The sequence below is a fragment of the Marinobacterium sp. xm-a-152 genome (genome assembly GCF_013282965.1).
Taxonomy (GTDB): Bacteria; Pseudomonadota; Gammaproteobacteria; order Pseudomonadales; family Balneatricaceae; genus Marinobacterium_E.
Genome location: NZ_WBYI01000004.1, coordinates 170,720 through 228,390 on the forward strand (window position 1 = coordinate 170,720; position 57,671 = coordinate 228,390).

55 protein-coding genes and 2 tRNA genes (2 of these 57 running past the window's edge) are annotated in these 57,671 nt (G+C 49.1%); 22 read left to right on the top strand and 35 right to left on the bottom strand.

All coding sequences use genetic code 11. The annotated features are described in order from the left end of the window. A protein-coding gene (locus XMA152_RS05265) for a nucleotidyl transferase AbiEii/AbiGii toxin family protein (protein WP_173482952.1) crosses the window boundary here: on the bottom strand, positions 1 to 29 show its 5' portion. Its footprint begins 703 nt before the window's first position; the window shows 29 of its 732 coding nt (coding positions 1–29); its start codon is at positions 27 to 29; its stop codon lies beyond the left edge, outside the window. Further along, positions 26 to 454, bottom strand: a complete 429-nt coding sequence (locus XMA152_RS05270) for a helix-turn-helix domain-containing protein (protein ID WP_173482953.1) — start codon at positions 452 to 454, stop codon at positions 26 to 28. The genes XMA152_RS05265 and XMA152_RS05270 overlap by 4 nt, the downstream gene beginning before the upstream one ends. A 144-nt stretch (positions 455 to 598) precedes the next feature. Between XMA152_RS05270 and XMA152_RS05275 the strand changes: the two genes are divergently transcribed. Continuing rightward, positions 599 to 1,546 carry a tyrosine-type recombinase/integrase gene (locus tag XMA152_RS05275; protein ID WP_173482954.1) on the top strand — a complete coding sequence of 316 codons (948 nt, stop codon included), beginning with the start codon at positions 599 to 601 and terminating at the stop codon, positions 1,544 to 1,546. On the opposite strand, the gene rfaH is transcribed toward XMA152_RS05275, so the two are convergent. Genes rfaH through XMA152_RS05290 form a run of 3 tightly spaced genes read right to left on the bottom strand, consistent with a single transcriptional unit; the run spans position 1,539 to position 2,608 of the window. Next, positions 1,539 to 2,024: a transcription/translation regulatory transformer protein RfaH gene (rfaH, locus tag XMA152_RS05280; RefSeq protein ID WP_173482955.1), complete on the bottom strand. Its 486-nt coding sequence runs from the start codon at positions 2,022 to 2,024 to the stop codon at positions 1,539 to 1,541. The two genes, XMA152_RS05275 and rfaH, sit on opposite strands and share 8 nt — an antisense overlap. A 3-nt stretch (positions 2,025 to 2,027) precedes the next feature. Next, entirely contained in the window at positions 2,028 to 2,417 is a 390-nt protein-coding gene (locus tag XMA152_RS05285; RefSeq protein WP_173482956.1) for a PIN domain nuclease, read from the bottom strand. A gap of 5 nt (positions 2,418 to 2,422) precedes the next feature. Beyond that, positions 2,423 to 2,608, bottom strand: a complete 186-nt coding sequence (locus tag XMA152_RS05290) for a type II toxin-antitoxin system VapB family antitoxin (protein ID WP_173482957.1) — start codon at positions 2,606 to 2,608, stop codon at positions 2,423 to 2,425. Between the two features lie 1,150 nt (positions 2,609 to 3,758). On the opposite strand from XMA152_RS05290, the gene XMA152_RS05295 reads away from it, so the two are divergent. The 6 genes from XMA152_RS05295 to XMA152_RS05320 all read left to right on the top strand — a co-directional run bounded on the left by XMA152_RS05295 (position 3,759) and on the right by XMA152_RS05320 (position 11,943). Then, positions 3,759 to 5,912 (top strand): type I secretion system permease/ATPase, encoded by a 2,154-nt coding sequence (locus tag XMA152_RS05295; RefSeq protein ID WP_371813281.1) that lies wholly within the window; start codon positions 3,759 to 3,761, stop codon positions 5,910 to 5,912. Continuing rightward, positions 5,909 to 7,216, top strand: coding sequence for an HlyD family type I secretion periplasmic adaptor subunit (locus XMA152_RS05300; RefSeq protein WP_173482958.1), 1,308 nt, complete (start codon positions 5,909 to 5,911; stop codon positions 7,214 to 7,216). Before XMA152_RS05295 ends, XMA152_RS05300 begins: the two co-directional genes overlap by 4 nt. Further along, positions 7,217 to 7,507, top strand: coding sequence for a hypothetical protein (locus XMA152_RS05305; RefSeq protein WP_173480266.1), 291 nt, complete (start codon positions 7,217 to 7,219; stop codon positions 7,505 to 7,507). A 12-nt stretch (positions 7,508 to 7,519) separates the two neighbouring features. Next, complete coding sequence (locus XMA152_RS05310) at positions 7,520 to 11,266, top strand: calcium-binding protein (RefSeq protein ID WP_173482959.1); 3,747 nt, start codon at positions 7,520 to 7,522, stop codon at positions 11,264 to 11,266. 117 nt (positions 11,267 to 11,383) lie between these two features. After that, positions 11,384 to 11,641: a type II toxin-antitoxin system Phd/YefM family antitoxin gene (locus tag XMA152_RS05315; protein ID WP_173480264.1), complete on the top strand. Its 258-nt coding sequence runs from the start codon at positions 11,384 to 11,386 to the stop codon at positions 11,639 to 11,641. After that, entirely contained in the window at positions 11,629 to 11,943 is a 315-nt protein-coding gene (locus XMA152_RS05320) for a type II toxin-antitoxin system RelE/ParE family toxin (protein WP_173480263.1), read from the top strand. Before XMA152_RS05315 ends, XMA152_RS05320 begins: the two co-directional genes overlap by 13 nt. 42 nt (positions 11,944 to 11,985) lie before the next feature. Here the strand turns inward: XMA152_RS05320 and XMA152_RS05325 are convergent, their stop codons facing one another. After that, positions 11,986 to 12,570, bottom strand: a complete 585-nt coding sequence (locus XMA152_RS05325; protein ID WP_173482960.1) for a type IV pilus biogenesis/stability protein PilW — start codon at positions 12,568 to 12,570, stop codon at positions 11,986 to 11,988. 62 nt (positions 12,571 to 12,632) lie between these two features. Further along, entirely contained in the window at positions 12,633 to 14,969 is a 2,337-nt protein-coding gene (gene mrcB, locus XMA152_RS05330) for a penicillin-binding protein 1B (protein WP_173482961.1), read from the bottom strand. Positions 14,970 to 15,049: 80 nt separating this feature from the next. On the opposite strand from mrcB, the gene XMA152_RS05335 reads away from it, so the two are divergent. After that, positions 15,050 to 16,594 (top strand): bifunctional aminoglycoside phosphotransferase/ATP-binding protein, encoded by a 1,545-nt coding sequence (locus XMA152_RS05335; protein WP_173482962.1) that lies wholly within the window; start codon positions 15,050 to 15,052, stop codon positions 16,592 to 16,594. Here the strand turns inward: XMA152_RS05335 and XMA152_RS05340 are convergent. Then, positions 16,558 to 17,184: a hypothetical protein gene (locus XMA152_RS05340; RefSeq protein WP_173482963.1), complete on the bottom strand. Its 627-nt coding sequence runs from the start codon at positions 17,182 to 17,184 to the stop codon at positions 16,558 to 16,560. The genes XMA152_RS05335 and XMA152_RS05340 overlap by 37 nt on opposite strands. Before the next feature lie 52 nt (positions 17,185 to 17,236). Between XMA152_RS05340 and XMA152_RS05345 the strand changes: the two genes are divergently transcribed. After that, positions 17,237 to 17,551: a Rieske 2Fe-2S domain-containing protein gene (locus XMA152_RS05345; RefSeq protein WP_173480258.1), complete on the top strand. Its 315-nt coding sequence runs from the start codon at positions 17,237 to 17,239 to the stop codon at positions 17,549 to 17,551. On the opposite strand, the gene XMA152_RS05350 is transcribed toward XMA152_RS05345, so the two are convergent. Further along, the gene (locus XMA152_RS05350; RefSeq protein ID WP_173482964.1) at positions 17,548 to 18,720 is read right to left on the bottom strand and encodes an aminotransferase class I/II-fold pyridoxal phosphate-dependent enzyme; all 1,173 of its coding nucleotides are present in this window, start codon (positions 18,718 to 18,720) and stop codon (positions 17,548 to 17,550) included. The genes XMA152_RS05345 and XMA152_RS05350 overlap by 4 nt on opposite strands. Positions 18,721 to 18,891: 171 nt before the next feature. Between XMA152_RS05350 and dksA the strand changes: the two genes are divergently transcribed. From dksA to panC, 6 genes are all read left to right on the top strand, one after another. Then, entirely contained in the window at positions 18,892 to 19,323 is a 432-nt protein-coding gene (gene dksA / locus XMA152_RS05355) for an RNA polymerase-binding protein DksA (protein WP_173480256.1), read from the top strand. 49 nt (positions 19,324 to 19,372) lie between these two features. Then, on the top strand, positions 19,373 to 20,242 hold the full coding sequence (gluQRS, locus tag XMA152_RS05360) for a tRNA glutamyl-Q(34) synthetase GluQRS (RefSeq protein ID WP_173480255.1): 870 nt from the start codon (positions 19,373 to 19,375) through the stop codon (positions 20,240 to 20,242). Between the two features lie 386 nt (positions 20,243 to 20,628). After that, on the top strand, positions 20,629 to 22,062 hold the full coding sequence (gene pcnB, locus XMA152_RS05365) for a polynucleotide adenylyltransferase PcnB (protein ID WP_173482965.1): 1,434 nt from the start codon (positions 20,629 to 20,631) through the stop codon (positions 22,060 to 22,062). Position 22,063: 1 nt separating this feature from the next. Then, positions 22,064 to 22,546 (top strand): 2-amino-4-hydroxy-6-hydroxymethyldihydropteridine diphosphokinase, encoded by a 483-nt coding sequence (gene folK / locus XMA152_RS05370; RefSeq protein ID WP_173482966.1) that lies wholly within the window; start codon positions 22,064 to 22,066, stop codon positions 22,544 to 22,546. A 35-nt stretch (positions 22,547 to 22,581) separates the two neighbouring features. Beyond that, complete coding sequence (panB, locus tag XMA152_RS05375; RefSeq protein WP_173482967.1) at positions 22,582 to 23,376, top strand: 3-methyl-2-oxobutanoate hydroxymethyltransferase; 795 nt, start codon at positions 22,582 to 22,584, stop codon at positions 23,374 to 23,376. Positions 23,377 to 23,379: 3 nt separating this feature from the next. Then, positions 23,380 to 24,228, top strand: coding sequence for a pantoate--beta-alanine ligase (gene panC / locus XMA152_RS05380; RefSeq protein ID WP_173482968.1), 849 nt, complete (start codon positions 23,380 to 23,382; stop codon positions 24,226 to 24,228). On the opposite strand, the gene XMA152_RS05385 is transcribed toward panC, so the two are convergent. Further along, on the bottom strand, positions 24,225 to 25,058 hold the full coding sequence (locus XMA152_RS05385) for a 6-carboxytetrahydropterin synthase (RefSeq protein ID WP_173482969.1): 834 nt from the start codon (positions 25,056 to 25,058) through the stop codon (positions 24,225 to 24,227). The genes panC and XMA152_RS05385 overlap by 4 nt on opposite strands. A gap of 122 nt (positions 25,059 to 25,180) precedes the next feature. Between XMA152_RS05385 and rsuA the strand changes: the two genes are divergently transcribed. From rsuA to XMA152_RS05400, 3 genes are read left to right on the top strand one after another with little or no spacing between them, the layout of a single operon-like run. Beyond that, positions 25,181 to 25,879 carry a 16S rRNA pseudouridine(516) synthase RsuA gene (gene rsuA / locus XMA152_RS05390; RefSeq protein ID WP_173482970.1) on the top strand — a complete coding sequence of 233 codons (699 nt, stop codon included), beginning with the start codon at positions 25,181 to 25,183 and terminating at the stop codon, positions 25,877 to 25,879. Then, positions 25,872 to 26,906 (top strand): methyltransferase, encoded by a 1,035-nt coding sequence (locus XMA152_RS05395; RefSeq protein ID WP_173482971.1) that lies wholly within the window; start codon positions 25,872 to 25,874, stop codon positions 26,904 to 26,906. Before rsuA ends, XMA152_RS05395 begins: the two co-directional genes overlap by 8 nt. A gap of 6 nt (positions 26,907 to 26,912) precedes the next feature. Then, positions 26,913 to 27,596, top strand: coding sequence for a YciC family protein (locus XMA152_RS05400; RefSeq protein WP_173480247.1), 684 nt, complete (start codon positions 26,913 to 26,915; stop codon positions 27,594 to 27,596). A 301-nt stretch (positions 27,597 to 27,897) separates the two neighbouring features. Here XMA152_RS05400 and pnp read toward each other — a convergent pair whose 3' ends face one another. The 14 genes from pnp to rlmE all read right to left on the bottom strand — a co-directional run bounded on the left by pnp (position 27,898) and on the right by rlmE (position 42,247). Then, positions 27,898 to 30,009, bottom strand: a complete 2,112-nt coding sequence (gene pnp, locus XMA152_RS05405) for a polyribonucleotide nucleotidyltransferase (RefSeq protein WP_173482972.1) — start codon at positions 30,007 to 30,009, stop codon at positions 27,898 to 27,900. Between the two features lie 179 nt (positions 30,010 to 30,188). Beyond that, positions 30,189 to 30,458: a 30S ribosomal protein S15 gene (gene rpsO, locus XMA152_RS05410; protein WP_173480245.1), complete on the bottom strand. Its 270-nt coding sequence runs from the start codon at positions 30,456 to 30,458 to the stop codon at positions 30,189 to 30,191. Between the two features lie 102 nt (positions 30,459 to 30,560). Continuing rightward, on the bottom strand, positions 30,561 to 31,505 hold the full coding sequence (gene truB, locus XMA152_RS05415) for a tRNA pseudouridine(55) synthase TruB (protein WP_173480244.1): 945 nt from the start codon (positions 31,503 to 31,505) through the stop codon (positions 30,561 to 30,563). Position 31,506: 1 nt separating this feature from the next. After that, positions 31,507 to 31,887, bottom strand: coding sequence for a 30S ribosome-binding factor RbfA (gene rbfA / locus XMA152_RS05420; protein WP_173480243.1), 381 nt, complete (start codon positions 31,885 to 31,887; stop codon positions 31,507 to 31,509). An 8-nt stretch (positions 31,888 to 31,895) separates the two neighbouring features. After that, on the bottom strand, positions 31,896 to 34,403 hold the full coding sequence (gene infB / locus XMA152_RS05425) for a translation initiation factor IF-2 (RefSeq protein ID WP_173480242.1): 2,508 nt from the start codon (positions 34,401 to 34,403) through the stop codon (positions 31,896 to 31,898). Positions 34,404 to 34,431: 28 nt separating this feature from the next. Further along, positions 34,432 to 35,925, bottom strand: a complete 1,494-nt coding sequence (nusA, locus tag XMA152_RS05430) for a transcription termination factor NusA (RefSeq protein WP_173480241.1) — start codon at positions 35,923 to 35,925, stop codon at positions 34,432 to 34,434. Positions 35,926 to 35,957: 32 nt separating this feature from the next. Beyond that, the gene (rimP, locus tag XMA152_RS05435; RefSeq protein WP_173480240.1) at positions 35,958 to 36,413 is read right to left on the bottom strand and encodes a ribosome maturation factor RimP; all 456 of its coding nucleotides are present in this window, start codon (positions 36,411 to 36,413) and stop codon (positions 35,958 to 35,960) included. A 235-nt stretch (positions 36,414 to 36,648) separates the two neighbouring features. Further along, positions 36,649 to 36,725 (bottom strand) — tRNA-Met (locus XMA152_RS05440). Positions 36,726 to 36,770: 45 nt separating this feature from the next. Next, a tRNA-Leu gene (locus tag XMA152_RS05445) sits at positions 36,771 to 36,855 on the bottom strand. A 7-nt stretch (positions 36,856 to 36,862) separates the two neighbouring features. After that, positions 36,863 to 37,225 (bottom strand): preprotein translocase subunit SecG, encoded by a 363-nt coding sequence (secG, locus tag XMA152_RS05450; RefSeq protein WP_173480239.1) that lies wholly within the window; start codon positions 37,223 to 37,225, stop codon positions 36,863 to 36,865. 77 nt (positions 37,226 to 37,302) lie between these two features. Further along, the gene (glmM, locus tag XMA152_RS05455; protein ID WP_173482973.1) at positions 37,303 to 38,652 is read right to left on the bottom strand and encodes a phosphoglucosamine mutase; all 1,350 of its coding nucleotides are present in this window, start codon (positions 38,650 to 38,652) and stop codon (positions 37,303 to 37,305) included. 1 nt (position 38,653) lies between these two features. Then, complete coding sequence (gene folP / locus XMA152_RS05460; RefSeq protein ID WP_173480237.1) at positions 38,654 to 39,523, bottom strand: dihydropteroate synthase; 870 nt, start codon at positions 39,521 to 39,523, stop codon at positions 38,654 to 38,656. 56 nt (positions 39,524 to 39,579) lie between these two features. Beyond that, entirely contained in the window at positions 39,580 to 41,571 is a 1,992-nt protein-coding gene (gene ftsH / locus XMA152_RS05465; RefSeq protein ID WP_173482974.1) for an ATP-dependent zinc metalloprotease FtsH, read from the bottom strand. Between the two features lie 52 nt (positions 41,572 to 41,623). Continuing rightward, a complete protein-coding gene (gene rlmE, locus XMA152_RS05470) occupies positions 41,624 to 42,247 on the bottom strand; it encodes a 23S rRNA (uridine(2552)-2'-O)-methyltransferase RlmE (protein WP_173480235.1) in 624 nt (207 codons plus the stop codon). Positions 42,248 to 42,345: 98 nt separating this feature from the next. Between rlmE and yhbY the strand changes: the two genes are divergently transcribed. From yhbY to XMA152_RS05490, 4 genes are all read left to right on the top strand, one after another. Then, complete coding sequence (gene yhbY / locus XMA152_RS05475) at positions 42,346 to 42,648, top strand: ribosome assembly RNA-binding protein YhbY (protein WP_173480234.1); 303 nt, start codon at positions 42,346 to 42,348, stop codon at positions 42,646 to 42,648. Between the two features lie 244 nt (positions 42,649 to 42,892). Beyond that, the gene (locus XMA152_RS05480) at positions 42,893 to 43,936 is read left to right on the top strand and encodes a TRAP transporter substrate-binding protein (RefSeq protein WP_217361972.1); all 1,044 of its coding nucleotides are present in this window, start codon (positions 42,893 to 42,895) and stop codon (positions 43,934 to 43,936) included. Positions 43,937 to 43,951: 15 nt separating this feature from the next. Then, a complete protein-coding gene (locus tag XMA152_RS05485) occupies positions 43,952 to 44,464 on the top strand; it encodes a TRAP transporter small permease (protein WP_173482975.1) in 513 nt (170 codons plus the stop codon). Then, positions 44,461 to 45,774: a TRAP transporter large permease gene (locus tag XMA152_RS05490; protein ID WP_173482976.1), complete on the top strand. Its 1,314-nt coding sequence runs from the start codon at positions 44,461 to 44,463 to the stop codon at positions 45,772 to 45,774. Before XMA152_RS05485 ends, XMA152_RS05490 begins: the two co-directional genes overlap by 4 nt. A 262-nt stretch (positions 45,775 to 46,036) precedes the next feature. Here the strand turns inward: XMA152_RS05490 and XMA152_RS05495 are convergent, their stop codons facing one another. The 11 genes from XMA152_RS05495 to recJ form a co-directional block, all read right to left on the bottom strand. Beyond that, the gene (locus XMA152_RS05495) at positions 46,037 to 46,453 is read right to left on the bottom strand and encodes an acyl-CoA thioesterase (protein ID WP_173482977.1); all 417 of its coding nucleotides are present in this window, start codon (positions 46,451 to 46,453) and stop codon (positions 46,037 to 46,039) included. 51 nt (positions 46,454 to 46,504) lie between these two features. Then, entirely contained in the window at positions 46,505 to 46,987 is a 483-nt protein-coding gene (gene greA / locus XMA152_RS05500) for a transcription elongation factor GreA (protein ID WP_173480230.1), read from the bottom strand. Continuing rightward, positions 46,984 to 50,205, bottom strand: a complete 3,222-nt coding sequence (carB, locus tag XMA152_RS05505) for a carbamoyl-phosphate synthase large subunit (RefSeq protein ID WP_173482978.1) — start codon at positions 50,203 to 50,205, stop codon at positions 46,984 to 46,986. The genes greA and carB overlap by 4 nt, the downstream gene beginning before the upstream one ends. 46 nt (positions 50,206 to 50,251) lie before the next feature. Next, the gene (gene carA / locus XMA152_RS05510) at positions 50,252 to 51,391 is read right to left on the bottom strand and encodes a glutamine-hydrolyzing carbamoyl-phosphate synthase small subunit (protein WP_173482979.1); all 1,140 of its coding nucleotides are present in this window, start codon (positions 51,389 to 51,391) and stop codon (positions 50,252 to 50,254) included. 206 nt (positions 51,392 to 51,597) lie between these two features. After that, complete coding sequence (parE, locus tag XMA152_RS05515) at positions 51,598 to 53,490, bottom strand: DNA topoisomerase IV subunit B (RefSeq protein ID WP_173480227.1); 1,893 nt, start codon at positions 53,488 to 53,490, stop codon at positions 51,598 to 51,600. Between the two features lie 12 nt (positions 53,491 to 53,502). Next, positions 53,503 to 54,090: a YqiA/YcfP family alpha/beta fold hydrolase gene (locus XMA152_RS05520; RefSeq protein WP_173482980.1), complete on the bottom strand. Its 588-nt coding sequence runs from the start codon at positions 54,088 to 54,090 to the stop codon at positions 53,503 to 53,505. Then, positions 54,090 to 54,542 carry a DUF1249 domain-containing protein gene (locus XMA152_RS05525; RefSeq protein WP_173482981.1) on the bottom strand — a complete coding sequence of 151 codons (453 nt, stop codon included), beginning with the start codon at positions 54,540 to 54,542 and terminating at the stop codon, positions 54,090 to 54,092. Before XMA152_RS05525 ends, XMA152_RS05520 begins: the two co-directional genes overlap by 1 nt. Continuing rightward, positions 54,535 to 55,170 (bottom strand): NUDIX domain-containing protein, encoded by a 636-nt coding sequence (locus XMA152_RS05530; protein WP_173482982.1) that lies wholly within the window; start codon positions 55,168 to 55,170, stop codon positions 54,535 to 54,537. The genes XMA152_RS05525 and XMA152_RS05530 overlap by 8 nt, the downstream gene beginning before the upstream one ends. Further along, positions 55,167 to 56,054: a deoxyribonuclease IV gene (gene nfo, locus XMA152_RS05535; RefSeq protein WP_371813282.1), complete on the bottom strand. Its 888-nt coding sequence runs from the start codon at positions 56,052 to 56,054 to the stop codon at positions 55,167 to 55,169. Before nfo ends, XMA152_RS05530 begins: the two co-directional genes overlap by 4 nt. Then, entirely contained in the window at positions 56,042 to 56,224 is a 183-nt protein-coding gene (locus XMA152_RS05540; RefSeq protein WP_173482983.1) for a hypothetical protein, read from the bottom strand. Before XMA152_RS05540 ends, nfo begins: the two co-directional genes overlap by 13 nt. A gap of 21 nt (positions 56,225 to 56,245) precedes the next feature. Further along, positions 56,246 to 57,671, bottom strand: partial view of a single-stranded-DNA-specific exonuclease RecJ gene (recJ, locus tag XMA152_RS05545; protein ID WP_371813283.1) — the 3' portion only. 305 nt of this gene lie beyond the right edge of the window; the window shows 1,426 of its 1,731 coding nt (coding positions 306–1,731); its start codon lies beyond the right edge, outside the window; it ends in the stop codon at positions 56,246 to 56,248.

The window sequence follows — 57,671 nt, forward strand, 5'->3', positions numbered from 1 at the left end:
CTTTTAAAATGACAACCTTCATGGTTCATGCAAATGCCCTATTTAAATTTGCCATCAATAACCTTTCAGCTCGTGTCATATCATTTTCATCAAGATGACGGGCGTTTCGCTCGTACATAGCATGTGCTTCGAAAGGTTTAAGGTAGTCTCTGCCTGTAATATGCCAAGAGAGCTTTTTAAGTTCTGGATAGTCATCCAGCCGAATGATGACAGGGATAAAGTCATCTGGATTGAGCTGGCGAGACCCCTCTTTTACTTTCTCGGCTAACGTTAGCTCAAGATTCAAAGCAGCTACTACGGCGAGGTAGCTGTTCAAACTTGACGCTCCCTCACCTTTCTCAATTCGATGCAATGTAACTCTTGAAATACCTGAAGCACCTGACAATGCTTCAGCGGTTACGTTCAAGCGTTTTCGTTCTTGCTTTATTGCTATCCCAATATTTTCAGCGTCCACTTAAAACACCATATTTGTTTCATATATTTTACAATATAGTAAATTTGATAAATTTTTGAAACATTTTATCTCTGTAAATTTATTAAAACAGAATCCACATTTTGTGGTCTACACTTAAACCATCACGATACAGGGAGGTAGGTGATGGACGTAAAACAGTTCTTAGATGATTTGATGGCACAACTCGATGGTGCCTTTGCGGAAAATACCCTCAAAGCGTATCGCAGTGACTTTAAGCACTTTGCTAACTGGGCAATATCCAAGGGGTTAGATCCTCTACCACCTAAAGCTTCAGATCTAGCAGCCTACATCGCCGATATGTCCGAACGTCAGAAGAGTGCAACGATTCGACGCCGTATAGACACGTTGGGATCCATCTGCTTTTTCTCTGGTTTTGGTAGTCCTACCAAAACACCAGAAGTTAAAATTGCTCTGAAAAAGATGCATCGAAAAATCGGTAGGCAGCAGAAACAGGCGCACCCGCTGACACTCGATCTTTTAGAGCAACTTTTAAAAAAATGTGACTCCTCTCTAGCCGGTCGGCGCAATGAACTACTGCTTAGAATCGGTTATGAGACCATGCGCCGCTCCTCAGAGATCTGTTCATTCTGTTTCGAGGACTTAAAGACACTTCCAAACGGTCACTTTGCGTTAAACCTTAAACGCTCTAAAACCGATCAGTTGGGCAATGGCAAACTCATCCCTATAAGCGATCTACTAGCAACCAAGATAAATAAATGGAAGCGTAGAATCGGTGCTACTGAGGGGCGTATTCTGCGATCCATCCGCAAAGACAACAAAACCTTGGGTGATAAACTCAACCCAGCATCCATCAATATTATTCTGGTCGATCTGCAATATAGGGCTAGGCGTAGAGATCTGCCACACTTAAGCGGCCACTCGTTTCGGGTAGGAGCTGCTCTGGATATGTTGAATGCAGGCGTGCCGTTGGAGAAGATTATGCTGCGTGGCGGATGGCGAAAAGAGACAACCACATTAAGGTATCTGCAAAGTTGGGTCGATAACGTAAACCCAGCCGAACTTCAAATTGAGGAGTGTACGCCGATTTGGGAGGTTACGGCCTCTAACTAAGAGCCGACAGCTCTACGGACATCTTCTGCCAACGCCCCAACAACTCAAGCAAAACAAACGCTCGTTGTTCACCGTCATATTCTAAAAACACTGCTTGCAGGTCTTTAAATGGCCCCTCATTGATAGAAACCTTATCGTCTTTGCTGAACTGCGTTTCAGAATCGATGTGCCTTAACTGAGCTCGAATGGCATTGACGGCAGCTGTTGGCACGATAGCCGGTTCATTTCCAAAGCTAATCAGCTTAGCCACTCCGCGTGTTGATCGAATGGGGCGCCAATTACTCTCTTCTTTGGAGAGGTAAATGAATAGATAACCTGGGAAAAGCGGTGTCTCTATTTCAGTTCGCTTTCCTTGTTTGATTTGCTCAGTTTTAAGCAGCGGCAGGTAGGTTTCAAAACCTTGCTGTTCAAGCTCAAATTGAGCTTTAAACAGTTGGCCAGGCTTTGATTGAATAACGAACCAGTTGTAAATAGCCACTTACTAAGCCTCAATTAAACCGAGATGGTCGACAAAGGGTCTGAAGTCTCTATCTGCAAAGAGTAGAGGTAGACGTTGCTCTATACAGAATGAAGCAATAATGACATCGGTTGTTTTACGAATGGTAATTCCACGAGCTCGCAAATAACGAAAATTCTCAGCACATTTTACCGCTCGTGACTCACCCAACATGTCGAAAACAGTAACATCTTTAAACAGCTGCTTTGCTATCCTAAAGTCTTTATCAGACTTAAAACCCTGCAACACTTCAGCAAGAATCAAGTCACCAACAGCAACCGGTTTGACACCAAGCAGCTCATCCAAACAATTTACTTGAGGATTTTCATTGCCACAAAAATAGTCAATCCAAACGCTAGAATCTACGACTATCATTCTATCTACCTAGCATCCATAAGATCTGCGTCCCATTTCAGCTTACCTTTGTACTGTTTGATGCCCTCCTGCTTTTTGAGTCTGACCAAGGTTTTCAAACCTAACTCAACGGCCTCTTTCTTAGTTTTCAAACCTGTAGAGCTAAGGACTTCGCGCATTAAATTGTCGTCGATTTCTATGTTTGTTCTCATATTCCACCTCAACCTTATGTGTATATAATACAACATTCATACACAAAACAATCTCAATAATTCACTAATTTAATCGATGTATGACTGAAGGTTTCAATTAAAGCGTAAACAAAAAAGAACGCGCCTTGAGAAATTCCATCTTCTCGCGGCGCGTAAGATTTTTGGCATTTGCCTGAGATCCCTCTCATCACTTCAATCCTTTGAAGTGTTTGTAAAGCTCACAACACTCCATTGCAGTTCACTTTACTGGGATCACTCCCAAGTGAGCCACTCCTTTGGCTCCTTTAGCTACCTAGGTAACTAAATCAAAAATAGGGTGCGCTTTGAAAAATTCCCTCTTCTCGCCACGCATCGGATATTAGTCGAAACTTGAGATCCCTCTCCAAACCTCACTCCGTTGAGGTTTGCGTGTAATGCATCATTGCCATCCTTAGCCGATCACATCACTGGACATTAAACGACAGACTCAATCGAAGGGACTCATTCCTGTAAAACTGTAGTGCCTGCTAGGGAACACTACAGAGTCAGAGTCTATCGTTCAGGGATCCCTCCCTGCTGTGCCCATCCTGCGGCACCCTTAACCGCCCTCATAACACGGTTAAATTATGGTTGATGCGCTTTGAAAAACTCCCTCTTCTCGCGGCGCATCAGATTTTGGCAGATGCCGGAGATCCCTCTCCAAACCCAAATCCCTTTGGGTATTTGCATGCATCGGATCATCCTTGATCGATCAACATGTCGATTTCAATCAGCTCTCCGGAGCGAAGGGGGAGCTCACTAACTAATCCACTATGCTGGATGGATTGGTTAGGTGAAAAACCGATTCGAGATCTCTCTCGTTATCCCCATTCCGTCGGGGATGTATATAGGTATAGAACAAGATTTAAATTTTTGCGTAATAAAAAATGAAAAAAAGTTTAAAAAAATTCGATTTTTTAACAAAAACCCAGAGCAACATCTCTCTCAAACCCCTATGGATATTGGCTTTCAGGTAGATTTTAAAAAACTAAAAAAATTTGTCGTTTTTTTCTAAAAATGATGGCCATCGCAAATCTAAGACTAACTAGTGGAATAAAAAACGAAAAAAATTACGCACATTTTCAAATCCTCTGCTAAACCTTAATGAGGTGTCCACGGAGGGATAGTTATTGTGAATTCATTTGAATCAGCCATATACAGCATTACGACATTAGCCAAGCTTAGACATAAAGCTTGTGATACAGAGCAGTTGCGCCATCAATGGCAAACATCCAAATCCACACTGACAGAAACGGATTTCATAAGAGCGCTAAACTCACTTAACCTAAAAGCAGGGATAAGAAACTGTAAAATCAGTGACTTACACAATGAATTTATGCCCGTTGCAGCACCTATGTCCGATGGGCAATACCTCACCCTTCTTCGCGTTAATCAAAATGGACAGGATTGGTTCTGCTTAGTCATCAAGCCCGGCGAGACCACACCCAGAAAACTCAATTTGGCAGAGTTTGATCAGCTCTGGGATAACAGAATTATTTTCATTAAAGAGCGAGAAACCCTAGGTTCTGATCGCCGATTTGATCTGAAATGGTTTATCCCTTACCTGATTAAACACAAAGGGATTTTTACCGAAGTCATCATAATTTCTGTATTCCTTCAGCTATTTGCCCTAGCCACGCCCTTTTTCTTTCAAATCGTTATGGACAAAGTGCTGGTGCATAGAGGCTTCACTACGCTGGATATTCTGGCCATCGGATTTGCTGCACTGCTGATGTTTGAATTGGTGATGGGCATCGTTCGCAACTACCTGATGGTTCATACCACCAGCAGAATTGACGTGGAGCTTGGCGCTAAGCTTTTTAACCATGTCATGCGCTTACCTGCAGCCTATTTCGATTCACGCCAAGTAGGGCATACCGTGGCGAGAATCAAAGAGCTAGACACACTAAGGGAGTTCATCACTGGGGGTGCATTGACCCTGATGATTGATCTTAGCTTTCTTCTGCTCTTCATCGCTGTGCTTTGGATGTTTAGCCCTACGCTCACGTGGATCGTTCTTGGGTCACTTCCGTGCTACTTGCTGTTATCTATACTCATCACACCCACTTTGCGCCATCGCTTAAATGAGAGTTTCAAACGCAGTGCCGAAAACCAAGCGTTTCTGGTTGAATCGATCACGGGCATCGATACCGTTAAATCAATGGCGCTTGAGCCAAAGATGCAGCAACGCTGGGAAAAGCAGATTGCCCAAGCGACCAGCATCGGCTTCAAAGCTAAAAACCTCGGTAATATCGCGACTCAAATTGCTCAGTTTATTAGCAAGTTCACCACGGTGTTAATTATCTGGTTTGGTGCCCTTCTGGTCATGGACAATCAGTTAACCATCGGTGAATTGATCGCATTTAATATGATCGCGGGTCGAGTCAGTGCACCCATTTTGAAACTGGTTCAACTCTGGCAAGACGTCCAACAAGCGGGTATATCCTTGAAACGTCTCGGCGATATACTCAATACGCCCTCTGAGTCTGACGCTCAGACAAGCCAAGCGTCTCTCCCTAGCTTGCAAGGCTCCATTGCCTTTCAACACGTCAGTTTTCGCTACAGTCTGAATAGCCCCACGGTTCTGAATAGGATCAACCTTGAGATCAACGCCGGAGAATCGATCGGTATTGTCGGCGCTTCAGGCTCTGGCAAAAGCACACTGACCAAGCTGATTCAACGGACTTACCTACCCAACTTAGGAAAGGTGCTCATTGATGGTGTTGATTTAGCACAGGTCAACACTGATTGGCTTAGATCCAATATCAGCGTCGTTCCACAAGAGAGCTTTTTATTCAATAAAAGTGTGCGCGACAACATTGCGATACGCACACCCGGTGAATCGCTAGAAACCATTGTCAAAGCCGCCAAACTGGCCGGTGCGCACGAGTTTATCACTGAGCTTCCAGCTGCTTATGACACCTTGGCGGGTGAGCGTGGCAGCAACCTCTCAGGGGGGCAGCGCCAGCGAATCGCGATAGCGAGAGCCCTGATCAGCAATCCAAAAATTCTGATTTTTGACGAAGCAACGAGCGCGCTCGATTACATTTCAGAAGAGAAAATCCGTCAGCAGATGCACTTGATCTGCAAAGGGCGCACCGTCATCACCGTCGCTCACCGCCTCAACACAGTAAGACACTGCGATCGAATTCTTGTACTTGATCAAGGCGAGTTAGCTGAGTCTGGCACCCATCAAGAGCTGATGACATTAAACGGCCGCTACGCCGAAATGATTCGTCTTCAATCGGCCGATCAACCATCAGAATTTAAGGAGGCCATCGCATGAGGCTGACATCAAAAGAGCTGCACGATTTTTTACCTGGTGCGCTACTGATTCAAGAGCGACCACCCAAGAAATGGCCGAGGGTAACTGCCTACTTAATCGCCCTGCTGATGATGTCAGGGCTCACCTGGGCGTCTATTGGTGAGGTCGACATTGTGGCAAGGGCATCTGGAAAAGTCATTCCAACTGGACAAACAAAACGAGTTCAATCGTCTATCACAGGGAAAATCGATGCCATCCACATCACCAATGGTGATGAGGTTCAAGCCGGTGAAACCCTCATTGAACTGGATGCCACGGAACCCTTTAATCAACTCCAACAGAGGCTGGAGCAATATGAGTTTAAGCAACACGAGATAGAACGCACCCGGCACTTTGCTGAGTATTTAGAGAAAGGCAACGTCAAGTATCTGTCATCCTCTAACCCTCAACAGGCGCTTTTCTCAGAACAGATAGAGAGTTATACCCGAAAAATTGAACAGTTAAACGCGCAACTGCGCAGCTCAGAATTGAGTCATTCACAGGCTAAAACGCAACTCGATTCAATGTCACAGCTCTACTCAATTGTAGAGGCAGAGACAGAAGCGATTGAGTCATTGGTTAAAAACGGCGCTGCATCAAACAGCGCCCTTCTTACCCAACGCCAACGGCTTATTGAAGTGGAAGCTAGCGTAAGGGCGTTACAACTGGACGTAGCTTCAACCTTGAGCCAGGCCGTTTCAATTCAAAAGCAGATCCAAGCATTTAAAGCAGAGAGCAAAGCGCAGACGTTGAACGAGCTGCTTCGACTGCAAGAGGCAGCCAGAGTTCTTAACGGCGATATCACCCAATTAGAGTGGTTTATTGAGCAGCATAACATTCGCGCACCGATTGACGGGATAGTCAGTGATCTCAACGCATTTACAGTTGGCGCTATCGCTACCAGCGCTGAGACCCTAATGAATCTTGTGCCACTGAATCAATCATTAAGAGTCGAAGCCTGGTTGCAAAACAGCGATGTAGGTTTTGTACAAACAGGCCAACGCGCCGAAATTAAAGTGGATGCATTCTCGTTCACAAAATACGGCGTAATCGATGCTGAGATCGTTCACCTTGGCGCCGATGCACAACAAAATGAACAAGGCGTTTTACTCTTTCCTGCAGAACTTAAACTCTTCTCAGAAACCTTAGAAATCGACGGCAATTCCCACCCCCTGCAACCCGGGATGAGCGTCAGCGCGGAATTAAAAACAGGCAAAAGGAGGATCATCGAGTATCTACTTTCACCGTTACTAAGAATGAAAACTGACTCAATTGAGGAGCGTTAAATGGAAAATGAAGAAGAACATGATGTGTTTAAGGAAGAACCGGTCACTCTTAAACAAATACTATTTGGAAAACTAATCTTCTTTGGGACTCTAACTATTTTCATGTTGTTTATCCCAAAAAATGAATATTTCCAATACTTCGGTTACACAGTAATCATAGCAATCATTACAGCTCTAGTTTCACGAATGAAACTGGTTTCTATGAGTACTACACATTATCTATTACTGGGTCTAACAGGATACGGAATTGCCCTATGGATCCTCGCAATCACTCAAGCATTTAATAAATAAAAGGATATAAAGATGACGACTATCGCCAAGGAAGGTTTTGTTGACGCACTTTCACTAACCGTAAGCACCCATACCTATGAACGAAACGTGGGTATATTCAGTTCTAAAGAATCTACAACACTAGAAAAATTATCAGCTTTTGCTGCTATTACTGCAGCTGCAATTGACGCTACTACAGACAGCAAATCTCCATTGGGCATGACTTTAGGGCGTATGTTTGGAACCGTTGCTTTTACCACAGCCCTTGCTGAGGTCCTTGAGGATTTTGATCAAGGTGAATTCGAACTTGGAAATGCAATCGCACTAGTTGGCACAGCCGCCTCACTGGTACCCGGTCCTCATACTGCCGCTCTAGTGCCATTGATGGCGCTCTATCCGCTTGCCGATGACTTTGGCGAGTATCTCGCTGAAAAGGGAACATTAGATCCGATCTTCGACCTGCTTTTGCATCAGCCTGATGTGGAACTCACCTGGAACGATTGGGAGTTTGCAGCGAACGATCAATATGTTGAGGCACCCAGTTTCGCCAATGCAGAGTCGATCACCTCACCACTCGTTTTAGATCTGGACGGAGACGGAGTCGAAACTATTGGTATTGATCAAGGTGTCTATTTCGACCACGCTGGCGATGGTTTTGCTGAAAAAACTGGATGGGTATCACCTGATGATGGCGTGTTGGCCATCGACCTGAATAATAATGGCAAAATCGATGACGGAACGGAGCTGTTTGGTAATAACACCCAGCTATCTAACGGAGACAAGGCCGCCAATGGGTTTGAGGCTCTAAAAGAGTACGACTCTAATTCCGATGGGGTGATCGATGAGTTTGATCGAGATTTCCAAGCGCTTAAAGTCTGGCAAGACCTCAATTTAGATGGACAAACTCAAGAGTTTGAACTGAAAACTCTAGAAGAGCTCGGAATCACATCGATCAACCTGGACTACTCTGAAGATTCACAGCAACAACAAGGCAACCACTTCATTCAAACGAGCTCGTTTGCAAATACAAATAGCCCTTCCAATGAGCTGGTCGATGTCTGGTTTCAAACTGATGAAACGCAATCCATCTATCAGGATTCCACTCAAACAGCTGATGACCTAATCAACTACCCTGATATTAAGGGCTGGGGTTATGTGGCCAACCTACAACAGGTAATGGCACACAATACAGAGCTCAAATCGATGGTTGACCAGTTCATTCAAGAGTCCGACCCTGCTGCACGATCTGCGTTGGTTAATGAGATCATCTACCAGTGGACGGGGGTAGCCGACGTCGACCCCTACAGTCGCGACCCAAGCCGCATTTATGGGCACGTCATGGATGCTCGACAGCTTGAGGCGTTAGAAGAGTTAACGGCTAAAGACTATGTTGGCACCTGGTGCTGGGGTGAACATGACCCAAACCCACATGGCCGCGCGGCACCGGTTCTGATCGCACAATTCAAAGCATTTAGCGACTATGTCGAAGGGCAGCTCAACGCCCAAACCCACTATGCTGAGGCTTTTGATTTGATTGGGGTTAAATTTGATTCAAGCACTGGTCAATTTGCTCCAGATACGGAGAATTTCGAAGCCCATCTGCAAAGCCTTATCGATCAAAACGATCTGTCACAAGCCAACTTACTCTTCAAAACAGTGCAGCAGCTATCGAGCCTGTCACCGGCTTATGACGTTGTAATAGATGATCTGAAAGAGCACCCCACTCTTGCCCCATGGCTTATTGATTCACAGATTACAGGTACAGATGCTTCTGAGACCCTGACGGGCTCAAATGCTGATGATCTCATTACGGGTGGTTTAGGCGATGACCGACTTTTTGGCGGCGTGGGTAATGATATTTACCACTACAGCATTGGAGACGGCTCTGATCAAATCTATGACAGCCAAGGGGACGATGTGCTTCTGTTTGGCGAGGGTATTTCGGCCGATAACCTTCTATTTGAGCGAGGCATCAGTCACATCGATATTCATCTGCTGAATGAAGATGGCGCAAAAAGTGGTGCGGCCATTCGGTTAGAAAACGTATTCGACTTTGATGGCAGTCTTCAGGAGGGCGCCATTGAAACCCTACGTTTTTATGATGGCAAAGCTCTTAATCTATCAGAAGTGATCACTCACTTTTCGACGAAAGGCGGCAACAGCGACGATTATTTATTCGGTTCCGATCTGGCGGATACACTTCAAGGCAATCAAGGTAATGACACAGTTTACGGTGGTTCCGGGGATGATCTTTACCTATTTACTCAAGGGGATGGGCAAGACACCTACATTGAACATTCCGGCAGAGACACAATTCGCATCGTTGGAATAGAGCAATCTGATCAGCTAACTCTTCGACGCATTGGAACTTCTGGAGAGGATCTACTGATCCAATTCTCAGACCAAAACGGTCAATTGACGGGAGATCAGATCACCATCAAACAGGTCTATGACAAAGGTATTATCACACCCAATCTGATTGAAACAATTGAACTAGTGAATGCGGAGGGGGTTTCAACACAACTATCTACTTTTGAGCTTAACAGCCTCTACCAATCACTCGACTCCAATAGGCTCTATGGACTTGAGGGGGATGATAGGTTGCAGGGAGCCGATGCCAATGAATACCTAGAGGGCGCCGGTGGTGACGACCATTTAATAGGTAACCGTGGAGATGATCACTTATCTGGAGGTGAAGGAGGTGACCTGTTAGTAGGTGGTGAAGGGGCTGACGTTTTGCAAGGAGGTAAAGGCAAAGACACCTACCTCTTTAGCCGAGGTCACGGTCAAGATGTGATCAACAACCGCGACCGTGACTCCATCGATAGGGTGTTGTTTGATTCCACTATTAGCAAAAAGCAAGTTGATATCAGCCGGATCAACGATGATCTCTTAATCGAAACAGGGCAGCCGGGGGATCTAATTACCGTCAAATCCTTCTTTAATGGCGATCTTATATCACTCGACACCATCAAATTGATTGAGTTCAGTAACGGTGAACAGATGAATCTATCGGACATTGCCCAGCAGACGCTTGCGACCAGCAACGGCGATGATCATATCCAAGGCTTAGCCTCTGCTGATGTCATCAGTGGTCATGGTGGTGACGATACTATATCCGGAGGTGGCGGTGATGATCTTATCCACGGAGATCAGAACAACGATCTCATCTATGGCGATTCCGGCGATGACGAACTCTTTGGTGATCAGGGAGAAGATCGTCTGCATGGCGGTAGCGGTTCGGACCACCTGTTTGGCGGCAACGAGTCGGATCAACTTTATGGTGGATCCGGAAACGATAAGCTATCAGGCGACAACGGCAGGGATCATCTCTTTGGGGGCAGTGGCCAAGACAGGCTTATGGGCGGCAATGGCGATGACCAGTTAACCGGCGGTAAAGGGGATGACCTGCTGGAGGGCGGAAAAGGCGATGATACTTACATTATTCGAGCGAATGATGGATCTGACCAAATAGTGGATAGCAGTGGGAGTGATACGATTGTATTGGAAGGCATCAATTGGGAGCGTCTTCAGTTGGAGATGCTTAATGATTCGCTACTGATAAAAGACCGTGATTCCAGCACCGAGGTGACTATTCAATCGGCTAATAAAGATGGCATTGAGAGGATAGAAACTGAAGATGGCTGGGCTGACATGGCTGATATCTACGCCATCATTCATGCAATTGCCCAGTTTGATGCACTCGATGAAGAGGAGGTGACTCTGGAGGATAGAAACACTCTCAACAACGTCTTAGCAACTGCCTGGCATAGTGAGTGATATTGATACTCGATAAGGGGGTCAGACCGAAAGGTCAGCCCCCTTAAGTTACCCCTGAGATGAATTCCATTTAGATAAAGTGATACAATTGTATCACTTAAAACTCAGGGGTTATCTATGAAAACAGAGTTAGTAACCAACCTTAAAAGGCACGCGACTAAAATTCTTAGTGAGTTGCACGTCAACAAGGAGCCTATCTTGATTACAGAACATGGACAGCCTTCGGCCTACCTAGTAGACGTAGAAGATTACGAGTACATGCAAAACCGATTGGCTTTGCTTGAAGCGATTGCGCTTGGTGAAAAAGACGTTGCTGAAGGCAAAGTTCATACTCAAGCTGAAGTAGAAGCCAAGTTGGACAAATGGCTAAGCTAATCTGGACAGAAAAAGCGATCGATGACCTTTCAGAATTAGCAGAGTATGTTGCTATTAGTGACAGAGCCGCAGCAAAGCAGTTAGTGCAGAGAATACTGTCTAGCGTCAGGCGACTGGAACAACATCCTGAATCAGGTCGCCGCTTACCTGAGCTTCCATTACAAAACTACAGGGAAGTGATCACTCCACCCTCACGCATCGTCTACAGAATCGAGAAAGAAAATGTCTTCGTAATTAGGGTGATACGACAAGAACGCGATTTAAGGCGGTTAATGCTAGGGCTTAACACTCATAACCGATAAGTCATTCAAATAAAATCGCGGCCTTAATAAGACCGCTCCAACTTATCGAGTAGCTTCTGCGCGTGCAGCAGCGGCGCCAGCTGCATCCCCTGCCTGTTCGCGAATCAATGCCAGTTCACGCCAGAGTTTGCGCTGATAATCGGGAAGTCCCGTTGCAACGGCAACACCTCTTAGCGCAACCTGCTCTGCCTGAATCAGATTCAACTGGCGGCGTTTAATAGACGCTAAATGCAAATAGACCTGAGGATCGCGCGGTGAGATACGCAGTGCGCGCTCAACTTGGGATTCAGCAGCTGCCAGATCCCCTCTGTCTGCGGCTTGTTTTGCTTCAGCGAGCAACGATACTGTTGCTGAGTTGGAGCTTTCATCAATCGCGAGCGGCTCAGAGGGAGCAATTTGAGCGGGTTGTTGTGAAGGTTGAGTTGGTGCGAAGTTCGGCACATCGTAGATAGGTGCAACATTCACATCACCACGTGGTTCCACCGGAACAACCGCACCCGGGGCAACCTTTGCATTGCGAGGCGACACATCGCGCTCCTCTACCGGAGTGAGGTAAGGGCTTGGACCCGCACAACCGACCAGCAAGGTCAGCACAGCTGTAATGGATAAAGATTGGTACAGATTCATGAACCGGCTCGATGTTCTCAAGTTTAAGACGCACTAAGAATAATCAGTTGATTGCAGAAAATCTAATTAAACCAACCTTTGAACCAGTCTAATGGCGATTTAATCGCCTCCCCAGGTTTGCGTTTGCCACCACAGCTGACTCGCTGTACAGGCTCTGTGCCCTGAATGTAGGGAACTGAACGAGCCCCATCACACTGCTGATCGGTTTGAACATTTTGCGCCGCATCGACCCAAACATACTCAACCTCTCTAGGTTTCAAAGCTAAATAGGGTTCGGGCTGCTCTCTCTTCATCAGATCCGTCCACACCTTTAATGCGCCACCTGACCCAGTAAAGGGTAAGGTCGCATTGTCATCCCTACCCACCCAAACAACGGCTAAACGGCTGCCGGTAAATCCAGCAAACCAACTATCTCTCTGCTGATCGGATGTCCCTGTTTTACCCGCCACATTTAAGTTGCTGGGCAGCGTTCTGTAGAGGGATCTAGCCGTACCCTCACGAGCCACCGATTGCATAGCATAGTGAATCAGGTGAACCTGTTTAGGATCCACGACTTGATTGAGCTTAAAGGGGTAGCGAGAGAGCTCTTGCCCATAAGCGTCGGTGACTCGACGAATGGCGCGAAGCGGCATTCTAAACCCATTCGCGGCCAGCGTTTGATAGACCTGTGCCACTTCAATAGGGGCCAAGTTAAGCGCTCCCAATAGCAGTGATGGGTAGGGTTTGATCTCTGAATCAACACCTAGACGCTTCAGCATATCGATGACCGAATCGACTCCTATATCCAAGCCTAGGCGTGCAGAAGAGAGATTGTAAGAGCGTGAAATCGCTTCGTATAGAGGCACCATACCCTTCTCTTTGCCGTCAAAGTTCTCAGGTGACCAGACAGACCCATCCGGCTGCTGCATCTGAAAGGCGCTGTCTTCGATAAGAGTCGTGAGTGTGTACCCCTTCTCTAACGCGGCCAAGAAGGTCGCCGGTTTAACTAGGGAGCCAATCGGACGGCGAGCATCTAAGGCCCGGTTAAACCCAGCAAATCGGGCATTACGTCCACCAATGACCGCCAACAGCTCACCGGTTTGCGGATCGGTGACTACCGTTGCGCCCTGCAGAGGCTGTGCTTTTTTGCCATACTGTTTTTCTAACAACGCGATACGTTCACTTAACGCAGAAGCCGCATTCTGCTGCACTAAAGGATCCAGTGCTGTAAAAATACGAATCCCCTCAGAATTCAAATCCTCTTCGCGATACTCCTGTCGAAGCTGACGTTTAACCACATCGAGGTAGGCTGGGTAAGCCCCTTTTAAACGGGTGCCTCGTTTAATGACATCAAGCGGTTGTTGTATCGCACGTTGATACTGATTGGAGCTGATCATCGCTTGATCCAACAGCAGTTTCAGTACCAGATCACGGCGTTTTAGAGCTCTCTCTGGGTGACGCCGAGGATCATAATAAGAAGGCCCTTTAACCAACCCAGCTAGCAATGCAATGTGATGCAGCTCGAGTTCAGCGGCGGGACGGCCGAAGTAGAAGAGGCTACCTTGACCAAAACCGTGGATCGCACGCGCGCCATCCTGTCCCAGATAAACCTCATTAAGATAGGCCTCAAGAATCTCATCTTTCTCGTAGTGAAGATCCAACAGAACCGCCATCGGCAGTTCAAGCAATTTACGCGAGAGGGTTCTCTCAGAGGTCAGGTAGAAGTTCTTGATCAACTGCTGAGTGAGGGTACTCCCCCCCTGAACAAATCGACCCGCACGAAGATTGACCCACATCGCACGGGCAATGCCTTTCAAAGAGATGCCGAAATGATCGTAAAAGGCCCGATCTTCAACGGCAACTAGGGCCTGGGGCAGTAGACTGGGCACATCTTGAATACGCACCAGTTCACGATCTTCATTATCACCGGGGTAGATCCCCCCTATCAGCACTGGCTCTAAACGCGCCAGCGTCATGGAGCGATTATTAGCATCCATCAGGCGGGCTATCTGGCCTTGCTGAAAGCTAAGGGTGACGCGTTTTGATCGTTCAGCGCCCTCAGGAAAATCAAAGCCACGAGTGTAGATGTCGGCTCGATTGGCACTGACTCGCGCTGTGCCAGGGCGATTGACCTGATTACCAATACTGTAACCCAGCGCTTTTAGTTCAAGCTGCAAAGCAGCAGAGTCCAAGCGTTGGCCTGGGTAGAGTTCTAATGGGCGTGCATAGACCTTAGCCGGCAACGACCAGCGTTTGCCTTCAAACTTTTCACGCACCTGCGCATCGAGGTAGACCAGACCCACCGCAGCAACAACCGTGGCGACTAAACCCAATTTAAAAAGAAACCAAAACAGCGATTTAGCCCAACTGCGGCTCGATTTTGCTTTGGTTTGCTTAGATTGATGTCTCTTTTTTGTCATCTTCTCAGTATAATCTTCGACCCGCTGGTGCGTATTTCGTTAGGCCAGCTTATGTTTAGTAAGGGCAGTTTAGTCGAACTATGGAATCCACGCTGGTAAACAATCTACTCAATCCAGCTTGCTACCCGCATGAGGTGAGCGAGTTTGAAGTGATTGAGACGCACATCGCGTGGCTTATCAGAACCGGCGAGTTCGTCTACAAAATCAAAAAGCCGGTCAACTTTGGATTTTTAGATTTTACTACACTTGAGAAGCGAAAGTACTTTTGTGAGGAGGAACTTCGCCTCAATCAACGTCTTTCTGAAAATACCTATATTGAAGTTGTGGCTATCGGCGGTACTGAGAGCGATCCAGTGATTGGAGCGACAGGTGGGCCGATCGAATACGCCGTCAAAATGCGTGAGTTTGCTTCAGGGCTTCTGCTGTCCGAGCTACTAAACGTCTACAAATTCGACCCCAACTGGATCGATAAACTGGCTGATAAAATTGCTGACTTCCATCAGCGCGCACCCATTGTTGCCCCCGGAAGTCCATGGGGCGAACCCGACAGTATTGCCGCCATTTCCGAAGATAACTACAGGGACATCGATCGTTCGCTTATTCCCGAAGAGGATGCCAAAGAGCTCGACCGTCTTTGGCAGCACATTAAAGATCGTTACCAACTGCTTGAACCCTTAATGCGTCGTCGCAAGCTCGATGGCTCGATTCGTGAGTGTCACGGTGATCTTCACCTGGGCAACATCACCTTAGATGGTGATTCACTCCTCGTGTTTGACTGCATTGAGTTCAACCTAGAGTTCCGTTGGATCGATAAGATGTCGGACCTTGGCTTCCTGTTGATGGACCTAGAGGCTAGCGGCCACCCTCGTTGGGCGAACCGTTGTCTTAACCGCTATATGGAGATCACCGGCGATTACGAAGGGTTAATTCTACTGCCCTACTACAAAGCGCACCGCGCGATGGTACGAGCGAAAGTCGCCATGTTAGGCGAGAAACCCAATCTTGCTGAGTTCCAACACTACCTTAAACTGACCGCCGAATACGCGGCTGCGCCACTACCGATGTTGGTGATGATGCAGGGGATTAGCGGCTCCGGTAAATCACATATCTCTAGCAAATTAGCCGAGCTGATCTCCGGTGTTCGTGTACGATCAAGTGCTGAGCGTAAAAAGATCTATCGCAAAGCGTCTCGCGAAGGTGAAAGCCTTGAGATGTACGGTGCAGACATGAATATGCGCACTTTCCTAGAGATGAAGCGCGTCTCTGGCATTCTGTTAGAAGCGGGCCAGACTCTGATTCTGGATGCCGCATACATTCGCCAACGTTCACGTCGACAGTTTCTGCAACTGGCCGAAGAGCTGGGCTGCCCAGCACGAATCATCGCTTGCGAACCCCCAGAGAAAGTCATCGAGGCGCGCCTGGCTAAACGATCTGAAGAGCGTGAAGACCCAACGGATGCCACCATTGAAGTGATGCAAGCGCAGAAACGCGTCGCTGAGCCATTAAGTGAAGAGGAAGAGAAGATCGCCCTTCACATCGATACCAGCGAAGAGAATGCGCACCTTAAGATCATTCAATACTTGATTGATCAGAAGCTACTGCCAAAGACGGTAAACTGCGGGTAACCCTCCTCAGTGGGATCTGCGATCTCGACATCCACCTCAAACAGCTGAGTTAAGTGAGCAGTTGTCAAAATGGAATGATCACCCTCCGCAACTGAACCTTGCGTGCCAAGTAGGTAAAAACAGTCCCCCATTCGTGAAGCTAAACTCGCCTCTTGCAGGGTCACTACAACCGCATAGCCCTCCTCTTTAAACGATCTAAGTAGCTCCCCTGCCCGACGTTTAAACTCGGCATCCATTGCAGTGCAAGGCTCTTCAATTAACATTAGGCTGGGCTCATTGGGGCGACTCACCAAATCACAGGCCAGCTGCACACGCTGTCTCTCGCCTCTCGAGAGCGTTTTAAAGGGGCGCTGCAATATTGATTCGAGTAACAACTGAGTTTTTACCCTTTCACTGCGCGATTCGAATAAGGCTTCACCAGCACCCGAAGAGTGACCGGCCTGCAGAAGCAGAGACGAAACATTCATATCAGGATCAAGATTAAACTTTGAGAGAGCCTGACTTAACTCAGGAAAATGGCTAAACAGATCCACGTCGTAGGCCTGCAAGATGACACTGACTCTGTGACGTTCAAAGGGATGATCAGGCATACCGTTTCTCTCTATAAAGCATTAAAATTTGAAAAAATTTTAGGTGAAACCCATGATTCTGTGCAGTGTATCGGATTTAGTCGACGGTGAAAGCCGTGGTTTTGAACGGGAGGGCCTATCCCTTTTTGTTGTAAAACAGGGCGACCAACTCTCAATTTTCAAAAACAGCTGCCCCCATCGCGGAATTCGCCTAGAGTGGCAACCAGACACTTTCTTGGATGTCGAAAAGCAGTTCATCCAATGCGCCACGCATGGCGCACTTTTCACGATAAACGAGGGTGAATGCATTGCGGGCCCCTGCCCAGGTGAACGGTTAGAGGCGATCCCCTTTGAAATCATCGACGGGAATATTAGGTTAACGATTTAACCTCTAGTGTCGCTGACAAACTGTTCAATTCGGTTAAGCGCCTCATCGATATTGGCCAAAGAGGTGGTGTAAGCGAAGCGAACAAATTTGTGCGCCTGATACTCACCAAAATCGGCACCAGGCGTCGCGACCACGCCCGCCCTCTCTAGTAACTCCCAGCACCAACTAAAGCTGTCATCACACAAGTCTGAAGCATCGGCATAGATATAAAAAGCACCCGCTGGCGTTCTAGGGACTTTAAAACCAATTCGCTTGAGCCCTTCTAACAGGCGATCACGTCGCTGCTGCAACTCCTCTCTTCGCAACTCGAACAGTTCAATCGCATCAGGTTCGAATGCTCTGAGCGCAGCATACTGAGACAAGGTCGTGGGAGAAATGTAGAGATTTTGTGCCATCTTCTCCATTTCAGCCACCGCTGATGCATCCGCTACCAACCAACCCAAGCGCCAGCCCGTCATGCCGAAATATTTTGAAAACGAGTTGATCACGATGCAGTTTGTATAGATGCTAAAGGCACTGGGAGTCTCTGCACCGTAGGTTAGGCCGTGGTAGATCTCATCAACAACCAAGGTGCCACCTAAACGAGAGACCGTTGCTGCAATATTGGCAAGCTCTTGTGGATCGATGACCGCTCCGGTTGGGTTAGCTGGCGAGGCAATAAGAACGCCTGCAGTCTGTTCATCCCAATGCTGCTCAACCAATTCAGCGGTTAATTGGTAGTTCTGTTCATGATCCACGGGAATAGAGACCGCTTGGGCCTCCACTATGCGCAAAAATTGACGATTACAGGGGTAGCCTGGATCGGCCATCAATATCTTTTGATCACGATTGGCTAACAGGGCAAAGGTCAATTGCAGTGCAGCTGAAGCACCTGCTGTGACTAACACATTGTCTGCGGCGATCTTCTGCCCGTAACGCTGTTGGTGAAAGGCTGCAATTTTTTCACGAAGACCCGAAATACCTGCTGCCGGTGTGTAGGTCATAGGGGTAGTGTCCAGCAGACGTTTTGCCTCCTCGATCACCTGGGGTGCCGCACCAAAATCGGGTTCGCCCGCCCCTAAATGGATGATAGAGCGCCCCTGATCGGCTAACGCATGAGCGTGTTTAAGCAGATCCATCACTTTAAAGGATTCAATTAACTGCGAACGCTGACTCCAACTCTTAGACATATCACCTCCCGATCGAATCGACACAGTATACTTGTTACACCAACAGAGACTAGCCATCTTTATACTGTTCTGGTAACTTCGCTGACTTACTAAAAAACGGACTCTCTCGATCCAACGTATTACCCAATAATCGAGAGCAATAATACAATCACAGGGTACGAGGCAGACACTATGCCAAGCAGTAATACTGAATCTTTTACTCACATTGCGCCATACGACATCAAAGACTCAGAAGAGTACATGAACGATGCGCAGAAGGATCACTTCCGACTTATTCTTAAAGAGTGGAAGCGCGAACTGATGGAAGAGGTCGATATGACCATCAACCACCTTAAGGAAGAGGCTAGCAACTTTGCTGACCCTGCCGATCGTGCCAGCCAGGAAGAGGAGTTCAGCCTTGAACTTCGCACACGAGATCGTGAGCGCAAGCTGATTCGCAAGATCGATAAAGCACTCGAGTCAATCGATGAAGACGATTTCGGCTATTGTGAAGCCTGCGGTGTAGAGATCGGTATTCGCCGACTCGAAGCTCGACCAACGGCAACTCTCTGTATCGACTGCAAGACGCTTGCAGAGATAAAAGAAAAGCAGACAGGCAAATAATAGAAGCGCGGTTTGTACCGCGCTTTTTTATGTCCTTTATATTCATACAATGAACTACATTGGTCGATTCGCCCCCTCTCCAACAGGCCCTCTTCACGAAGGCTCACTGCTAACCGCGCTGGCCAGTTACCTAGAAGCTAAAAAGCATCATGGACTTTGGCTAGTCCGAATAGAGGATCTTGATCAACCACGCTGTCAGCAGGCGCATGAAAAGGCGATTCTTGAAGCGCTAGAAGCCTACGGTCTCCATTGGGATAAAACGGTCATGCGTCAAACTGACCGAATCGATCGCTACACTGATCTCTTTCAGTCGCTCATCGCTCAAGGGCAGGCATATCGCTGTGGTTGTAGCCGAACGGACTTAAAGAGTCGGCACGCCTTACCGCATTACGATCGGTACTGTTTGCTGCACCCTGCCAATAAAGAGCCAACCGCAGTCCGATTTAAAGTGGAGCAATGTTCAGGGTTTGATGACCTCCTTCAAGGCTCTCAGCCGACTCCTTCAGAAGGGGTTGGTGATTTCATTCTCTACCGTCGTGATGGCATTGTTGCTTATCAGCTTGCAGTCGTACTGGATGACTATGAACAGGGAGTGACTGACATTGTTAGAGGGTCAGATCTGCTTGATGAAACGCATAAACAGCGAGCACTGCAGCTCACACAGGACTACCCTCTGCTGAAATATGCTCATTTGCCGTTGGTGTTAGCCGCTGATGGACAAAAACTATCGAAACAGACCTTTGCGTGCGCCTTGCCAACAGAACCATTGGAAATCATTAAACAACTTAAAAAGGCGATGGTTAGGCTTGGGCAGATTGATGAAAAGTGCGATATACCGAGCGATGTAGAGACTTTTATTCAGTTCGCACTAGACGTTTGGGATATACAAAAAGTTCCAAAAGTTATTAAAAACAGCTAGTTATTTAGACTTTGGTATGAAGTGTTAAATTTTTTTCACTTTAGGGTTGAATAGAGCTAATGGATTACCTATAGTCGCTCCACAACAACAAGAAAGGACGGCGCAATACTTAGCTCAAATAAAAATAACAAGAGCAAAAGGTGCCGACGAAATACCTGCTCCGAATAAAAATAAAAATGGAGCATTACTCGATCGTGAGGACTGTCACCGCAAGGGACAATAAAAATAACACCAAATTATTGGTGGCAGCCTCACGCTCGAACCCCCAAACGCAAATCCTACCCCTCTAAAATTCATTTTATATAAGACATTTTCAGACCGGTTATTAATTCTTACTAACTACTGGTAGACTAGCGCCTTTGTATTTTGACTCGAACTGTTTTTAAATGACTTCTCAAATTGTTCTGTTCCTTTTGGGCATTGCCGCGATTGCTGGCCTCTATTTTGCGCTTCGTACTAAAGCGGCACCGATCACTGAAGCCAATATTGAAAACACCCAAGCGGATGATCTAGTCACAGCCATTTTGCCGGAAGGTGAACGTCGCGTTGTTCCCGAGTCGATCCATAACATTCCTCGCCACGCTCTGGATGACAATGCCATGCGTGTCGTCTACCGTTTGCTTGATAACGGCTACGATGGCTATCTAGTCGGTGGCTGTGTACGCGATCTTCTGGTCGGCAAAAACCCTAAAGATTTTGACGTTGCTACCTCCGCAACCCCTGAGCAAGCAGAACCCCTATTTAACCGTGCTCGACTTATTGGTCGCCGCTTCAAGATCGTCCACGTCCGTTTTGGTCGAGAGATCATCGAAGTCACCACTTTCCGTGCCGGACACGACAGCGTTTCAACCTCTAAGGATCAATCACGACAGGCCGCCTCTGGCATGCTGCTGCGTGATAATGTCTACGGCACGATCGAAGAGGATGCAAAGCGCCGCGACTTCTCGATTAACGCGCTCTACTACAACGTTGAAGACAACTCCGTTTATGACTTTGCCAACGGCTACCCAGATCTTCTTGAAAAACGCATTCGCATCATCGGCGATGCAGAAGAGCGCTACCGAGAAGACCCTGTTCGTATGCTGCGCGCCGCTCGCTTTGCTGCAAAACTGAGCTTTGATATCGACCCCGACACCGCCCAACCGATTCATAAACTGGGTGGCTTGATCAGCAAAGTCGCTCCTGCTCGCATGTTTGATGAAGTACTTAAGCTATTACAAACCGGCTACGGCGAAGCCTGCCTTCGCCAACTGCTCCGTTTTGATCTATTTAAGTACCTTCTACCGGCCACTGATCGCATGTTAGGTAGCGATGAGTACCCAGTCGAGCAGCTCGTTAACAATGCGTTACGCAATACTGATCGCCGTCTTGCTCAGGATAAGAGCGTCAACCCCGCTTTTCTATTTGCAGCGATGCTTTGGTACCCGCTGGTGGATCGCATGCGTGATCTTGAAGGACATAAAGACCTACCGCCTCTACAGCGACTTCACGAGGCCGCTAATCAGATCCTAGGTGAACAGGTCCGAGCGACTGCCATTCCAAGACGTTTCTCCACGACGATTCGTGAAATCTGGGAGATGCAGCACCGTCTAATGCGCCGCGATCGTGCCGATCAACTAATGGAGCACCCTCGCTTCCGTGCTGGCTACGATCTATTAGTGTTGCGTGAAGAGAGTGGTGAAGATCTTAACGGAATCAGTGGTTGGTGGACCGAATACCAGAACAGCCAACCCAATGCTCGTCCTCAGATACCCGCTGAAGAGCGCCGCAAACGCTCTCGCCGTCGCCGTCCTAATCGTAAGCCAAAAGAGCAGTCATAAGATGATTCGCGCCTATATTGGATTGGGCAGCAATTTAGAGAATCCTCTACAGCAGGTGGCTGACGCTCTGCGAGAACTTCAGGCGATTCCCAACTCTAAGCTAGTAGAGCACTCCAGACTCTATCGCTCCGACCCAGTGGGTCCTCCTGGACAACCCGACTACATCAATGCGGCTGCTTGCCTCGAGACAAGCTTAGAAGCTGAACAACTGTTGGATGAACTGCAAGCGATAGAGCAGTCCCATGATCGTGTTCGAGTGCAACACTGGGGGCCGAGAACCTTAGATCTGGATATTTTACTCTTTGGTGATCAAGTCATTAACACTGAGCGACTTACTGTACCCCACGCTTTTATGCGTGAGAGAAGCTTTGTCCTCTACCCTCTCGCTGAGATTGAACCCAATTTAGTGCTACCAAATGGTGATCACCTAAGCGAAATTTTGCTGGAATGTCCTATGGGCACACTGGAACCAATCGCACTATAATAGTGCGCATCTTATCGAATAGAGAGACTGATTAAATGAGCACACCAAGCCTGCACCGTTTAATTGAGAAAAAACAGGCGGGAGAGAAGTTTGCGGTTCTAACTGCTTACGATGCAACCTTCGCCCATGTCGCCAGCAGTGCTGGCGTAGACCTGATACTGGTCGGTGATTCATTGGGCATGGTTCTGCAAGGTGAATCCAGCACACTGCCGGTAACGGTTGACGATATGGCCTACCACACTCGCGCGGTGGCTATGGGCAACCAAGGGTCGCTGATCGTGTCTGACCTGCCCTTTATGAGCTACTCAAACACTCAGCAAGCGGAAGAGAGTGCCGCAAAACTGATGCGTGCAGGTGCTCACATAGTCAAATTGGAAGGCGGTGCTTGGTTAACTGACACCATTTCAGCACTCAGCCGCCAAGGCGTACCTGTCTGCGCACACCTAGGTTTAACACCACAATCGGTCAATAAATTGGGTGGGTACAAGGTACAGGGACGCGACAATCATGCTGCGACGTTGATGCTTGAGGACGCTCAGCGCTTACAGGACGCAGGCGCAGATATGCTGGTGTTAGAGTGTGTGCCAACCCTACTGGCCTGTGAAATCACTAAAAACCTCGACATCCCAGTGATTGGCATCGGTGCAGGTAATCTTACCGATGCTCAAGTGCTTGTAATGCATGATCTGCTAGGTATTACACCTGGACGGCGTCCCAAATTCGTTAAAAACTTTATGGAAGGTGCTGGCTCGATCCAAGAGGCGATTGAACAGTACGTTGCCGACGTTAAAAGCGGCACATTCCCTGGCCCAGAGCACAGTTTCGAATAATCTATGAAAACCGTTACGACCATTGCCGAGCTTCGAGCTGCGGTCACTGCAGCACGTGCTGCAGGTAAAAAGATCGGCTTCGTGCCGACCATGGGCAACCTTCATCAAGGTCACTTAAATCTTTTGATTCGGGCTCGCGAGCTTTCAGACTTTGTTGTCTCATCGATCTTCGTTAACCCGTTACAGTTTAATAACGCTGACGACTTGGAACGATACCCTCGAACCCTTGAAGAGGATCAGGCGAGTCTGAAGGAGTTTGGTTGCGATCTGCTGTTTGCGCCAGCTGAGGCAGAGGTCTACCCCAAGGGTCGTGATTCACAGACCTTTGTTGAAGTGCCAGAAGTCTCTAATCTTTACTGCGGTGCTAGCCGCCCCGGACACTTCCGCGGTGTCACGACCATCGTCAATAAACTGTTTAACTTGGTCCAACCTGACCTAGCGGTATTTGGACGAAAAGACTTTCAACAGCTGCACGTGATCCGCCGTATGGTCGATGATCTATCGATGCCCATTGAGATTGTTGGGGAAGAGACAGCCCGTGCTGAATCAGGTTTAGCCCTGAGCTCTCGTAACGGTTATCTAACCGACAGCGAACTGGCTGCAGCGCCAGCGCTCTACCAGCAACTGAGCCAAATCCGTGATCAGGTTCAAGCGGGTAGCAATGAGTTTGCAGTGCTACAGGTCAAAGCGAGTGAAGCACTAGAAGAGGCAGGGTTCCGTCGTGATTACGTGCATATCGTTAATCGCAATACGCTTCAGCCGGCGACACCGGATGACACTCAATTGGTGATTTTAGCGGCCGCCTATTTGGGTCACGCTCGTCTAATTGATAATCTGGAGTTCGATCGCTAAGCCGTTGCGATCGAACCCTTACCAATCCCCTCAAACGCACGCACTTCAATCTGTTTTCCAGGTAGGGTTGCTGCAATGGTTTGCGCCAGATGATTGGCGATCAACTCCACGGTAGATTCCGTGTCGATCATGTAGACCACTGAGGTAGGAAGCGTCAGGCTGAATGCCCCCTGAGGTGCTTGGTAGGCAAAATTGACAGACTGTTCGGTACGACTGACGACATGATCTTCTGTCCCTATGTAGATATCTTCAAAGCGCTTTGCCCACTGCGCTTCAAGTGCTAGATCACGCTCACCATCAATTAGAATATGGATTCTTGAGCGGTGTCCATGAGCGATACGTTGGCAGTTACCCTCATGCTTCTGTAGACCGTGTGTGTAATGGTAGTAGGCACCGTCAATCACCTCAGGGTATAGAGTCACTTTGATACCACTGACCGTTGGAAAGATCGCAGCTAACTCCTGTTCACACCAACGAGCGACGGGTTCAGGCTCTATCGCATCCACGGGAAGGATCTCAAACGCTTGATGTGGCGCGCTGCAACGAAGGGGCTCACCCGATGGGTAGAGCCACTCCACAGTCGTGTTCTGTTCTGCTGTAGTCACCTTTAGGTTAGCTGTCTTATCGGCAATCACTAACGAGTGATCTAAGCCAGCATCAAACCACTGTTTCACGCGCTTTTTAACGATGCCAAAATCGACAATCATCCCCTCATCGTTTAATTGGCCGTCCAGCTCTAAACGGACAGCCCAGGATTCACCCACAAGACCGCGTTGCGCGTCCAGATAGGTAAAATCAACATGGGTAAGATCATCAACAAATAGCTTCACACACGACTCCTAACAGTTTGTGCAGCTATTTTAGCGAATCGGGATAAGAAATCACCTGATTGTTCGCAGCCATCGGTTGCTCCGGTATAATGCAAAAATCTTAATTCAGGTGAACCCTTCCTATGCGACTCGATAAGTACCTTGCTCAATCCACCGGTTTCTCTCGTAAAGAGGTGAAGCGTATGCTGCACGCCGAAGAGGTACGAGTGAATGGCGAACTTGAAAAGAACCCCGCACGCAAAGTGGCTGATGAGGATGAAGTCATTCTGGACGGCTACGAAATTGAAGCCCCGCGTGATCGCTACATCATGCTTAATAAACCCCTGGGTTACGTCTGCTCACACGACGAAGGGGATCATGCATCGGTGTTGGGTCTAATCGAGCTGCCCCGTGTTGATAACCTAACCATTGCCGGTCGGTTAGATGTTGATACAACAGGGTTAGTACTGCTCAGTGATAACGGGCAGTGGTGTCACCGTATCACCTCGCCACGTCATAAGCTGGGTAAGATCTATGAAGCGACCTTGGCAGACCCGATTGATGAGAGCTACATCGAGAAATTCGAGCGCGGTATTCAGCTTAATGGTGAGAAAGAGCTCACTAAACCGGCAAAATTAGAGATTCTCTCTGAGCAGGTAGCCAGAGTTGAGCTGTTCGAAGGACGCTACCACCAAGTGAAGCGCATGTTCGCAGCACTGGGTAACAAAGTTGAAGAGCTGCATCGCGAATCGATTGGACCGATCGCACTGGATGATGATCTCTATGAGGGTGAGTGGCGAGAGCTCACTGACGACGAGGTAGCCAGCATCTTTAATGGCTAACTTCGAATCACTCATCAATCAGGAGGTTCAGGCTAGTCCAAACGGACTTCTGATTGTTGATGAAAACCTCAACCCCAAATTACTTCAAGTCGCCTCCGGTTGGCAGGCACTGACTCACCGCTTTGATCAGCAGCAAGCACTTTGTGCTCAAGGCTGGCAATGCTCACTCTCTGACTTTGAGTGGCCTACAGGTTTAACCACTGATTTTATTCTGTTTCGCATCAGCAAAGAGAAGGCGGTTGTAAATCATCTCATCAATTTGGCAGCAGAGCAGTTAAAGCCCGGTGCTCGCCTTATCCTATTGGGTGATAAATCCGAGGGGATCAAAAGCTACGCCAAAAATAGCCAAAAATGCCTAAATGGTGATCGTTCTGAGGTTAAATTGGGCGGTGATAGCTGGAGGGTCGAACTCACAGTAGGCCCTAAAACAGGCACACTGCTAGATGATCAGGACTATCATCAAGTTCGAGAGATTACCAAGGTGAGTGAATACTCACTTTTTTCAAAGCCTGGTGTATATGGCTGGAAGAAAATCGATCAAGGCAGTCAGCAACTCATTGAGCGTTTACCCTCTATGCTCGGTCGTGAGCTACCGGTAGGTGCGAATCGGGTGTTAGACCTTGGCTGCGGATCAGGTTATCTTACCCTCGCCTCGTGTAGCCAAGCATCTTTCATCACAGCAACTGACAATAACGCAGCGGCCATCAAAGCGACTCAAGCAACCTTGGCAGCAGCGAACTTTCAGGCTGAAGTCTGCTTCACCAATGCCGGTGAAGAGTTGGCGTCTGAGTACGATCTGATACTATGTAACCCGCCCTTTCATAGTGGTTTTGGAATCGATTACGATTTAACGGACCGCTTCTCAAAAAATGCAGCTAAACTGTTAGCAGCAGAGGGTAAAGCCTGTTTCGTCGTGAACCAGCATGTACCACTGAAACGTATTGCATCAAGCTACTTCGAATCTGTCGAGCTTGATCAAGATACAGGACATTTTTGCACCTATTTACTGACCAAGCCAAAGCGCTAGAGTTTTATGACTAAAGATTATCTACAACAATCGTTCTTCTTCTTCCGTTCCAACTTCAGTGCTCTATTGAGCATTCAACTGCCGTTTCTGATCATTTTGATGATCATCCAGATGAGCACCATCTCTGGAGTGGATGAGTCGAGCAACATGCAGGCACAATTGATTCTGCTTACCGGTATGGACATGCTGTTTGTTCCTATCTACCTAGCGGCGACCATCTTCTATATGCAAGCCGTCATCGATGGCGGCTCGATCACAACCACGCAAAGCTGGTTTATGGCATTCCGCTGCTGGGGCAGACTATTTTTAACCTTCGTGCTTTCGGCATTGGTAACAGCACTGGGACTCATGTTGCTGATCGCCCCCGGTATCTATATAGCCGTTCGCTTAGCCCTGGCTAACGCCATCTGTGTCATTGAAGGTAAAGGGCCAATCGACTCGATGAAAGAGAGCTGGGAAGGCACTGACGGCCTGTTCTGGACCATGTTCAAAGGTCTGGCTCTGATCTTTGGTGGCCTGTTCATTCTAGAGGTGATCCTATCGCCGATGGTCGATCCAAGCAGCATGATCTCGATGCTGATCTCAGTCACCCTAGACTTCCTAAATGTCCTAGGCACCATCTACGCCTATCGCGTCTACCGCGCATGGCGTGATAAAGAGCCGGTTGAGGATGAACCTTCGGTTCTTTAATGGTGTTGGAGCATCTTTTCGCGGTTTGCCCTTCGGGGCAATTCGCTCCTACAGTAGGACTCCGTTGCGGGCTTATCGCGAAGTCCTATTGTAGGAGGGAATTCAGCTCTGCTGAAACCCCGATCGATTTCAACAGCAGGTGACAGGCTGAAGGCCAGTCACCATACTTCGTAGGAAGATCAGCGCTCCAGTGACTGGCTTTAGCCTGTCATCTGCTTTCTAAAACAATCGCGGCCTTTTTAAGACCGCTCCAACAAAAAACCGCCATAAAGGCGGTTTTTTAAGTGCGAATCAGCAGTGATTAGTTCTCTGCAGTTTCGTCCTCTTCAAGATCTTTCATTGAAAGCTTGATACGGCCGCGGTTATCGACGTCCAGTACTTTAACTTTAATGACGTCATCCATGTTGATGTAGTCAGTTACTGCGTTCACGCGCTCTTTAGCGATCTGTGAAATGTGTACTAGACCATCTTTACCAGGAAGGATGTTAACGAATGCGCCGAACTCTTCGATGCGAACAACCTTACCTTCGTAGATCTTGCCGATCTCTGCTTCTGCAGTGATCGCAACAACACGGTCAACAGCTGCTTGTGAAGCTGCTTTGTTGTCTGCGTAGATACGAACAGTACCGTCGTCATCTAGATCGATTGAAGCGCCTGTCTCTTCAGTAATAGAGCGGATAGTTGCACCACCTTTACCGATAACGTCGCGGATCTTCTCTGGGTTCACTTTAAGCTGAGTCATGGCAGGAGCGTGGTCAGCCAGTTCTGGACGAGCGTAACCGATCACTTTCGCCATCTCACGTAGGATGTGAACACGAGCGTCCAGTGCCTGTTCTAGAGCGATCTCCATGATCTCTTCAGTGATACCCGTGATCTTGATATCCATCTGCAGAGCTGTAACACCCGCTTCGGTACCCGCTACTTTAAAGTCCATATCACCTAGGTGGTCTTCGTCACCCAGGATATCGGTTAGGACAGCGAAACGATCGCCCTCTTTAACCAGACCCATTGCGATACCGGCAACCGCTGAACTTACTGGTACACCCGCATCCATCATGGCAAGTGAAGAGCCACAGACAGAGGCCATTGATGATGAACCGTTTGATTCAGTGATCTCAGAAACAAGACGCATGGTGTATGGGAAGGCTTCCTGAGTTGGAAGTACCGCAGAGACACCACGACGAGCCAGACGACCGTGACCGATTTCACGACGACCTGCACCACCCATACGGCCAGCTTCACCAACAGAGTATGGAGGGAAGTTGTACTGAAGCATGAATGGATCACGACGCTCGCCCTCTAGCGCATCGATGATCTGTACGTCACGGCTTGTACCCAGTGTACAGGTAACGATTGCCTGAGTTTCACCACGAGTGAACAGAGCTGAACCGTGTACGTTTTTAAGAACGCCCACTTCCACTTCGATTGGACGAACGGTTTTACCGTCACGACCGTCAATACGTGGCTGACCGCTAAGGATGCGCTCACGTACAGTTGCTTTCTCGATAGACGCGAATACTTTAGAGACTTCACCAGCGCCTGGTGCGCCCTCTTCACCTGTTGCAAACTGCTCTACAGCGGCATCGCGAAGTGCTTTAAGCGTGTCTTGACGCTCCATCTTGTCTGCTACTTGGAAGGCTGCTTCAACCTGTGCACCGAATGCAGCAGTAATCGCATCAGTCAGCGCTTCGTTTTTAGCAGCTGGCTGCCAATCCCACTTAGGTTTAGCGGCTTCAGCGGCAAATTCGTTAACGGCGTTGATAACCACTTGCATCTCTTGGTGAGCAAATAGAACCGCACCTAGCATCTCATCTTCGCTAAGCTCTTTCGCTTCTGACTCAACCATCAGTACCGCTTCGTTGGTACCCGCTACGACCATGTCTAGTTCAGAGTTTGCTAGCGCTTCGTAGGTTGGGTTAAGGATGTAACCTTCATCTTCCGTGAAGCCCACACGTGCTGCACCGATTGGGCCAACAAATGGGATACCAGAGATGGTGAGTGCTGCAGAGGTACCGATCATTGCAGCGATATCTGGATCAACATTCTTATCAGAAGAGACCACAGTACACACCACCTGAACTTCGTTCATGAACCCTTTAGGGAACAGTGGACGAATTGGGCGGTCGATTAGACGAGACGTTAGTGTCTCTTTCTCAGTTGGACGGCCTTCACGTTTGAAGAAGCCACCAGGGATACGGCCAACTGCGTAGTATTTCTCTTGGTAGTGCACTGAAAGTGGGAAGAAGTCTTGTCCCTCTTTCGCTGTTTTTGCGCCAACGACAGTACACAGAACCTGTGTCTTTTCGTTAACAGTAACCATAACTGCACCAGTCGCCTGACGAGCGACCTTACCAGTTTCGATCGTTACGGTGTCATTACCGAACTGGAACGTTTTAGTAACCGTGTTAAACATCGATTAACTCCTAGTAATTAACTATGTTCCGCGTCCCCTGATCTTCACTCTTTTAAAGCCAGTACTCAGTTGAATTCAGTAAACTCAAGTGAGTACAGGCTGTCAGATCATTTGGTTTTGCGGAGGGTTTAAAGTAGAAAGGGCCATACTAAGTATGGCCCTAACTGGGTATCTAGCTCTTAGCGACGAAGACCTAGACGACCGATCAACTCAACGTAGCGAGTAGCATCTTTCTTCTTAAGGTAGTCCAGCAGCTTACGACGCTGGTTAACCATACGAATTAGACCACGACGTGAGTGGTGATCCTGCTTGTTCGCTTTGAAGTGACCCTGAAGGCCTTCAATGTTTGCAGTTAGAAGGGCAACTTGAACTTCTGGTGAACCAGTATCGTTCTGACCACGACCGTACGCTGCAACGATTTCAGCTTTCTTTTCAACAGACAATGCCATTGTTTTATCTCCTATTAGCAATATGCACACAGCCTAGGCTGCGGGTTAAGTCGCGCAACACCGAGCATATTTTCAGTGAAGCGTCATACCCTTGAGGGTAAATCAGTTTTCAGAGGTATCGAGTAGTCGACGAGCGCGTAATCGCCCCTCATCATCCACTTCAGCCATACCTAAGAATCGCTCTTCAGCAAAGAGTCTGACGAGGCCGCGCTCTGAGAATAACTCCCCTAAACGTTGCCCCTGCAGAAGACGATTTGCTAAATCTGCGGGTAATTCGATTGAAGGCAATGACTCCACTGCACTCCAGGGCGGCAATAATAGCGCATCTAAACGCATTTGTATGCACTCTAACGACTGATCTGACTCACGATGTTGTGCAATCTCATTCAACTGTTCGAGTGTCAGCATTGCGCTTCGATCGTAGGTAGCCACGGCAAGCCGTCGCAACATACTGACATGCGCACCACAGCCAAGTGCCAGACCTAGGTCTTCGACGATGGAGCGAATATAGGTGCCTTTAGAACAGTGCACCTCAAGATCAATCTCATCAGCACGCAGATCCAGCAGTTTGATCTCGTAAATGCATACCTGACGCGGCTTAACTTCGACCTTTTCACCTTTGCGCGCCAGCTTGTAAAGCGGCTGGCCATTGTGCTTTAAGGCCGAGAACATCGATGGAACCTGTTCGATTTCGCCAGAGAATTTGGCTTGAATCAGATCGTTTAACGCGTCTCGATCTAACTCAGGAACAGGCTTAGTTTCGATCACTTCGCCATCAGCATCACTGCTGTCAGTGCGAACCCCTAGCTTTGCCGTTGTGATATAGCGCTTATCAGAATCGAGAAGAAACTGTGAAAACTTAGTCGCTTCACCCAAACAGATGGGCAACATACCGGTAGCTAGAGGGTCTAGTGCGCCTGTGTGACCCGCTTTCGCTGCGTCATACAGACGTTTTACCTTCTGCAGGGCAGCATTCGAGCTGATGCCCTGAGGCTTATCAAGCAAAAAGACGCCGTCAATGCGGCGTCCTTTTTTACGTCGAGCCATGTTAGCCCTCGTTATCTTCGAGACGGCGAGCCTTCTCGATCAAGCTCGTTAGGTGACGACCGCGATGAATGCTCTCGTCATAATGGAAACGTAACGCCGGCATGACTCGCAGTGAGATGCCTTTTGCCAGTTCAGCACGAAGGAAACCTGCAGCCTGCTTAAGCACCTCTAGGCTCTGCTTGGTCGCTTCCGCCTCATCCTGTTCACCCAGTGGGAGAACGGTAATGTAGACATCCGCATAGCCTAAGTCTTTCGCTACTTTGACGTGGTTAATCGTCACCATTCCAATGCGTGGATCTTTAATCTCACGCTGAATAAGGGTCGCCAAATCACGCTGGATCTGGTCCCCTACTCGGTCTGTGCGTTTAAAATCGCGAGCCATACAACCTCTTAGATGGTACGTTGAACTTCAACTGTGTCGTAAACCTCAATCTGGTCGCCGACTTTAACATCGTTGTAGTTCTTCACGCCGATACCACACTCCATATTCTGACGAACTTCGTTGACGTTGTCTTTAAAGCGACGCAGTGACTCAAGCTCACCTTCGTAGATAACAACGTTATCACGTAGGACACGGATGCGTTTGTTACGGAAAATTGTACCTTCGATAACCATACAACCGGCAACTGCACCGATCTTAGGCGCACGGAAGACATCACGAACTTCAGCAATACCAACAATCTCCTCTTTGAACTCAGGAGAGAGTAGACCACTCATCGCCTGTTTCACGTCATCGATGATGTCGTAGATAACACTGTAGTAGCGAAGCTCCATCTCTTCACGCTCAACAATCGCACGCGCCTGAGCGTCTGCACGAACGTTAAAGCCGATTAGGATCGCTGAGGAGGCCAACGCAAGGTTAGCATCGGTTTCACCGATACCACCAACACCGCCAGAGACGATGTTCACTTTTACTTCATCGGTAGAGAGATCTTCTAGTGAGCTAGTCAGCGCCTCTAGAGAGCCTCGAACGTCGGTCTTAAGGACGATGTTAAGCGACTTAACTTCACCCGCTTCCATGTTCGAGAATAGGTTCTCAAGTTTCGCCTGTTGCTGACGCTGCAGTTTAACTTCACGGTATTTACCCTGACGGAATAGAGCGATTTCACGCGCTTTCTTCTCAGTGGATACTACGGTGAAGTCTTCACCTGCATCTGGCGTTCCGTCTAGACCTTGAATCTCAACAGGAATCGCAGGACCACCCGCTTCTAGCGGCTTGCCGTTTTCGTCAAGCATCGCACGTACACGGCCGTAGTGAAGGCCAGCTAGTACGATATCACCGCGCTTAAGGGTACCGTTTTGAACCAGTAGCGTAGCAACCGGACCACGACCTTTATCTAGACGTGATTCAACGACAACACCTGTACCTGGCGCATCTGGAACTGCTTCAAGCTCAAGAATTTCTGATTGAAGAAGGATCGCTTCAAGCAGCTCATCAATGCCCTGACCTGTTTTAGCAGAGACTGGACAGAACTGAACATCGCCGCCCCAATCTTCAGGAATAACATCACGTTGAGCCAGCTCGTTCTTAACTCGATCTGGATCCGCTTCCTCTTTATCGATCTTGTTGACCGCAACAACAAGAGGAACACCAGCCGCTTTAGCGTGCTGAACCGCCTCTTCAGTCTGTGGCATCACACCATCATCTGCGGCAACTACTAGAACAACGATATCCGTCAAAGAGGCACCACGGGCACGCATAGCGGTGAACGCGGCGTGTCCAGGAGTATCTAGGAAGGTCACCATGCCGTTGTCAGTCTCAACGTGGTAAGCACCGATGTGCTGGGTAATACCGCCAGACTCGCCAGAAGCTACACGTGTTGAACGGATGTAATCGAGCAGGGATGTTTTACCGTGGTCAACGTGACCCATAACGGTAACGACCGGAGCACGTGTCACAGACTCACCGCTGTGAGCGGCTACCGACTCCATCAACTCATCTTCGATCGCGTTCTCTACCATAGGCACCGCTTTGTGGCCCATCTCTTCTACCACAAGGATCGCAGTATCTTGGTCGATTGGCTGGTTGATGGTTGCCATCGCACCCATCTTGAACATCACCTTGATCACTTCAGCCGCTTTGATCGACATCTTCTTAGCCAGATCAGCAACCGTGATGCTCTCTGGAATAGAGACTTCATGAACAATCGCAGTCGTCGGCTCTTTAAAGCCGTGCTGGTTATCGCCTTGACGCATTGGCTTACCACGACCTGGCTTACCGCCTTTACCCGGACGAGCGTTCAGCGTGCCATTACCACGACCTTTCGACTTACGACGATCGTCGTTATCACGCTGGTTGTTACGGCGCTCATCGCGCTGCTTGTTCTTGTTGCGAGGATTTTCAGTTTTAGGTTCCGCAGCTGGTTTCTTCTCAACCGGCGTTTCAACCACTGGCTCAGGCTTAGGCTCTTCAGCTTTAACCGGTTCAGCGGCCTCTTTAACTTCTGCTTTTGGCGCTTCCACTTTAGGCTCTGCAGCCGTTTCAACCGCCACCTCTGGTGCCGCTTCAACGACCGGTGCTTCAACCTGTGGTTCAGGCGCTGCCACTGGAGTCTCTTCCACTGCTGGAGCTTCTGGAGCCTGTTCAATCTCTGTACGTTTCACGTAGGTACGCTTTTTACGCACTTCAACGTTAACGGTTTTACGACTGCCGGCACCGCCCACTTTCAGCGTAGAGGTTGTCTTACGCTTAAGCGTGATCTTCTTCGGTGCGCCAACGTCATCGGCATCTTCGCCGTGACTGCGTTTCAAATGGGCTAATAGCTGCTGACGCTCTATCTCTGTGACAGTTGAATCGTTGGATTTACCTTCGACTCCCGCTTCCTGCATCTGTGTTAACAAACGCTCAACGGATACACCAACCACATCGGCAAGCTGTTTAATCGTTACTTCTGCCATAAATGGGTTCTCCTTTTCCGTTGTCTAATTACTGCTGATCTTCTGCAAACCAAGGTGCACGCGCTGTCATAATCAACTCACCTGCGCGCTCTTCGGTCATGCCTTCAATGTCTAGCAGCTCTTCAATAGACTGTTCTGCAAGATCTTCCATGGTAACCACACCACGGCTTGCTAATGTGTACGCTAGGGTACGTTCCATACCTTCCATAGTTAGGAGGTCTTCTGCTGGCTCTACATCGCCAAGTTGCTCTTCACCTGCAATTGCAAGGTTAAGCAGTGCATCTTTTGCGCGTTCACGAAGGGCGTCAACGATCTCCTCGTCAAACTCTTCGATCTCAAGCATTTCGTTAGCCGGTACGTAGGCAACTTCCTCAAGCGTGGTGAAGCCCTCAGCAACTAGGATCTCAGCAAGGTCGCTGTCGACATCAAGGTGCTTGATGAACAGATCCACTGTTTTACCCACTTCAGACTCGTGTTTAGACGCCGCTTCCGCTTCGCTCATCACGTTCAGTTCCCAACCAGTCAACTCTGCTGCTAGACGAACGTTCTGACCGGCACGACCGATCGCCATCGCCAAAGCATCTTCATCAACCGCGACGTCCATTGAGTGAGTCTCTTCGTCCATAACGATCGAAGCGACTTCAGCAGGCGCCATTGCATTGATCACAAGCTGCGCAGGGTTGTCGTCCCAAAGGATGATATCGACACGCTCACCACCCAACTCATCAGAGACGGCTTGAACACGCGCACCGCGCATACCAACACAGGCACCTACAGGATCTAGACGACGATCCTGAGTCTTAACAGCGATCTTAGAGCGAGCACCTGGATCACGAGCCGCTGCACGGATCTCAATCATCTGCTCGGCGATCTCTGGCACTTCGATAGAGAAGAGTTCGATCAACATCTCGTTTGAAGTACGGCTAAGGATAAGCTGTGGGCCGCGACCTTCAGAACGAACTTCTTGAAGCACCGCGCGAACACGCTCACCCATACGGAAGATTTCACGAGGTAGTAGGTTTTCACGTGGCAGAAGTGCTTCTGCGTTGTTACCCAGATCAACAATCACATTGTCGCGAGTCACTTTCTTAACAGTACCCGCGATCAATTCGCCCTGGCGATCACGGTAAAGATCAACTACTTTAGCGCGCTCAGCCTCACGGACTTTTTGTACGATAACTTGCTTCGCTGTTTGAGCTGCGATACGACCGAATGCAACCGACTCAACCTGCTCTTCGTGGTAATCACCAGGCTGCAGATTAGTGTCGATCTCTTCTGCCTCTTGCATGGTCAACTCGGTACCCAGTGCAGGAACCGCTTCGTTATCCACAACCAACCAACGGCGGAAGGTGTCATAATCGCCCGTTGCACGGTCGATAACCACTCGGATATCAGCTTCTTCGTCGTAGCGCTTCTTAGTGGCTGTTGCCAGCGCGACTTCAATCGCCTCAAAGATGACCGCTTTCGGGACATCTTTTTCGTTAGAGACGGCTTCAGCAACCAGTAGAATCTCTTTATTCATATCAGTTCTTCGCTCCTAATAGTCAAAGCGGATTAAAATTGCGGCACCACATTGGCCCGATCGATCAGGTCATGCGGTAATAAATATTCGTGATCATCAACGACCAAAAGCACATCTTCGCCTTCGATGCCGTTAAGAATCCCTTTAAACTTGCGACGCCCCTCAAACGGCGAGCGCAGACGCAGTTGAATCGTATGGCCAGCATACGCAGCGAATTGCTCTAGAGTGTAAAGGGGACGATCCATCCCTGGGGATGAGACTTCAAGGGTGTAGTTCTCTGAGATGGGGTCTTCTACATCCATCACAGCACTCACCTGCTGGCTAACGCGCGCACAGTCATCGACCGACACTCCGTTAGGGCCATCTATATAGATACGCAACAGGCTATTTTTACCTGACGCGTTGTACTCCAGCCCCCAAAGCTCCAAATCTAAGCCCTGCACAACTGGATCAATCAACTCTTGTAACAGCTTTAATTTTGCTGACACTGTTCACCTATAAATTTCAAAAACAAAAAATGGGTCATATAGACCCATTTTTGACTTATCTACCACCATGTACGGAAGGCAGATATCACTGTCTTCTGTTTGGACGCGGCCATCAAATAGCTACGAAAAAGCCCCATAAAGGGGCTTACCAAACAAGGATGTAACATCCTAAAAGTGGTAGTAAAAACCCGTCAAAACTAGTCTTCAGGATTTTCACAAATACCCAACGTAAAGTTGGTAGCGGGGGCCAGATTTGAACTGACGACCTTCGGGTTATGAGCCCGACGAGCTACCAGGCTGCTCCACCCCGCATCAAAAACAGGTAAATTTTACGCTTCACCCACTGCGTTTACAACTTGGTGCCCAGAGCCGGACTCGAACCGGCACGTCCTAAGACACTACCCCCTCAAGATAGCGTGTCTACCAATTCCACCACCTGGGCTAAACTTTTAGTTGTCTCCTGCTGTTGGAATCTCTGATTCCGACACAACAGGCAGTTCCGTTGTTGACGCTTGCTCAACCTGGGCAGCCGCTTCAATCGTTGCAGCATCAGGGATACCTGCATCACCAACAGACGCGGCTTTCTCTTTCGCGAACACAGCCAAAACGAAGCTGGTTACAAAGATACCCGCAGCAAGAATGGCTGTAACGCGACCTAGGAAGCTACCGCTACCCTGGCTACCGAAAACAGTTTGAGAGGCACCACCACCAAATGACGCACCCGCTTCTGCACCCTTACCCTGCTGAATAAGAATCAGGCCGATAACCGCTGCTGCAAGCAATACGTGAATGATAAGAACGATGGTTTCCATTCTAGCTTTAAACCTTAATTACGCACCGAAAACAGGGGTGCCATTTAAAAGAGGCGCAAATCTTACCCGAGCACCCGTCAAGATACAAGCGCCTGCAGCTCTTTTTCAACCTGCCCCGCCAGTGTCTCACAGACCTGATCCACCTCATCAAGATCGGAGCCTTCAACCATAACACGGACCACAGGCTCAGTCCCGGAGGGACGTAGCAATACGCGACCACGATCAGCCAAACGCGCCTCGGCTGCTGCAACATGCTCTGCCACGGCTGGCGAAGATGCGATATCTACCTTCTTAGCCAAGCGCACGTTGATCATCTTCTGCGGTAGTTTTTGCATACCGTGCTTCAGCTGATTAATCGTTTTGCCTGACTGCGCGACCGCTTTAAGCACCTGAACAGCGGCAATGGTCGCATCACCCGTCGGTAGAATATTACGACAGACAATGTGACCTGACCCTTCGCCACCCAAATTCCAGTCGTGCTCTGCGAGCTGCTCTAATACATAGCGATCGCCCACTTTAGCTCGCACGAAGGGAATATCCATTTTTGCCAGTGCTTGCTCTAAACCAAGATTAGTCATCAGCGTACCAACGACACCGCCCTGCAACTCACCGCTCTGCTGTAACGCCTGGGCAATGATGAAGAGGATCTCATCGCCATCGACGATCTCTCCCTTATGGTCAACAAGAATCAATCGATCGGCATCACCATCTAATGCAATACCCAGATCTGCCTCTGCTTCGAGCACTTTAGCTTGAAGTGCTGCAGGCGCCGTCGCACCACACTGCTCGTTAATATTTAGGCCGTCTGGATCGGTACCAATCTCGATGACTGAAGCGCCTAGCTCAGCAAAGACCTTAGGCGCAATGTGATAACCAGCGCCGTTGGCACAATCAACGACAACCTTAAGGCCCGCTAAATTCAAACAACCCGCGGCAGTCGATTTACAGAACTCTATGTATCGCCCAGCGGCATCATTGACTCGACGAACCTTGCCTAATTCGGCTGAGCTAACCGTAGTCATAGCCAGATCAAGCTGCGCTTCAATGCGCTCTTCGACATCATCTGGCAGCTTAGTGCCCGCCGAGCTGAAGAACTTAATACCATTGTCGTCATAGGGGTTGTGCGATGCACTGATCACAATACCGGCATCAGCGCGGAAGGTACGAGTTAGGTAAGCGATCGCTGGCGTTGGCATAGGGCCTAGCAATAACACATCAACACCGGCGGCAGACAGGCCTGCCTCAAGCGCCGACTCAAACATATAACCGGAGATTCGAGTATCTTTGCCAATCAGGACTTTACTACGTCCTTCACGGGCAAACACACGACCCACAGCCCAACCGAGCTTCAACACAAAATCTGGGGTGATAGGAAAGGTTCCTACCTGTCCACGAATACCATCTGTACCAAAATAACGACGACCCAATTTAGATCCCTTCCTTTAAAACGGCTTCCGTCATACGAACCATATCGACGGTTGCTAAAACATCATGCACACGAATAATTTTTGCACCGCGCTCAACCGCGAGCGCAACGGTTGCAAGACTACCAAAGAGTCGCTGGTCAGCCTCACGGTTAAGCACCTGGCCCACCATGGTTTTTCTAGAGGTGCCCGATAACACAGGCACGCCTAAGTCCAATAATTTATCCAAGCGATTGAGTAACTGTAAATTATGTTGCAAGGTTTTGCCAAACCCAAAACCGGGATCTACGATTAATCGTTCTTTCGCAATCCCTGCAGCCATACACCGATCTAACTGCTGATCGAGAAAATCCATCACCTCAGAGACCACATCGGCATACTCTGGCTGTCGCTGCATTGTCGCCGGGCTACCCTGCATATGCATCAGACAGATTGGCAGATCCGTTTTTGCAGCAGCCTCTAGCGCGCCTTCACGCCCTAGAGCTCTAACATCATTAATGAGACCAGCCCCTAGCTTGGCCGATTCTGAAATCAATTGAGCCGAGCTGGTATCGATGGAGACGACCACATCGATCTCGGCATTGATTCGTTCCAGAACAGGCAAAACGCGATCCATCTCCTCCTGCTCACTGACTTCAGCGGCACCAGGACGAGTCGATTCACCGCCGATATCAACAATCGTCGCGCCGTCGTTAACCATCTGCTGGGCATGCTGGAGCGCTTTATCAATCGAGAGCGCAGAGTGTTGATAGAGGTGACCGCCATCCGAAAAGGAGTCAGGCGTCACGTTAAGAATACCCATTACCTGCGTTTTAGAGAGATCGAGTACTCGACCGGCACACTGTAGCTGCGTCACATTTCTACCTTTATTCATACACTCTGCAAACAACGAAAAAGCCCTCACGAGTGAGGGCTTTTGTGAATCACGACTTACTGTTTGGGCTCATCTTTTTGATCATCTTGAGGATCGCCCCAACCTGACTGACCCTCATTAGAGTGAGACGCCTGATCATCCTGATCTACCTCTGGCACATCAGACTCAGCCTCAGAACTGTTAGCCGCCTCTTCCTCTTTGACTGCATCAACACGCTCTTGAGAGTCGTCCCAACCCTCTGGCGGAGTCACCTCTTGACGCGCCATCAACTGATCAATTTGATCGCTGCTGATCGTCTCGTAGGTCATCAACGCTTCACACATTGAGTCAAGGATATCACGGTTATCCGTCAGAATTTGGTAAGCCTTCTGGTAGCACTCATCGATGATTTTGCGAACTTCGGCATCGATCTTGTTCTGAGTTTCACCCGACATCGGTTTAGATGGCTGCCCCATGCCGCGACCAAATGGATCATCATCTTCATCACCGTAGAGCAGTGGACCCAACTCATCGGTCAGACCCCAACGCGTCACCATGTTGCGCGCAAGCTGAGTCGCACGCTGAATATCGTTTGAGGCACCGGTTGTTACCCCCTCTTTACCCAGTGTCATCTCTTCCGCAATTCGGCCACCGTAAAGCGAACAGATTTGCGAGATAATGCCCTGACGACTGAACGAGTAGCGATCCTCTTCAGGAAGGAACATCGTGACACCCAACGCACGACCACGCGGGATGATAGACACTTTGTAGACAGGATCATGCTCAGGCATCAGACGACCGACAATCGCGTGACCTGCCTCGTGGAATGCCGTATTCAGACGCTCTTTGTAAGACATGACCATAGAGCGGCGCTCAGCACCCATCATGATCTTATCTTTCGCTTTCTCGAACTGCTCCATACCGACAGTGCGACGGCTATCGCGTGCGGCAAACAGGGCTGCTTCGTTAACCAGGTTAGCCAAATCAGCACCCGAGAAGCCCGGCGTACCACGCGCAATCAACTCAGGCTTAACATCATCACCCAGCGGAACTTTGCGCATGTGGACTTTAAGAATTTTTTCACGACCTTGAATATCAGGCAGACCAACGTGCACCTGACGGTCAAAACGACCTGGACGTAGCAGAGCAGGGTCAAGCACATCGGGACGGTTGGTTGCCGCGATCACGATGATACCCTCAGTGCCTTCGAAACCATCCATCTCGACAAGAAGCTGGTTCAACGTCTGCTCACGCTCGTCATTACCACCGCCAAGGCCGACACCACGTGAACGACCAACCGCATCAATCTCATCTATGAAGATAATACAAGGCGCATGTTTCTTAGCTTGATCAAACATGTCACGCACACGTGAAGCACCGACACCGACAAACATCTCAACGAAGTCAGAACCCGAAATACTGAAGAAAGGCACCTTAGCTTCGCCAGCAATCGCTTTGGCAAGCAGCGTTTTACCGGTACCAGGGTTACCCGCCATTAGGACACCACGAGGGATATGGCCACCTAAACGCTGGAATTTACCTGGATCGCGAAGGTAGTCGACCAACTCTGCAACTTCCTCTTTGGCCTCTTCAACACCAGCGACATCTTCGAAGGTTGTTTTAATCTGATCTTCACTCATCATGCGCGCTTTCGATTTACCGAAAGACATAGGACCACCTTTACCGCCGGCACCGCCCTGCATTTGGCGCATAAAGAACATGAAGATGGCAATGATGATAAGAATCGGGAAGGTCGCGACTAGCAGCTGCTGCCATAGGCTCTGCTGCTCAGGCATTTTGCCTTCAACGACGACATTGTGCTCTAGAAGGTCATCAATCAGCTTGGGATCCGAGATCGCTGGGCGAACCGTTTCAAAGCGATCGCCATTCTGACGCACACCTTCGATGGTAAAACCATCAACCGTCACACGCTCAATTCGGCCTGATTGAACCTCTGCCACAAAGTCAGAGTAGCTCAAGCGGCCGCTCTCGGTTTCGGCGCTAAAATTATTAAAGATGGTTAGCAGTACGGCTGCAATCACTAACCATAGCACCAAATTTCTTGCCATATCGTTCAACTTCTTACCCTCTATAAACTAAAACGAAAGCTCTATATAAAAGCTATACGTCTTTAAAACCTTTTCCGAGCAGATAGACCTCACGCGAACGCGCGCGAGATGAATCTGGCTTACGGGTGACCACCGATTTAAAGCTACTGCGCAGTTCTGCAAGGTAGGGATCAAACCCTTCACCCTGAAATACTTTCACCAAAAAGTTGCCGTTCGGTTTCAGTATCTGACGCGCCATATCCAACGCCAACTCCACCAAGTACATCGCAGCTGGCTGATCCGATGATGCATTACCACTCATATTGGGGGCCATATCTGAAATTACAAGGTCTACTGGCTCATCTCCTATCGCAGAGAGGATCTCCTCGAAGACGGAATCTTCAGTAAAGTCACCCTGAACGAATGTAACTCCGCCCAGCGGAGCCATCTCAAGAATGTCTGAAGCCACTACACGACCAGAGTCACCCACGATTTCGGCCGCCACTTGAGACCAACCACCTGGCGCAGCGCCCAGATCGACAACCGTCATTCCAGGCTTTAACAGATGGTCTTTATCATTCACTTCCATCAACTTATAGCAGGCGCGTGAACGGTACCCATCATCTTTAGAACGCTTTACGTATTGATCGTCAAAATGCTCTTTTAACCAACGACCACTGCTTTTAGATCTTGCCAAGGGATGTTCCTAGAAAGCATCACTCTATGATGCATGCAACAAAGGGGTTAAAATGAAGAAATTGTAACGCCCACCAAATTTAAGGCACTAATTCTAATATGAGCTTAACAACTGATCAAAAAAAGCGTCTTCGCACGCGTGCACACACTTTAAACCCAATCGTTATGGTTGGCGGCAACGGACTGACTGAAAACGTTCAGTTAGAAGTCGACCGAGCGCTGGAAGATCACGAACTGATCAAAGTAAAGTTCGCCGTTGGCGATCGTGACCTAAAGCGCGAACTGATTAAAGAGCTAGTCGCTGTTGTTGAAGCAGAACTGGTGCAAGAGATCGGTAACGTAGCGGTGCTATTCAGAGCGTCGGATGAACCAAATCCAAAACTCTCCAATCTAATGCGTTAATCATTGGTTCATTTATTGATATTACAGGCCTTACAGCTTAATTAAATGTAACCAACCCCCTATTCAAAAATGTGAACAAGGGATTGTTGAACAACCGTATAAAAAATAGTGTTACGCAACGAGTCGCTTTAATAGAAGAAAAACAACTTCTAATATCTAGATCCAACTCAACGAGTTTAATGATTCTTGAGCTAGTATTAACAAGTTAGTCGATGTCTTGTTTAAAACCCCAAGGAGAAAAATAATGATCAAACGTATTATCGCTCAGACTGCCGGTGTTGCAGTTCTTGGCGCTGCTATTGCAGCTTCTGCACAGGCCGCTGAATTTAACCTAAAGATGCACCACTTCCTTCCTGCGAAGGCACCTGCACACGCTAAGTTCTTCCAGCCATGGGCTGATTCTATTGAAGAAGCGTCTGAAGGCCGTATCAAGATCAAGATTTACGGTTCAATGTCTCTGGGTGGTAAACCACCTCAGCTAGTTGACCAAGTTCAAGACGGTTTCGTTGACATCATCTGGACGCTTCCTGGTTACACTCCAGGCCGTTTCCCAGCGATCTCTGCATTTGAAAACCCATTCATGGTAACGGATGCATACGAAACGTCGCAGGCACTTCAGGCTTACTACGAAGCTAACCCAGAAGTTCAGAAAGAGTTTGCTGATATGCACCCTCTAGCATTCTGGACGCATGACCGTGGCGTTGTTTACTCTAAAGGTGACGCAATCGACTCTGTTGCTGACTTCGCTGGCAAAAAGATTCGTAACCCAAGCCGTCCAGTTGCTGCTGCTCTAGATGCTCTAGGCGCTACTCCAGTCGGTATGCCTGTACCAGAGATGCCACAGGCACTGGCCAAAAACGTGATCGACGGCACAGTGATTCCATTTGAAATCGTACCTGCTCTCAAACTTCATGAGCTTGTCGACAACGCGGTTGAAGTTCAAACAGAAGATGGCCGTGGTCTATACACCGCAGTATTCCTTTTGGGCATGAACAAAGCTAAGTACGAATCAATGCCTGCTGATCTTCAACAGATCATGGATGACCACGCTGGCATGTACTTCGCCAAGCTAGGCGGTGAGTTCTTCAAAAACGCTGAAAACTACGGTCGTAAGCTGATTGACGAGAACGCAACTCGCTCACAGATGCCAGCTGCAGAAGTGAAGAAAATGCAGGAAGTAACCGCTAACGTACCCGTTGAGTGGGTTAAAGAGATGGACGGTCTAGGTCTACCAGGCCAGAAGCTTCTTGACTCAGCTAACGCTATGCTTGAGAAATACAGCAAATAATTAAAAGGTGTTCAAGTGACAACACTGTTACTGAAAACCCGGTCTCTAGCAGACCTCTACGAGCGAGCCACTTTGTGGCTCGCTCTTTTATCAGGATTCATCCTGACGATCATGGCATTCACTACGGTGACCAGTGTGGCGGGACGATACTTTTTCTCCTCGCCCATCAATGGTGATACCGAGATTGTCCAAATGTTTACCGCTGTGGTTGTTGCGTTAGCAATGCCCTACTGCCAAATGCGCTTTGGCAACGTCATTGTCGACGTCTTAACAGCTTCAGCTCCCGCGCCTTTCCGTCTCACTATGGATGTTATCGGCAGCCTAATTTTGGCCGTGCTCTTTTACTTCCTGGCGACACAGGCCTATGAGGGTGGCTTAGCTGCCCAGAAATACGGCAATGAGACGATGATGCTGCGGATGAAAGAGTGGTGGTTCTATATGACCATCGCCTTTGGCTTTAGCCTTACCTCTATCGCTGGTGTGCTTAAACCACTGGCAATGATTGCAGAATATAAGGGTGTGAAATGAGTGACGAATTAACGGCAGGCGTCATTATCCTGTTCATGCTAGTCATCATGTTTTTGCGTGTGCCGATCGGCATCGCAATGATGCTTGCCGGTGCGGTCGGTTACTCAATCATCGACGACTTCAGCACCCTAATGTTCTACATGAAGGGCTCATCCTTCGGACAGATGGCAAGCCATTCGCTATCGATCATTCCTCTGTTCCTACTGATGGGTAACCTCGCAACTCGTTCAGGTATTAGCCGTTCACTATTCACCGGTGTTAACGCCTTTATTGGCCACTACCGCGGTGGCCTGGCGTTAGCTGCCGTTGGCGGCTGTGGTGTATTTGGTGCGATCTGTGGTTCATCACTGGCAACAGCAGCGACTATGGGTCAGGTGGCACTTCCAGAGATGAAACGGCACGGCTACCACGGTGCTATGGCAACAGGCGCACTAGCCGCTGGTGGTACTCTAGGCATTCTAATCCCACCATCCATCGTTCTGATCATCTACGCGATCATGACCGAGCAGAACATCGTCAAGCTCTTCATGGCAGCGATGGTACCCGGCATCATGGCGATCATGGGCTACATGCTGGTTATCGCGATTCTGGTGAAGCTGAAGCCTCACTACGCGGACAAGAGCGCGAAAGCGAGCTGGTCTGAACGCGGTAAGGCACTGCTTGAACTGCTACCTGCAAGCTTCCTATTCATTGGTGTATTGGGTGGTATCTACGGCGGTATCTTCACACCTTCTGAAGCAGCCGCTTACGGTGTGGTCGGTACCATCGTCATTGCGCTAATCAACCGCCAACTTACCTGGGATGGATTCATCGACTGTATCAAGCAGACCGCTATCAACAGCGCGATGATCTTTGTCATCCTTCTAGGTGCCGATATCTTCAATGCCTTCCTGAGTCTAAGCGGCATGCCAGAGACACTGGCGGAGTGGATTCTGGATCGCGAATTGTCGCCTATGCTGGTACTGATGTTGATGTTAGCTGTCTACCTAGTGCTGGGCTGTTTGATGGATTCACTCTCGATGATCCTTCTGACAGTACCGATCTTCTTCCCAGCCATCATGGGTTTAGACTTCGGCATGACTGAAGAGCAGACCGCGCTCTGGTTCGGTATCATCTGTTTGATCGTGGTTGAGGTCGGCATGATCACCCCACCGGTAGGGATGAACGTCTTCATCATCAACAAAATCGCAGAGGGCGTTCCGATGCGGGATACCTTTGTGGGTGTTCTACCCTTCTTGGCGTCAGACTTCGTTCGCGTAGCCTTGCTACTGCTATTCCCTGTTCTGACCTGGGGTATTATTCCGGATTAAGCGCGTTAAATCGTACTGCAAAAACCGCCTTTATGGCGGTTTTTTTTGTTGGAGCCATATCGAAGATGTGGCGATCTTTTCGGTGACTGGCCTTCAGCCTGTCATCCGCTGTTGAAATCGATCGGGGTTTCAGCAGAGCTGAATTCCCTCCTACAATAGGACTTCGCGACAAGCCCGTAACGGAGTCCTACTGTAGGAGCGAATTGCCCGTAGGGCAAACCGCGAAAATATTCCGAAGCTTGTCACCTGATTTGAAATTACGCTAGAGCAGTGTCTCAACATACTCCGGCAGCTCTTGTGCTGGCGGTACTGGCTTGGAGTTACCCTCATCATCCAGTGCGACAAACTTGAAGATTGCTTCGGTCACTTTTTCACGATGACCTATGCGACTGCGGCGCACCCAGCACTCCACTTTGATATCCATTGAGCTACTGCCGACTCTAACCACTTCGGTGTAGACACCCAGTACATCTCCTACACGAACCGGGCGGATAAAGCTCATACCATCCAGTGCAACCGTCACCACTCGACTCTGTGCACGCTGGCCCGCACAGATGCCGGCCGCCATATCCATTTGTGACAATACCCAACCACCGAAGATATCACCTGATGGGTTGGTATCAGCCGGCATCGCGATAGTACGAGTGGTTAGGCGGCCTTTAGGGGTTTCTTGGGACATGGGGAACTCCAAATAATAAAAAACCGCCCGAAGGCGGTTTAATAAGTCAGCTTAGATATGCTTAACTTCTGCAATCTCGTATTCAGTCACACCGGCCGGTGTCTCAACCGCGGCGATGTCGCCCTCCTCTTTGCCGATCAGTGCTCGTGCGATCGGGGAGTTGATAGAGATCTTATTCAGTTTGATGTCTGCTTCGTCGTCACCCACAATCTTGTAGGTCACTTCAGCGTCGGTATCGACGTTGATTAGATCAACCGTCGTACCAAAGATCACTTTACCAGTGTGTGGCAGGCTGGTGACATCGATCACTTGAACCACTGAAAGCTTGCTCTCAATGTCCGCGATACGACCTTCAATAAAGCCCTGCTGTTCACGCGCTGCGTGGTACTCAGCATTCTCTTTAAGGTCGCCATGCTCACGTGCTTCAGCAATTGCTGCAATCACGGTTGGACGATCTTGGGTTTTAAGACGCTCCAGCTCAGCGCGAAGTGCCACTTCGCCCTCAACCGTCATGGGAACACGATTGACACTCATGCAGACGCCTCCGCGTGAATCTCTTGTAGACGACGCACAGTACGCTCTTCACCGTAACGAAGTGCTTCGGTAATCGCCACTGCACCAGCCATTGTCGTTGAGTAAGGCACTTTATGCTGTAGCGCTGCACGACGGATATCGGCTGAGTCAGCTATCGCTTTACGCCCTTCCGTTGTATTCACAACGTAGTTAACTTCACCGTTCTTCAACATGTCAACGATGTTTGGACGACCTTCAGTAACCTTATTCACAACCTTAGCTGTAATGCCGTGAGTCTCCAGTAGTGCTGCTGTACCGCTGGTTGCAACGATATCGAAGCCAAGTTCAACCAACTGTTTAGTCAGTTCACAAGCCGCCTCTTTATCAACGTCACGTACTGAGACAAACGCAGTACCTGGCTTAGGTAGCTTGTCGCCAGCTCCCAAGTGAGCCTTCATGAACGCTTCACCGAAGGTTTCACCGGTACCCATGACTTCACCCGTAGACTTCATCTCTGGGCCAAGGATTGGGTCAACACCTTGGAATTTATTGAACGGGAATACCGCCTCTTTCACGTTGAAGTAGCTTGGTACGATCTCTTTCGTAAAGCCTAGTTCTTCAAGTGATTTACCGGTCATAACCAGTGCAGCGACTTTCGCTAGAGAAACACCGATACACTTAGATACGAAAGGAACTGTACGTGATGCGCGAGGGTTAACCTCGATTACGTAAATCTCGCCATCTTGGTACGCTAGCTGAACGTTCATCAAGCCAACAACACCTAACTCAAGCGCCATCTTGCGCACCATCTCGCGCATCTCGTCCTGAACGTCTGCTGCAAGGTTGTACGGAGGGAATGAACATGCTGAGTCACCTGAGTGAACACCCGCCTGCTCAATGTGCTGCATGATCGCTCCAATCACAACCTGCTTACCGTCACATACCGCATCGATATCCACTTCGATCGCTGCATTTAGGAAGTGATCAAGTAGTACTGGTGATTCGTTAGAGACCTGAACCGCGGTATTCATGTACTTGCGCAGCTCATCCTCTTTGTAGACGATCTCCATCGCACGACCGCCCAATACGTAAGATGGACGAACAACCAATGGATAGCCAATCTTCTCAGCTTCAATGACCGCCTCTTCAAGGCTACGTACTGTTGAGTTCTCTGGCTGTTTCAGACCAAGACGCTTAAGCATCTGCTGGAACAGTTCACGGTCTTCAGCACGGTCGATCGCTTCAGACGAGGTACCAATGATTGGAACGCCAGCCTGTTCTAGAGCTACGGCTAATTTCAGAGGAGTCTGACCACCGTACTGAACAATCACGCCTTTAGGCTGTTCAACTTCAACGATTGCCAACACATCTTCTAGAGTGATCGGCTCGAAGTAGAGGCGGTCTGATGTGTCATAGTCGGTAGAGACGGTTTCAGGGTTACAGTTAACCATGATGGTCTCGTAGCCATCTTCACGCGCTGCAAGCGCTGCATGAACACAGCAGTAGTCAAATTCGATACCCTGACCGATACGGTTAGGGCCACCACCGATGACCATGATCTTGTCACGATCCGATGGGTTCGCTTCACACTCCTCTTCGTACGTTGAGTACATGTAAGCGGTATCAGTCGCAAATTCTGCGGCACAGGTATCGACACGTTTGTAGACTGGCTTAATACCAGCTGCCTGACGATGCTTGCGGAACTGCTTCTCTGAAACACCCAATAGCTTGGCTAGACGAGCATCTGAGAAACCTTTGCGCTTCAGCATGAACAGATCGGTTGTAGAGAGTTCACTCAGTGCGGTTTCCGATACACGCTGCTCATCTTTGATGATGTCTTCGATCTGAACCAAGAACCAAGGATCAACGCCACTCAGCTTGTAGATCTCATCAACGCTCATACCCATACGGAAGGCGTCGCCGATGTACCAGATGCGCTCAGAACCTGGAGTTGTTAGCTCGTAAACGATCTTATCGCGTGCATCTTCAGCGGTAATATCAACAATCGGATCGAAGCCTTCAGAACCAACCTCTAGACCACGTAGCGCTTTCTGCAAAGACTCTTGCTGAGTACGACCAATCGCCATCACCTCACCCACCGACTTCATCTGAGTCGTTAGGCGATCATTTGCTTGTGGGAATTTTTCAAAGGTGAAACGAGGGATCTTAGTTACTACGTAGTCGATGGCAGGCTCGAAGGACGCTGGTGTTTGACCGCCAGTGATATCGTTCTGAAGCTCATCAAGGGTGTAACCGACCGCCAGTTTTGCCGCCACTTTCGCAATTGGGAAACCTGTTGCTTTTGAAGCCAGTGCTGAAGAGCGCGATACGCGTGGGTTCATTTCGATCACCACAACGCGTCCAGTCTTTGGACAAACACCGAACTGTACGTTCGAACCGCCTGTTTCAACACCGATCTCACGCAGAACTGCAATCGAAGCATTACGCATCAACTGGTACTCTTTATCGGTCAACGTCTGCGCTGGTGCGACTGTGATCGAGTCACCAGTGTGTACGCCCATGGCATCAAAGTTTTCGATCGAACAGATGATGATACAGTTATCGTTCTTGTCGCGGACAACCTCCATCTCGTACTCTTTCCAACCGATCAACGATTCATCAATAAGTAGCTCGTTGGTCGGTGATAGATCCAAACCACGCTCACAGATTTCGATGAACTCTTCACGGTTGTAGGCGATACCACCACCAGAACCACCCATAGTGAATGATGGACGGATGATCGCTGGGAAGCCAACCTGATCCAGTACCTGAAGAGCCTCTTCCATCGAGTGAGCGATAGAGGCGCGTGGACACTCAAGGCCGATGTTCTTCATCGCCTTGTCAAAACGTTCACGGTCTTCCGCTTTATCGATCGCATCTTGAGTAGCACCGATCATCTCAACACCAAACTCAGCGAGAACACCTTCGCGGTCGAGGTCGAGTGCACAGTTCAGTGCAGTCTGGCCACCCATAGTCGGTAGCAGCGCATCTGGACGCTCTTTCTCAATGATCTTAGCAACCGTTTTCCAGTTGATTGGCTCGATGTATGTCGCATCAGCCATCGCTGGATCAGTCATGATCGTCGCTGGGTTTGAGTTAACAAGAATAACTCGGTAACCCTCTTCGCGAAGCGCTTTACACGCTTGTGCGCCAGAATAGTCAAACTCACACGCCTGACCGATAACGATCGGGCCTGCACCTAGGATAAGAATACTTTGTATGTCGGAACGTTTTGGCATCGTAAAACCTGGTCTAAATCTGTTTCTCTAAGTTACCCGTTACAACTCAGCCCTGTTGGCGTGAGCGCATCATCTCAACGAAGCGATCGAAGAGTGGTGCCACATCGTGTGGACCAGGGCTCGCTTCTGGGTGCCCTTGGAAACTGAACGCTGGACGATCAGTACGCTCAATACCCTGTAGTGAGCCATCGAACAGTGATTTGTGTGTTGCACGTAGTGTGCTAGGTAGTGAATCTTCAGCCACCGCGAAACCGTGGTTCTGGCTGGTGATCATCACCTGCTTGCTATCTAGATCCTGAACGGGGTGGTTGGCACCGTGGTGACCAAACTTCATCTTCTCAGTTTTAGCACCTGACGCAAGCGCAAGTAGCTGGTGACCAAGACAGATGCCGAAAACTGGCAGTTCTGTTTTTAGAATGTCAGAGATCGCTTCGATCGCGTAATCACATGGTTCTGGGTCACCAGGACCATTCGACAAGAAAACGCCATCTGGATTCATTGCAAGCACTTCAGATGCTGGAGTCTGTGCAGGCACAACCGTCAAACGGCAGCCGCGCTCAACCAGCATGCGTAGAATATTTTGTTTAACACCGAAATCGTAAGCCACTACGTTGAACGGTTGATCAGCATCGGCTTTCTCTGTGTAGCCAGTACCAAGCTCCCAAGTGGACGTGCGCCAAGCATCAGAACTGTCACGTGTAACGACTTTTGCTAAGTCCATGCCTTTCAGGCCAGGGAAGCCACGAGCAGCATCGAGTGCTTTCGCTTCATCAATGTTATCACCCGCAACGATGCAACCATTCTGGGCACCTTTCTCACGAAGAATACGCGTTAAGCGGCGTGTATCGATGCCGGCAATACCCATGATGTTGCGCTCTTTTAGGTACTCATCTAGCGCCTGCTCAGAACGGAAGTTGCTCGCAAGCAGTGGCAGATCACGAATCACAAGACCTGCAACCCAAGTGCGATCAGATTCTGCATCTTCAGCGTTACAACCCACGTTACCAATGTGTGGGTAGGTGAGTGTCACGATCTGGCGGCAGTAGGATGGATCGGTAAGGATCTCTTGATAACCGGTCATTGAGGTGTTGAATACAACCTCACCTGATGATTCGCCTTCGGCGCCGATCGAAATACCCCTAAAAATAGAACCGTCTTCAAGGGCTAAGATGGCTGGCTGCGTCAAAAGAACCTCCCCGCGCGCTGGCTAGATATGAAAAATTACTGTGGCTTGGCTGCAAAAAAGCGAGGCCAACTTGGGGTCCGCCTCGCTTTCAAAAACATCTCTTCGGTGGGATGCGCCGCTATCGCGGGCAAAACCTGCGGTATTCTAAGGGAATTAGCTGCGCAAGTCCATGCCGAATCGGTCGAATATGGTGAGTAAAAGTCAACTTAAACTGTAGCTAAGTTGCCCTTCTCCTCAAGCCAGCTCTTGCGATCCGAAGCCCGTTTCTTCGCCAACAACATATCAAGCACCTGGTGAGTATCATCTCCAGACTCCAGCGTTAACTGAACCAAACGACGGGTATCAGGATCCATCGTTGTTTCACGCAGCTGCATCGGGTTCATCTCACCCAAGCCCTTAAATCGTTGCACACCGATGCGCGCGTTTTTGCGCTCCGCTTTGATGCGTTCAACGATGCCATTCTTCTCAGACTCATCCAGAGCGTAGAAGACCTCTTTCGCCACATCAATTCGGAACAGCGGCGGCATAGCGACATAGACATGCCCTGCAGCCACCAAAGGTTTGAAGTGTCTTAGGAAGAGTGCACAGATCAGCGTGGCGATGTGCGCACCATCAGAATCGGCATCGGCAAGAATACAGACCTTACCGTAACGCAAATTACTCAGATCCTCGGCACCCGGATCCACGCCAATAGCCACCGAAATATCGTGAATCTCTTGCGAACCGAGGATCTCTGAAGAGTCGACCTCCCAGGTATTCAAAATCTTACCACGCAGCGGCATGATCGCCTGAAAGTCTCGGCTACGTGCCTGCTTTGCTGAACCGCCTGCCGAGTCACCCTCGACTAAGAAGAGCTCACTGCGCATAGGATCGGTGCCCGAACAGTCGGCTAATTTACCTGGTAGAGCGGGCCCCTGCGTTACCTTTTTACGTACCACTTTCTTAGCAGAACGCAGACGTTTTTGTGCATTGGCGATCACCAATTCAGCAATCGCCTCACCCTCTTCAACGTGCTTATTGAGCCATAATAGGAAGGCATCTTTTACCGCACCCGAGATAAACGCCGCAATTTGACGCGAAGAGAGACGCTCTTTGGTTTGACCAGAGAACTGCGGGTCACGCATCTTGGCTGAAAGAATAAAGCAGCAACGATCCCAGACATCCTCTGGCGACAGTTTCACACCGCGTGGCAGCAGACTGCGGAAGTCACAAAACTCACGCAACGCCTCCAAAAGACCGGTACGCAGGCCATTCACATGGGTTCCGCCTTGCGCGGTCGGGATCAAGTTGACGTAGCTTTCGCAGGTCATCTCGCCACCCTCTTTTAGCCACTGGACAGCCCACTCAACGGCATCCTCTTCACCCTGCAAAGAGCCACAAAATGGCTCTTCAGGAAGGGTCTCATAAACTTGTGTATTACCTTTCAGATACGCCACTAAGCCATCTTCGTAGTACCACTCCTCTTTCTCTTTCTTACCCGTAGAGAGATCGGTAAAGGTCACTTTTAAACCGGGACAGAGAACCGCCTTGGCACGCAGATTATGCTTCAGACGACTGACACTAAACTTAGGCGAATCGAAGTAACTAGGGTCGGGCAAAAATCGAACGGTGGTACCGGTATTGCGCTGACCACAGGTATCGACCACTTCAAGATCCGATACTTTCTCGCCGTCTGCAAAGCCGATGCGATGCACCTGACCACCACGACGAATTTGCACCTCCAACAGCTTAGAGAGTGCGTTAACAACGGAGACACCCACCCCGTGGAGACCGCCCGAGTAGTTGTAGTTGTCATTGTTAAACTTACCGCCGGCATGAAGCTTGGTCAGAATCAGCTCAACCCCTGGGACACCCTCCTCTGGGTGAATGTCCACCGGCATACCGCGACCATCATCGGACACAGAGAGTGAGTTGTCGGGGTGCAGAATGATATCGATCTGCTTTGCATGGCCTGCCAACGCCTCATCGACTGAGTTGTCGATCACCTCTTGTGCTAGGTGATTGGGACGATCCGTTTCTGTGTACATTCCCGGGCGACGCTTTACTGGGTCAAGCCCGCTTAGTACCTCGATCGAACCAGCATTATAGTCCTTTGACATATCTCTCTTTTCCTAGCCGTTCTCAGGCTGCCAGCGATTCTCAGCAAAGGCAAAAATCGTCGGCAACATGGATTCAAAATTCTCAAAGCCGTGATGGCCGCCCGGTTGAACAATCTGCGAGGACTCACTGTAATAGCTAACAGCCTCACGATAGTCGAGGGTCTCATCTCCCTCTTGCTGCATCAGCAGTAGACGTTCCGGGTATGTCAGTTGAGGATAATACAACCGCTCTAACTGAGCCATATGTTCAAGCGTCAATTCATACTCTTCGCCAGAGTAGAAATTCTTTTGCGGACCTAGTAACGCACCCAACAGTGTGTGTGGCGCAACCGCCGGGTTAACTAAAATGGCTTTTACATGTGCGTAGCGCTCACTGAGGCAAGTCGCATAAAAACCACCCAAAGAGCTGCCGATCAATAGTAGCTCGTCATGCTGCTGAACAATCGACTCTAGCTGCTGCATCGCCTCTTCTGGCCAGTGCGACAATGCGGGGACTGAGAGCTGCGATGCCCTACCGATCGACTCAAAGTGGTGTATCAGCTGCTGACCTTTAAGCGACTCGGGTGAACTGTTAAAACCGTGAATATAGAGAAAATGCATTACTGACCGCTCACCACCTTCACATCATGACGCACACCCTGAGTCGCACAGTGCCCCAACCACTCCGCAAGGTGCTGATTGAGCTGATATTTTTCATCTGGCTGATGCATCGCATCATTGGGGTAATCGTAGCGTCCAAGCAGTTGTGAGCGACGCTTTAAACAGACCACTTCCGCCATCCGTGCATCATGATAGAGACGTATCACAAAAGACTGAGGGTTAAACCATGGTGAGGCCTGTTCTGGCCAGTAAGAGAGCGTCCAGGTCGAAGTGTAGGCAAACTCCTCATCGCGTTTAATGGCTACAACATAGGCGTGTTGATGCCACTCGATGCGAAATTCAACGGACTCCTGCTGAGCAGGAAGCAGACGCATCAGACGGGCATAGTTGGTCTCAGAGACAACACTCTGTTTTACCAAATCCGGCACATACTTACGCTTCACATCATGCATCAACAGCACCCTGTAAACTCAATTTATTCAGCGCCAGCCACTGCAAAGCTATGATGGCAGGCGAACTATTAATAACACCCTGATTGACTAACTCAATGGCATCATCACTCGAAAGGACGTGGACACGAATATCTTCACCCTCCTCCGGCAAACCATGAATGCCTCTAGCCTGTTCCGAATCCACCTCAGCATAAAGCAGATCGATCCACTCATCACAGCCACCGCCACTGGGCAGATAACGAATAATTCTACGCGGATCGCCGATCACCAAGCCGGCCTCTTCAATCGACTCACGCTTAGCGACTTGCTCAGAGGTTTCACCCTCTTCCACCACACCGGCAACCACTTCAAGCATCCATGGAGAGGGGCCCTGCAGAGACCCAACCCGAAACTGTTCAACCAACACAACAGAGTCCTTCGCGGGATCATACAGCAGCACACAGACCGCATCTCCGCGCTGAAACAGCTCGCGTGTGATCTCAATCGATTGACCTGAAAAAGTCTTATGTTCAAGCGTTAACCGCTTAACCCGAAAATAACCCTGAAAGGCCGTCTCATCGTTGATCAAGCGATAATCTTGTTGCCCAAAGCTGGGAGCCCAAGCCGGTTTGGAGTGCTCAGAACTCATTGCGCAGCCTGTTTCTCGCCAGCAAATTGACGCAACTGCTGAATCTCTTCTGGCCAAATCGTCTCATCAATAGTCTCTAAACAGAGCGGGACACCACGAAAACGATCGTCCTGCATGATGTAACGAAACGCCTCCCAGCCAATTTCACCCTGACCCAATGAGTGGTGACGATCGACGCGACCACCCAGCGCTATTTTAGAGTCGTTAATGTGCATACCGCACAACCTATCAAAGCCGATCAGTCGTTCAAACTCGGCAAAACTCTGCTCACAGGCTTCAAAAGTGCGTAGATCATAACCTGCAGCAAAAATATGGCAGGTATCGATGCAGACACCGATGCGTTCAGGAAATCGGCTTTTGTCGATAATGGCCGCAATCTCTTCAAATCGATAACCTAAATTGGATCCCTGCCCCGCCGTCGTCTCAATCACGGCGATGACCTGTTCGGTCTCCTGAGTCGCGATATCGATCGATTCAGAGATGGTCGCTAAACAGCTTGTCACATCGATCTTTTTAAGATGACTGCCCGGATGAAAATTCAGATAACAGAGCCCTAACTGCTCGCAACGCTGCATCTCATCAACAAAGGCGTCGCGTGACTTCTCAAGTGGCTCTGCCTCTGGGTGCCCCAAATTAATCAGGTAACTGTCGTGCGGAAGAATTTGCTCTGGCAGAAAGCTATGCTCGGCACAGTTCGCTTTAAACTGCTCGATTGTCTCATCGGCAAGCGGCTTAGCTACCCACTGTCTCTGATTCTTAGTAAACAGCGCAAACGCATTGGCACCGATCGCCGCCGCATTCAATGGCGCATTCTGCACCCCACCCGCTGCGCTAACATGGGCACCAACGTAGTAGGGCTTCAGTGAGTTACTTACAGCTTGCACGCACCACCTGCACAGTCGTCAAAGTCCATCGACTCAAGCTCCATTCGCTCAGAGTGTGCGCTTTTAATCACCATCAATAGACTACCCTCAGCGGATCCATCTTCAGCGACTCCAGCACGCTCAAATACAGAGACCAAAATACCCAGTTCGTCTGTCGTAAAATCGTTCATTCTCTTCTCCTTATTATCGGGCTAGAGTGGCTTAAGCCACTCCACCATTAGCTGTAAGCTGCGCTGCCCACGAAATTCATTGATATCCAATCGGTAGACGGCACGCACACGATTGATCGACGCATTCGGCCAAATATCAGACTCTACATTAAAGGCGATTGCATCCAGTGCCAAGCCTGTTGTCGGCTCTTGCAGTACCATTTTCAGATGTTTTTGACCGACGATACGCTGCTGCAACAGTCGAAACTCACCATGGAAGCTCGGCTCTGGGAATTGGTGCCCCCAGGGGCCCGCTTCTTGAATCATCTGAGCCAACTCCATGGTGAATTGATTAGGTGCCAACTCACCATCTGTCTCGATCACTCGATCCAGATCCTCTTTGCGTGTCTGACGAGTCACTTCAGCCGCAAAAGCAATCTCGAAACGGGCTAGATCCGCTTTAGAAATGGTCAAACCGGCTGCCATCGCATGACCACCAAACTTTGAAATTAAGCCAGGATGTTCGGTCGCTATACGATCCAATCCATCACGTATATGGAACCCCTCAATGGAACGAGCCGATCCTTTAATCTCACCCTCATCACCCGGCGCAAACACGATCACCGGTCGATGCAGTTTCTCTTTAACGCGAGAGGCAAGAATACCAATAACGCCTTGGTGCCACTGCTCGTTAAAGAGCGCTATGCCGGCTGGGCGTTCCGCCTCCAAAAGATCCAACGACTCTAAATAGGCCATCGCTTGAGCCTGCATTTCAGACTCAATAGAGCGTCGCTCGCGGTTTAAGGCATCCAGCTGTTCAGCGTATTCACGGGCACGTTGTGGATCCTCCTCTAGTAGACACTCAATACCCAAGCTGATGTCATCCAAACGACCTGCCGCATTAAGACGTGGTGCAACGGCAAACCCCAAATCAGAGCTACTAATGCGTTGATTATCACGCCCAGCAACCTCTAAAAGCGCAAGGAGGCCCGGACGCGCTCTGCCGGCACGGATACGGGCCAACCCTTGATGCACTAAGGTGCGGTTATTCCGCTCCAGAGGCACTACATCGGCCACCGTACCCAAAGCAATAAGATCAAGATAGTTAGCCAAATTCGGAGCCTTAACTCCGCTCTTCTCAAACCAACCAAGCTGCTGCAGCTGACGACGAAGTGCGATTAAAAGATAGAAGATGACTCCGGCACCACAGGTCGATTTCGCCATGAACTGACAGCCGGCCTGATTGGGATTAATAATTGCCACAGCCTTGGGCAATACCGAGCCCGGCAGGTGGTGATCTGTCACGATCACATCGATCCCTAGCATATTGGCTCGATCAACACCTTCGATACTGGAGATACCATTATCAACGGTAATGATCAGATCGGGCTGCTTCTGCTGAGCAACCTCAACAATTTCCGGAGACAGGCCATAGCCGTATTCGAATCGATTCGGAACGAGATAGTCG

Excerpts from the sequence above, each read along its gene's own strand:
- nusA (WP_173480241.1), bottom strand. The coding sequence starts at position 35,925 with ATGAATAAAGAGATTCTACTGGTTGCTGAAGCCGTCTCTAACGAAAAA.
- XMA152_RS05350 (WP_173482964.1), bottom strand. The coding sequence starts at position 18,720 with ATGTCTAAGAGTTGGAGTCAGCGTTCGCAGTTAATTGAATCCTTTAAA.
- XMA152_RS05400 (WP_173480247.1), top strand. The coding sequence starts at position 26,913 with ATGACTAAAGATTATCTACAACAATCGTTCTTCTTCTTCCGTTCCAAC.
- dksA (WP_173480256.1), top strand. The coding sequence starts at position 18,892 with ATGCCAAGCAGTAATACTGAATCTTTTACTCACATTGCGCCATACGAC.
- rbfA (WP_173480243.1), bottom strand. The coding sequence starts at position 31,887 with ATGGCTCGCGATTTTAAACGCACAGACCGAGTAGGGGACCAGATCCAG.
- XMA152_RS05325 (WP_173482960.1), bottom strand. The coding sequence starts at position 12,570 with ATGAATCTGTACCAATCTTTATCCATTACAGCTGTGCTGACCTTGCTG.
- XMA152_RS05530 (WP_173482982.1), bottom strand. The coding sequence starts at position 55,170 with ATGAGTTCTGAGCACTCCAAACCGGCTTGGGCTCCCAGCTTTGGGCAA.
- secG (WP_173480239.1), bottom strand. The coding sequence starts at position 37,225 with ATGGAAACCATCGTTCTTATCATTCACGTATTGCTTGCAGCAGCGGTT.
- infB (WP_173480242.1), bottom strand. The coding sequence starts at position 34,403 with ATGGCAGAAGTAACGATTAAACAGCTTGCCGATGTGGTTGGTGTATCC.
- XMA152_RS05275 (WP_173482954.1), top strand. The coding sequence starts at position 599 with ATGGACGTAAAACAGTTCTTAGATGATTTGATGGCACAACTCGATGGT.
- folP (WP_173480237.1), bottom strand. The coding sequence starts at position 39,523 with ATGAATAAAGGTAGAAATGTGACGCAGCTACAGTGTGCCGGTCGAGTA.
- panC (WP_173482968.1), top strand. The coding sequence starts at position 23,380 with ATGAAAACCGTTACGACCATTGCCGAGCTTCGAGCTGCGGTCACTGCA.
- XMA152_RS05310 (WP_173482959.1), top strand. The coding sequence starts at position 7,520 with ATGACGACTATCGCCAAGGAAGGTTTTGTTGACGCACTTTCACTAACC.
- XMA152_RS05520 (WP_173482980.1), bottom strand. The coding sequence starts at position 54,090 with ATGCATTTTCTCTATATTCACGGTTTTAACAGTTCACCCGAGTCGCTT.
- rsuA (WP_173482970.1), top strand. The coding sequence starts at position 25,181 with ATGCGACTCGATAAGTACCTTGCTCAATCCACCGGTTTCTCTCGTAAA.
- yhbY (WP_173480234.1), top strand. The coding sequence starts at position 42,346 with ATGAGCTTAACAACTGATCAAAAAAAGCGTCTTCGCACGCGTGCACAC.
- XMA152_RS05290 (WP_173482957.1), bottom strand. The coding sequence starts at position 2,608 with ATGAGAACAAACATAGAAATCGACGACAATTTAATGCGCGAAGTCCTT.
- folK (WP_173482966.1), top strand. The coding sequence starts at position 22,064 with ATGATTCGCGCCTATATTGGATTGGGCAGCAATTTAGAGAATCCTCTA.
- pnp (WP_173482972.1), bottom strand. The coding sequence starts at position 30,009 with ATGTTTAACACGGTTACTAAAACGTTCCAGTTCGGTAATGACACCGTA.
- XMA152_RS05540 (WP_173482983.1), bottom strand. The coding sequence starts at position 56,224 with ATGAACGATTTTACGACAGACGAACTGGGTATTTTGGTCTCTGTATTT.
- XMA152_RS05490 (WP_173482976.1), top strand. The coding sequence starts at position 44,461 with ATGAGTGACGAATTAACGGCAGGCGTCATTATCCTGTTCATGCTAGTC.
- greA (WP_173480230.1), bottom strand. The coding sequence starts at position 46,987 with ATGAGTGTCAATCGTGTTCCCATGACGGTTGAGGGCGAAGTGGCACTT.
- XMA152_RS05305 (WP_173480266.1), top strand. The coding sequence starts at position 7,217 with ATGGAAAATGAAGAAGAACATGATGTGTTTAAGGAAGAACCGGTCACT.
- XMA152_RS05315 (WP_173480264.1), top strand. The coding sequence starts at position 11,384 with ATGAAAACAGAGTTAGTAACCAACCTTAAAAGGCACGCGACTAAAATT.
- rpsO (WP_173480245.1), bottom strand. The coding sequence starts at position 30,458 with ATGGCATTGTCTGTTGAAAAGAAAGCTGAAATCGTTGCAGCGTACGGT.
- pcnB (WP_173482965.1), top strand. The coding sequence starts at position 20,629 with ATGACTTCTCAAATTGTTCTGTTCCTTTTGGGCATTGCCGCGATTGCT.
- XMA152_RS05345 (WP_173480258.1), top strand. The coding sequence starts at position 17,237 with ATGATTCTGTGCAGTGTATCGGATTTAGTCGACGGTGAAAGCCGTGGT.
- panB (WP_173482967.1), top strand. The coding sequence starts at position 22,582 with ATGAGCACACCAAGCCTGCACCGTTTAATTGAGAAAAAACAGGCGGGA.
- truB (WP_173480244.1), bottom strand. The coding sequence starts at position 31,505 with ATGGCTCGACGTAAAAAAGGACGCCGCATTGACGGCGTCTTTTTGCTT.
- carB (WP_173482978.1), bottom strand. The coding sequence starts at position 50,205 with ATGCCAAAACGTTCCGACATACAAAGTATTCTTATCCTAGGTGCAGGC.
- XMA152_RS05340 (WP_173482963.1), bottom strand. The coding sequence starts at position 17,184 with ATGCCTGATCATCCCTTTGAACGTCACAGAGTCAGTGTCATCTTGCAG.
- mrcB (WP_173482961.1), bottom strand. The coding sequence starts at position 14,969 with ATGACAAAAAAGAGACATCAATCTAAGCAAACCAAAGCAAAATCGAGC.
- XMA152_RS05320 (WP_173480263.1), top strand. The coding sequence starts at position 11,629 with ATGGCTAAGCTAATCTGGACAGAAAAAGCGATCGATGACCTTTCAGAA.
- XMA152_RS05495 (WP_173482977.1), bottom strand. The coding sequence starts at position 46,453 with ATGTCCCAAGAAACCCCTAAAGGCCGCCTAACCACTCGTACTATCGCG.
- parE (WP_173480227.1), bottom strand. The coding sequence starts at position 53,490 with ATGTCAAAGGACTATAATGCTGGTTCGATCGAGGTACTAAGCGGGCTT.
- XMA152_RS05335 (WP_173482962.1), top strand. The coding sequence starts at position 15,050 with ATGGAATCCACGCTGGTAAACAATCTACTCAATCCAGCTTGCTACCCG.
- XMA152_RS05300 (WP_173482958.1), top strand. The coding sequence starts at position 5,909 with ATGAGGCTGACATCAAAAGAGCTGCACGATTTTTTACCTGGTGCGCTA.
- XMA152_RS05525 (WP_173482981.1), bottom strand. The coding sequence starts at position 54,542 with ATGCATGATGTGAAGCGTAAGTATGTGCCGGATTTGGTAAAACAGAGT.
- XMA152_RS05395 (WP_173482971.1), top strand. The coding sequence starts at position 25,872 with ATGGCTAACTTCGAATCACTCATCAATCAGGAGGTTCAGGCTAGTCCA.
- gluQRS (WP_173480255.1), top strand. The coding sequence starts at position 19,373 with ATGAACTACATTGGTCGATTCGCCCCCTCTCCAACAGGCCCTCTTCAC.
- XMA152_RS05480 (WP_217361972.1), top strand. The coding sequence starts at position 42,893 with ATGATCAAACGTATTATCGCTCAGACTGCCGGTGTTGCAGTTCTTGGC.
- XMA152_RS05285 (WP_173482956.1), bottom strand. The coding sequence starts at position 2,417 with ATGATAGTCGTAGATTCTAGCGTTTGGATTGACTATTTTTGTGGCAAT.
- ftsH (WP_173482974.1), bottom strand. The coding sequence starts at position 41,571 with ATGGCAAGAAATTTGGTGCTATGGTTAGTGATTGCAGCCGTACTGCTA.